Below are 57,671 nucleotides of genomic sequence, written 5' to 3'. Positions count from 1 at the left end.
CTTTAAATTTAGATACATTCTGCTACATGAAAGAATGTATCAATTCCTTATTTTTTTCTTGAATTTTTCCCCCAAGCCCCGCATATTAGCTTCATGATTTCGAATTTGTAAATCAGATAACATTTTATTTATAAGAGGATTTTCTCAATGATGCGGATTGGTTTGTTTTTGCTTACCAACCTCGCGGTACTGGTTGTAGCTGGCATTATTTTGTCACTCTTCGGTGTCGGTAGTTACCATGGCGCGGGTGGCTTGAATCTAGGCAACCTTTTAGTGATCTGTTTTGTGTTTGGTATGGTGGGATCTTTAATCTCGTTATTCATGTCAAAATGGATGGCTAAGAAAACGACCGGTACAGAACTGATCGACCCGAATGCTCCTCGTAACCAAGCTGAAAGCTGGTTATTGCAAACAGTCGCTGAACTTTCTCAACGTGCTGGTATCAACATGCCAGAGGTCGGTATTTTTCCATCATATCAATCCAATGCCTTTGCAACAGGCTGGAACAAAAATGATGCCTTAGTTGCCGTTTCATCTGGTCTACTTGAACGTATGAACAAAGATGAGCTACGTGCAGTGCTTGCGCACGAGATTGGTCACGTTGCGAATGGTGACATGGTTACCCTAGCGCTCATCCAAGGTGTTGTGAACGCCTTTGTTATGTTCTTTGCTCGTGTCGTTGGTGACTTTATCGACCGTAATGTCTTTGGTCGTCAAGACGATGAAGCCCCTGGTATGGGTTACTTCATTATTACCATGGTATTGGATATCGTCTTTGGTATTCTCGCTTCTGCCATTGTGATGTGGTTCTCTCGTTATCGTGAATACCGTGCTGATGAAGCAGGTGCACGTTTAGCAGGTAAACAAGCAATGATTTCTGCATTATTACGTCTCCAAGCTGAAACAGAAATGCCAGATCAAATGCCAAAAGAAATGAAAGCCTTCGCAATTGCGGAAGGTAAAGAACAAGGTTTCAGCTTAGCTGCTTTGTTCCAAACCCACCCAACAATTGAACAACGTGTGGCAGCTTTACATCAATTAGATTGCCCATAAAACGTTTAATGTAAAAATAAAGCCTCCAAATGGAGGCTTTATTTTTTATTACATTGTTTGATAGAGACTCCAAAGATAACTTGCGCCCCACCAAACAGCTAAACCAATCAAAAGCAGTACAAACGCACCTACTAAATCGGGAATATGCAACCATAACCAACTGACAATAGGATTTCGCCAGAAAGCTGAATGCTGCTGCTTCTTTTCGAGCTTTTCATGTAAATATGGATGAACGACATGAATATCACTCTGAATCGCATATTCTTCGCGTATATGCGTATGAACTACATCTAGTGCTTTTCGACTCGGTCTTATAAAAATATCAAAAATAGTCCCAGCCACAGGAACAAATCCGACTACAGCATCTACAACTGCTAGTTTGATGACTGGAGTCAACTTATGCTGAGGTACACCAATTTGTTTGGCTTTATAGATGGCATAACAGGTTAATGCGAAACCAGCGACATCACCTGCAATCGGAATCGTACTCAGCGCAGCATCGGCACCAATGCCCTGCTTTGTAAAAGGAATGCGAACCGCACTGTCCATCATGGTTGCAAACTTGGCCAGATCTCGTTCTAATGCGATGACCTGTTGCTCTGTTAATTTTTTTTCTTGAGACATTTAAATCAAATATATGAAGAGTAGTTAATCTTAATATACTTGATTTGATGCCTTTTTTTAAATTGTTTACTTTTAACTAGTAGCTTTCGATCTGAACAAGGAACGCAGCAACACGTACATGACTGGAATAAAGAACAGAACCAGTACTGTACCGAACATTACGCCACCTAAAATACTAATACCGATTTCTTGACGGCTTACAGCCCCTGCCCCTTGCGCAAAAACAAGAGGAATCACACCTGCACCAAATGCTAAAGAAGTCATTAAAATCGGTCTTAAACGTAAGCTCGCGCCTTCTAAAGCTGCTTCAATTGCACTCTTACCTTTTTCTTGCGCCAAGGCAGCGAACTCAACAATTAAAATTGCATTTTTACAAGACAATCCAATTGTGGTTAACAGTGCAATTTGGAAATACACATCATTTGGTAGACCAAAAATATAAGAGAAAATGACACTTCCTCCCACACCAAGCGGAATAGAGGTCATCACCGCAGCGGGAATGCTTAGACTTTCATAGAGCGCAGCTAAACATAAGAAGATAAAGCCTGCCGAGATTAAATATAACCAGACGGCCTGATTTGTCGACTTCTGCTCTTCAAAAGATAAACCTGTCCACGCCAAGCCAACATCCTTTTGCTGATTTACAAGTTGTTCAACATCTTTCATTGCCTGACCTGAACTGCTGCCACTTGCAACATCTGCTTGTAACTGCAAGGCACTATAACCCATATAGCGTTTTACGATTTCAGGAGCACCACCCCAACTGAAATTAGCAAATGAGCTAAAAGGTACCATTTCATTTTGGTTATTACGTACAGACCAATTATATAAATCTTCCGGTTTTGATCTGAAATGGGCATCACCTTGAATCATAACGCGCTTGATACGACCACGGTCAATAAAGTCATTCACATACGTTCCACCCCACGCACTCGACAAAGTGTTGTTAATCGCGGGTAGCTCTAATCCATTTGCTAATGCTTGTTTCTGATCAATTTTGATATTGAGGTTTGCTTTACTGTTAGTAGATTGCTTATCAAAGTTTTCAAAACTTGAATAGTTTTTGCTCTGCGTTTGCAACTGACGGAACGTGTTATCTAGAAAATCTTGTCCTTGCCCATTTAAATCTTGAATCCATAAATCCAGACCATCGGTTTGACCCAAACCATTGACTGAAACGGGTAAAGTCACATTAATTTGTGCATTATTGAATTGACTAAAATATTTCATCGCACGCTTTTGAATAGCGTCAGCCGAATTTTCTTTTCCAGTACGCACATCCCAAGGTTTTAAGGCAATAAATCCTTGAGCCAAGTTCTGGCCTGTACCAGAATAATTTCGGCCATAGCGGATTAAAACCAAATCCACATTCTTATCTTCTTGAGTTAAGAAATATTGGCGGACTTGTTCTCCAATTTTCTGGCTTTGTGAGATCGGGGCACTATCAACAAGCTTAATTTGAACACTTAAAATGCCCTGATCTTCTTTAGGAATAAATCCACTTTTTAAACCACTATAGAACAGTGCAAAAACTGCAATCAAAGCCACAAAAATCACGATAACCGATTTACTGTAGCGAATGCTTTTTTGGACGATCTTGATATATTGATTTTTAAGTTGATCAATTTTTTTGTTAAACCAAACTGCCCAGCGCATAGGCTCTGGGTTCGGTTTTAAAATTAAGGCACATAAAGCGGGTGTTAAGACTAATGCCACAACGAGTGATAAAGTCATAGCAGCAACTAAAGTAATGGAAAACTGACGGTAAATCACGCCAATTGAACCACCTAAAAACGACATTGGAATAAAAACAGCAGTTAAAACCAATGTAATTCCGACTAAGGCACCACTAATTTCTCCCATCGACTCAATGGCTGCTTCTTTCGGCGTTAAATGCTGTTCATGCATGAGCCGTTCAACATTCTCAACCACCACAATCGCATCATCTACTAGCAAACCAATCGCGAGCACCAACGCAAAAAGCGTTAAGGTGTTAATACTAAAACCGAGCACATATAAAACAGCAAAAGTTCCTAAAATAACAACAGGAACGGTAATACTCGGAATGAGTGTAGCGCGCCAGCTTTGCAAGAATAGGAACATCACCAAAATAACTAAAATAATGGCTTCAATAAGGGTCTTTACAACTTCTTTAATAGACTCTTGAACAAACGGTGTATTATCTCGTGGATAAACAATTTTATAACCAGCAGGTAGCTTCGTTGTAAGCTGATCTAAAGTTTGATGGATGAGTTTAGAGGTCTGAATCGCGTTTGCACCAGAAGATAATGAAATGCCTAAACCAGCAGCCGGATAACCATTAATAGTGTTAAAAGACTGATAATTTTCTGCACCCAACTCCACTCTAGCAATATCTTTTAAGTAGACATAGCTCGCTGTTTGATTTGCTTTCACTACAATATTTTTAAAATCTTCGACTGTTTTTAGTCGAGATCCTGCGGTGACTTTCGTATTTAAATATTGTCCATCAATGACGGGTAAATCACCGATTGCACCTGCGGCAACTTGTGTATTTTGAGCAGTGATTGCATTCGCTACATCACTTGGCATTAAATTATATTGTTTTAATTTCTCTGGATTTAGCCAGATTCGCATCGCATATTGCGAACCGAAAACATCAGACTCACCCACCCCTTCAATACGGTTCAGGTCATCTACCACATGCGTAGTTAAATAGTCCGATAGCTCAATATTGCCCGATTTACCTGTAGAGTCATATAAACCTACCACCATAAAAGTATCGCCGAGTGACTTACTCACGGTCACCCCTTGGCGTTGTACTTCATCGGGTAAACGTCTTATGACGCCACTAATACTATTTTGTACTTGGACCTGTGCTGTATCTGGATTTGTTCCATTATCAAAGCTAATGGTAATTCGGCTACGTCCTGATGAATCACTGGTAGAGCTGAAATAAAGTAAATTATCAATACCTTGTATTTGTTGTTCTAAAATCTGAGTAACACTTTGCTCAACCGTTTGTGCATCCGCACCACTATAACTTGCCGAGACTGTAATTTTAGGAGGGGCAATATCAGGATAGCGCTCTACGGGTAAATTCAGCACCGAGAAAATACCAAATGCCATAACAATAATTGCGAGTACACTGGCAAAAATGGGACGCTGAATAAAAAATTTAGATAGCATGGCTGCTCAGAATTAGGTCGTCAATTAACAGATGGCAATACCAAATTTGCCCTCTTGATCATCAACGAGCGATATAAAAAAGACAAGTAGAATTAACACAATAAATGCAATTAGAACAAAAACAAAGCAAGAACTGGCATTTCCTACAAACCCATAAACAAGGTTTTAACAAGTGTCACTGAAAATTCATGAATTCTTCATGATCACGTCAAGTTCAATCATCAGACTAAATACGTTTCGACTAAAACAATATGAGTAGAATTATGTTTAAAAGAGCACTTTTATGCTTAAGTTTAATTAGCTTGGTTGGTTGTAATGATGACGATAAAACTGAAAACTCACCAACCACACCAGAATATCAACTTCCTAAAATTTTAGTGGTAGGACACCGTGGCGCGAGCGCTTTGCGTCCAGAACACACATTAGCTTCATATCAAAAAGCGATTGATGATGGTGCAGATTTCATTGAACCTGATCTAGTTTCTACAAAAGATGGCGTATTGGTTACTCGCCATGAAAATGAGATTGGTGGAACAACCAATGTAAGCACTTTAAGCCAGTTTGCAGATCGTAAAACAACAAAAAATATTGATGGTAAAGACTTAACAGGCTGGTTTACAGAAGACTTCACTTTAAGTGAATTACAGCAGCTTAAAGCACGTGAACGTATTCCAGAGTTCCGCCCAGCAAACACCACCTATAATGACCTTTACCCTGTTCCGACGCTAGAACAAGTGATTGAGCTGGCTGAAGCAAATTATAAGAAAACAGGAAAAATTATTGGTTTATATATTGAGACTAAACATCCGACTTACTTTAAAAATCGTAATCTTGCAATGGAAGACACTCTTCTTAAAACCTTAGCCAAGTATAAATATACACGTGATATTGCACCTGTCTATTTACAGTCGTTTGAAGTTCAAAACCTAATAGATTTAAAAAATGAGCTTGACCTTCATAAAACTATTAAACACGCACAAATCATTCAATTATATGATGCTAAAACCGCTCAACCGGCCGACTTCGTTGAATCGGGAGAAACTAAAACTTATGCTGATTTAGCCACAGCACAAGGCTTAAAAGATGTCGCTAAATATGCAAATGGTGTAGGACCAAGTAAAGGCTATATTCTTAACTTTAATGACAATGGTTCAGTCCAAACGACTTCGTTTATTTCTGATGCTCATGCAGCTGGGTTAAAAGTACACCCTTATACTTTCCGTCCAGAAAACAACTTTTTACCAACGCCTTTAAAATGTAGTCAAGATAAACCTGCGGAGCGCTGTCCATCTGGTGCTTTAAAAGAGTTTGAAGCCTATTTCAAAGCGGGTGTTGATGGTGTCTTTACAGATGACCCAGCACTTGGCCGTGAAGCGGTCATTAATTTTGAAAAAGCTGCAAAATAAATAAAGTTATGAAGAAAAACAGGGCAATAAATGCCCTGTTTTTTTATTTCCCTACAACATTGTCAAAATAAAGTGGGATCCACTGATATTGCTCAGCATTTACTTTATAAACATGACCAATGCCTGGGAATGGTAAATGTGGTGCTGCAACCCATTGTTGCTTATTTGAAATTTCTGCAAACATTTTGAGACGAGTATTAATTGCCTGCTCAGAATTCACATCAAAATCTACTCCAGTTTTTGGAGCATCAAATTGCAATGAATGTGAGTGGACAATGTCTCCAACAAAAATGATTTGCTGATCATTACTTTTTAAGCGGAAGCTATGATGGCCTGGTGTATGACCGCGCGTATCGATTACTTCAAAACCGTGAATGACATCACCGTCTTTAAATGTCTTGAATGCTTTTTTCGCTTGATATGGAGCAAGAGCAGTTTTTACGTTTTTAACAGTACCCAAATAACTTTCTTTTTTGTCTGCTGGCACTGTTTTTTCAGACGCTGGATTTAACCAGTAATTAGCTTCACGCTCATGTGCATATACAGTTGCATTTGGAAATACGGCTTTTCCATTTTGAGCAATACCACACACATGGTCTGGGTGTAGATGAGTAAGTAAGACAGTTTTTACATCAGTAAGCTTATAACCTGCCAATTCAATATTTTTTGCAATCGAGCCAAGTTGTGGGCCAAAACAACTTGCTGCTCCACTGTCTACAAGCGTTAAACTTTTTCCATCATCCACTAAAAATGCATTTACCGAGGTTTGAATCCCTTTCTCATTAACAGCAGCATATTTTGTTAAGATTTTAGTTTTCTGGGCCTGATTTAAATTTTTGAATAAATCAGGATTTAAATAAATCGTACCATCAAGCAAAGAGGTTACGCGGTAGTTTCCAAATTGATGGTGATAATATCCTGGTACTTGCGAGGTTGCTGTTGGCTCAGCATAACTTGCATGGATGCTTCCAATTGCAATGCCCAACGCTACATATAATTTTTTCATCTTTTCTTCTCTATTGAGTTATAAAGTCGAAATCTTTAAAAAAGATTTAATAATTTTTTAAGACCCAAATTATATAATGCATGAAAAGTGTCAGAAATATAAGTATATGAATAGCTATTCTCCCTATAAGGGTAAAAGTGGTCTTAAGCGCATATTAAATGCAACGGGCTACTCTATTTCAGGATTTAAAGCAGCTTATAAAAATGAGGCAGCTTTTCGCCAAATTGTTTTGATTAATATTATTTTGATTCCGGTTAGTTTTTTTCTTGATGTGAGCCGTAGTGAGCATGTATTACTGATTATTGTATGTCTTTTTGCAATGATCGTTGAGCTATTCAACTCGGCTATTGAGGCAGTGGTTGATCGAGTCTCTCTTGAAAAACATCAGCTTTCTAAAAATGCAAAAGATATGGGAAGTGCTGCCCAATTTGTTGCACTCTCTATCATTGCTATTACTTGGTTAATTATTTTATTAGGCTAAAAAAAACCATGCCTACAAGTAAATAAGCATGGTTGTAACAAAAGAGGAACTTCTAGCTGCTGTTCCTGTTTTTAATATAAAGAATGGAACTTAATTATTTCTTAAAATTACGTGAAAAATAAAAAATCCCTGCATAAGCAGGGATTTTTTTGGTTAAAGCGTTGATGCGTTATTACATCATGCCGCCCATACCACCCATACCGCCCATATCTGGAACAGCTGGTTTATCTTCAGGAATGTCAGTAATCATACATTCTGTAGTTAACATTAAGCCAGCAACAGAAGCTGCATGCTCAAGTGCAGAACGAGTTACTTTAGCTGGGTCAAGGATACCCATTTCTAACATATCGCCATATTCACCAGTTGCAGCGTTGTAACCAAAGTTACCTTCACCACCTTTAACTGCATTGATCACTACAGATGGCTCATCACCAGCGTTTGCAACGATTTGACGAAGTGGAGCTTCGATCGCACGGCGTAAAATGTTGATACCTGCTGTTTGATCTTCATTAGCGCCTTTTAAGCCATCTAATGCATTAACCGCACGTACTAGAGCAACACCACCACCAGCAACAACACCTTCTTCAACCGCAGCACGAGTTGCATGAAGCGCGTCGTCTACACGGTCTTTCTTCTCTTTCATTTCAACTTCAGTCGCTGCACCGATTTTAATTACAGCAACACCGCCTGCTAATTTAGCAACGCGTTCTTGTAATTTTTCACGGTCATATTCTGAAGTAGATTCTTCAATTTGAGCACGGATTTGTTGAACGCGCTCAGCAATACCAGCAGCATCACCAGCACCATCAACAATAACAGTGTTTTCTTTAGACACAGTGATCTTGTGCGCAGTACCTAAATCTTGAAGAGTTGCTTGCTCTAAAGACATACCAACTTCTTCAGAAATAACAGTTGCACCAGTCAAGATTGCGATGTCTTGAAGCATTGCTTTACGGCGGTCACCGAAACCAGGAGCTTTAACAGCACATACTTTGATAATACCGCGCATGTTGTTTACTACAAGTGTAGCAAGCGCTTCACCTTCAACATCTTCAGCGATGATAAGAAGTGGTTTACCAGTTTTTGCAACTGCTTCTAAAACAGAAATCAATTCACGAATGTTGCTGATTTTCTTGTCTACAAGAAGAATGAACGGGTTTTCAAGTTCAGCAGTTAAAGTATCTTGTTTGTTTGCAAAGTATGGAGAGATATAACCACGATCAAACTGCATACCTTCCACAACGTCTAACGCGTCTTCGAAGCCAGAACCTTCTTCTACAGTAATTACGCCTTCTTTACCTACTTTTTCCATCGCTTGAGCGATAAGTTTACCAACAGTAGTATCAGAGTTAGCAGAGATAGAACCTACTTGCTCGATCGCTTTGAAATCGTCAGCTGGTTTTGCATTTGAACGGATATTTTCAACTACAGTTTTTACTGCGATATCAATACCACGTTTTAAATCCATTGGGTTCATACCTGCAGTTACAGATTTGATCCCTTCATTTAAAATTGCTTGAGCAAGTACAGTTGCTGTTGTAGTACCGTCACCAGCGATGTCGTTAGTTTTGCTAGAAACTTCACGAACAAGTTGAGCACCCATGTTTTCAAATTTGTCTTTTAATGAAATTTCTTTAGCAACAGTTACACCGTCTTTAGTGATGTGCGGAGCACCGAAAGAACGGTCAATCACTACGTTACGACCTTTAGGGCCTAAAGTCACTTTAACCGCATCTGCAAGTACGTTTACGCCTGCAATCATTTTTGAACGAGCTGAATCACCAAATTTTACGTCTTTAGCTGACATATTAAACTCCGAATCTTTTTAAATACTGAATCTGATAATGAATTGAGTTATGGATTGATTAGCCTTCCAACACAGCTAAAATGTCTGACTCTTTCATGATTAAGAGTTCTTCACCACTTACTTTCACTGTTGTACCTGCATAAGTACCAAACAATACTTTGTCACCAACTTTAACATCCAAAGCACGTACGCCATTCTCAGTGATTTGACCATTACCTACTGCAATTACTTCACCTTGAGATGGTTTTTCAGCAGCAGAACCTGGAAGTAAAATACCACCAGCAGTTTTGGTTTCTTCTTCTACGCGACGAATTACAACGCGATCATGTAATGGACGAATGTTGCTCATAATTAACTCCATCAGACTAAGTCTTTTTGATTAATCGTTATTGCTTTAATCCAGAGCAATAACAAAATATTTAGATGTCACTTTTGTGGGGATGAAAAAAAAGGCTTCAAGGGGAAAATGAAAAAAAACTTATCTTTTTTGGTCATTTTTTAACAAGTTGTGAAGAGTTTTTATTAAATTTAAAGCACAAAATAAAAGAGGCTATTTTCATAGCCTCTTTTATAAAGATAAATATTAATGTTAAACAAAGAGTTGCTGGTTATTTAACAATTCATCTAATGTTGTATTTACCTGATTTAAAGTTATCAATGAAACACTACTAAACATTGTACCTTCACCATCTCGGTCAAGACTAATAGTCGTGTTTCCAGCATCTTGCTCTACAGTAATAAATTTCGCTAATGTGCTCACGTCTTTAGAATAGTCAATTAATAGTTCACTTAAATCGATTTTGTCTGCTTGAGTATCAGTTCTTACATCACCTAAAGTAAAATCTAACACCGTATCATGTCCATTCCCACCAGTCGCATCTTGGCTATTTAGCAATTGGAACAGTATGGAATCAGTACCTTCATTAGTCATATAGGTATCGTTACCTTCACGCCCATTCAAAACGTTATTACCAGAGTTACCTGTTAAAAGATTATCTAAAGCATTGCCTGTTGCATTTAGATGAGCAGAACCAACCAACTCCAAGTCTTCAACATAACGACCACTTTCTAGACCTGTCGACCAATCAGAATATCCAACCAGACTATAACTCACAGAGCTAATTATTTTATCGTGTCCACCAAAATCAACATCTCGATAGCCTGATTCAACAAGTTGGTTCTCCCAATAACCGCTTTCTACGAAAACATCTTGATAGTGGCTAGTATCTACCCAAACATCTTCATAATGACTTGTATCAACATAAACGTCTTCATAATGACTAGTATCAACCCAGCCTTCTTCTGAACGTATATAGGTCAATTCATAACCTTCTTGCCATTGTCCATTCGCAAAATCATAATATTGTTGTTCATATCGACCATAATCGCTATCTGCCATGCCATTATCAATATAAGTTATACCATTCTGATTTTGATAAACATTTTGTACAGTTGAATAACCACTTGTGACCAATTGGGAATCATAATAACCATCAACAAACCATATCTGTTCGTAATGACCTTCAGTGACCCATTCTGGATATGTATAGCTATTATCAATCCAGACATCTTTATATATTGCATACGGCTCAACAATATATTCTTGAACAAAATCAATTATATGATCAACTATATAAGTATTATCAGCAGAATCACCTTTAAACTGATCAACAGTGATTGTAGTTAAATCACTAATTGCTTTATTGATAGTTTCACTACGATTTCCAGCACGATCAATAACAGTAAGATCAAATGATGTTGCATTCTCATACATATAAACAGAGAAAGTTCCATCAACCATAACCGTCGTACTTATTACAGAAGTTACAGAAGATTCTTGATCAGCAAAATGATATATAACTTCAAGGATAGCTCTACTTTCTGCATGTCCCGTGAGCTCTCCCAATCCATTTATGGCAAGTTGTGTGGCTACATTCGGTACTGTTGTATCATTCGTAGCAACAATCGTTGAGCCCACACTTATATTTTGATTGGCATCAACTACTTTTACTGTCAATGTTTCACCATGCCAATATTGTGACCATAATTGCACCCAGAAAGTACCACTACTTCCCACAGTAGTCTGACCAACTAAATTATTATTAGCATCGAAAATATTAACAGTTGAATATGCTTCAGCCTCCCCAGAAAGTATATTTCCTTCTTCCAATACAAGTTGTGTTGCTGCATTTGGCGCAACGATGTCTATCGGTGCCTTAATTTCTGTATAAACGCTTTGATACCCATTATGTTCCACAACAACACGTAAAGTTTGTCCATTCACCTGAGGTGAGTATAACTGGATATTAAAATATCCAGTTTCATCTACAGAACCACCGCCAATATAATTACTATACACATCAAAAATATGCATCTCACTATTTGGTGTAGCAGTTCCCTCAATGAAGAAACCATTTTCAGATAAAACAACATGATCTGCTGATGGTGGTGCATTAGTATCTGCAGTAAAAGTAAAATTAAATGGCGTACTTATATTTTTAGCTAAATCCGTTGCCGTGATAAATAATTGCTCTCCACGTAATAATGGTGGATAAATACTAGCATTGAAATATCCAGCTTCATCCGATTGAAATTCTGCTCTAAAATCTCCATCCGCATCCATTACTTTAATGGTTACTTTCGGATCAGCTTGTCCCGTAATACCATAACCGTCATTACTAATCACCACATCATTAATTATTGGAGCAATATTGTCTAAAGGCGCAATAATTTCAGAGATTAGGCTATATTGATTCGTATTCTGGTCATAAACTCGAACTTGTAATGTCTGTCCCTGTAGATAGTAATCAATTAACTGAATAGCAAAACTACCATCTTCATTCACAACATTATTCCACCCTCCATTAATGATCTGACCATCAGTAGATGTAACAACAATCGACATTCCTGCTGTTGCCTTTCCTGTTAGAATATGACCATCTACATCCAGTTTTAGCTCTGTTGCAGTAATTGGTGAGTTCGTAAATACAGGTACTAACTGATGAGCAACTTCGCTTCGGTTGCCAGCAATATCTTTGACAACAATACTCAAATTTTGTGTCTGGTATTGACTCAGATTAATCCATTGATTAAATGTGCCATCGTACCAAACATAAGTTGTTGCGATAACTGCACCATATTGATCAATAATTTCAATCGTTGCATTTGGCTCAGCCTCACCAAAAAGCAATCCGTCAGAGGTTAATGTAATATTTGAAGCAGCTGATGGTGCAACATCATCAATTAAAGCATTGTGTTTAACCTCAATACTTCGGTTACTTGCTTGATCAATTACAACAAATGTAAGCTCTTCTCCATGTAAATAGACTTGATTAAAATAACCTGACACGTTACCAGTACTATCTACATAACCATAACCTACAACCTCACCCGTAGCATTTTTGACTTCAATCCGAGTATTTACTTCTGCTTGCGCAGTAAAGTTTTGACCGTTTGAGTCGAGCACAATATTTTCAATCGGATTTGGCGAGATATCATCAATTAAGGCATTCTGTTTGACCTCTGTACTGCGGTTACCAGCTCGATCAACGACAACAAAAGTAAGCTCCTCTCCATGTAAATACACTTGATAGAAGTAACCAGAAACATTACCCATGTTATCGGTTGAACCAGATCCTACCACCTCACCAACAGCATTTTTAACTTCGATTCGACTATCTGCTTCCGCTTGCGCTGTAAAGTTCTGTCCATTGATATCAAATATAATATTTTCGATTGGATTCGGTGCAATATCATCAGTTAAAGCATTTTGCTTAAATTCAATACTTTGATTACCTGCTTTATCTATAACAATAAAAGTGAGTTCCTCACCTTTTAAATAAACTTGATTCAAGTAACCTGACACATTACCAGTGCTATCGACATAACCATAACCGACAAACTCACCAGCAGCATTTTTGACACCAATAAAACTATTAGCTTCTGCTTGTGCTGTAAAATTTTGTCCATTTTCATTAAAGATGATGTTTTCAATCGGCTTTGGTGCAATGGTATCCATCAAAGCATTTAACTTCATTTCATCACTACGGTTACCTACTCGGTCTATAACAACGAACGTTAATTCTTCTCCATGTAAATACACTTGATAGAAGTAACCCGTCACATTACCAGTGCTGTCGGTAGAGCCCCAACCTATCTGGCTACCAAATGAGTCAAAAATTTCAATCTGACTATTTGCTTCCGCTTGTGCTGTAAAGTTTTGACCGTTCGCATTAAGTACAATATTTTTAATCGGATTTGGGGCAATATCATCAAGCGGCGCCTTAACTGAAACAGCTTCACTCACATTTCCAGCAAGGTCTTTAACAATGACTGTAAATTCTTCACCATGTAAATTGTAGTTACCTAGAGAAATGTTGAATGTACCATCAGCGTTTACACTCTGATTCCAGGTATTCACTTGCTGACCATTTTGGTCAAAAATCTGGATGAAGGTATTCGGCTCAGCCACACCAGAAAGGGACGAACCATCTTCATTGAATGTAAGATTACTTGCAGCTACAGGAGCAATATCATCAAGCGGTGCTTTTACAGTAACCCCGTCACTCAAATTACCAGCCTGATCAACTACAACTACTTTAAATACTTCTCCATGCATGTAGTTACTATTTAAATAGAGGTTAAATGTTCCATCCCAATTAACATTATTATTCCAAAGATTTAATAATTGACCATTCTGATCAAATATTTGAATCGTAGAATTGGGCTCAGCCATACCAGTTAGATATGAACCATCTTCGCTAAATACTAAATTAGTCGCATTTTCTGGTGCCGTATTATCAAGAAAGGCTGTTTGTTTTACTTCAACGCTACGATTACCAGCTTGATCAATCACAACAAAAGTGAGCTCCTCACCTTTTAAATAAACTTGATTCAAGTAACCCGAGACATTACCAGCATCAGCCACATAACCAAAACCTACAACCTCACCCACAGTATTTTTAACTTCAACTTTGCTATTTGCTTCTGCTTGCGCTGTAAAGTTTTGACCATTTTCATTAAAGATAATGTTTTCAATCACATTCGGAGCAATATCATCAATCAAGGCATTCTGCTTGACCTCTGTACTGCGGTTCCCCGCTTTGTCAACTACAACAAAAGTGAGTTCCTCTCCATGTAAATAGACTTGATATAAGTAACCTGAAACATTTCCCATGCTATCGGTTGAACCAGATCCTATGACCTCACCAGCAGCATTTTTGACTTCAATTTGAGTGTTTGCTTCTGCCTGAGCTGTAAAGTTCTGTCCGTTCGCATCAAGTACAATATTTTCAATTGAATTTGGTGCAATATCATCAGTTAAAGCGTTTTGCTTGATCTCTGCACTACGGTTACCCGCTCGGTCAACGACAACAAAAGTAAGTTCTTCTCCATGTAAATAGACTTGATATAAATAACCTGACACATTACCAGCGCCATCTACATAACCTGAACCGATGACCTCACCCGCTGCATTTTTGACTTCAATTTGAGTGTTTGCTTCTGCTTGCGCCGTAAAGTTCTGTCCGTTTGAGTCGAATACAATATTTTCAATTGGATTTGGTGCAATCTCATCAATCAAAGCATTCTGCTTAACTTCTGTACTACGGTTACCCGCTCGGTCAACGACAACAAAAGTAAGCTCTTCGCCATGTAAATAGACCTGATACAAGTAACCAGAAACATTGCCTGTGCTATCTGCTGATCCATAACCAATAATGTCACCATTGGTATTTTTAATTTCAATCTGACTATTTGCTTCAGCCTGAGCTGTAAAGCTCTGTCCATTGATATCTAATGCAATATTTTCAATCGGATTTGGTGCGATATCATCAGTTAAAGCACTCTGCTTGACCTCTGCACTACGGTTACCCGCTCGGTCAACTACAACAAAAGTAAGTTCCTCACCATGTAAGTAAACTTGTGGGAAATAACCAAATACATTACCTAAGCTATCGGTATAACTAGTAGTAATCTTATTTCCAGCCTGGTCTAATATTTCAATAGAGCTTCCAGCTTCTGCCTGAGCTGTAAAGCTTTGGCCATCTTCGTTGAAGATGATATTTGCAATCGGATTTGGTGCAATAGTATCAATTAAAGCATTTTGCTTAAATTCGATACTACGGTTACCAACTCGATCTATGACAACAAAAATAAGCTCTTCACCATGTAAATAGATTTGATTGAAAAAGCCTGAGACATTACCAGCACTATCTGTAGAGCCCCAACCCGTCTGATTACCTAATGAATCAAAAACTTCAATCTGACTATTTGCTTCTGCTTGTGCTGTAAAGTTTTGACCGTTTGCATCAAGTAAAATATTTTTAATTGGATCCGGTGCAATATCATCAAGTGGAGCATTTATTGAAACAGCTTCACTCACATTTCCAGCTTGGTCTTTAACTGTGACCGTGAATGCCTCACCATGTAAATTATTGCTACCTAAGAAAATAGTAAATGTACCATCTGAGTTTATGGTGTTATTCCATATATTCACGAGCTGACCATTATGATCAAAAACCTGAATCGTAGTATTCAGTTCTGCTACGCCTGTAAGATATGAACCATCTTCTGAGAAAACTAAATTGCTGGCTGGTGTAGGAGCAACCGTATCAGCGGTAATTACAGTATCGGTGCTTACTTGTCCACGAGCATCCTTAATTGATAAGAAAAACTGCTCACCATTAACAAGAGGGCGGTCAAGCTGGAGTTTAAAATAACTTGATCCATTCCAACCGTTATCTTCACCGACTTTAATTTCAGCTACGACTTCACCTTTGGCATCTTTAACAATAAGAGTACTATTATTTTCAGCTTGTCCACTTATCACTCCGTCCGAAGTAAAGCTATCTACATGGGGGGCAAAAGCATAATTAGGCGCCTGTATCTGCGCTGCTAAACTTACATTTCCATTCACATCGGTAGCCGTGACATAAACCGTCTCAGCATTAGTTAAAAACATACCTAGTTCTATCGAAAAACTTCCACTCTCATCAGTCCAGTTATTCCAGAACCATTTATTAAGAATGTTTCCTTGCCCATCTTTAACTAAAATTTCAGAGAAAGGTTCTGCATGGCCATAAACTAAATCACCAGCATCATTGAAATTTAAATCTGTTGGAACAGGTGGAGGAGTCAGATCTACAATGATATTCTGCTCAGGACTCATCAACCCTTTATTATCAATAATTTGAACGGAAATTTGCTCTCCATCAATTAAAGGTCGGTTTACACTCAAGCTAAAATGACTAAATTCATTCCAACTATTGTCATCACCTAATATAACCTTTCCTAATTCATTACCGTCAGCATCACGCACGATTACTGTACTATTATCTTCAGCAAACCCAGAAATTAAGCCTTCTTGTGTAATACGTTCAACATATGGAATATAAGCAAAGTTTGGAACTTCGATTAGGGCTTCACTCGTATTTTGATTTTTATCTACTACTTGTACGGTAACCGACTCACCTTCTTTTAAAAATTGGAATACCTGTAAACTTGCAAAGCCTTGTTCATCGGTAAAACCTGTAGCAATTAAATTGCCCTCTCCAGAAAATGCACGAATAAAGCTGTTCGGCTCATTAACATGTACTGATAAAGTTTCACCACTAATATCAAATTGTGGAGTTTCTAAAAATACTGCTGGAGTATAGTCTGCGGTAATATATTGTGGATGGCCTGAAATATTATCTTTATCTGTAGAGATAATAATTTGAGTACCTTCCTCTAAAGGTTGGTTGAGGGTCAAAGTAAATGGTCTGACCTCACCTAATGCCATTACACTAAAAGGCGTAATACCTGAACCCTCAAATGCAATGGAGTTAAACTCTTGTAGAATATTTCCATTCTGATCTTTTACAATAAAATGACTGCCTTCGGTCGCATAACCAGTGATCACACCTTCTGGACTAATTCTTGTAATACTAATAGCAGGAACTTCAGTAACTAGGCTAATTGACGAATTTTCACTGCTGTATCCATTATAAGTAGCGACCGCATAAATTTCTTGATTAGTACTAATAGAAAGGTCTTGTAAAGTAAATTTACCCTCCTCATTAGCTATTGTAGTTGCAAGCCAATCACCATTTTTATTATAGATATCAACTTTACTTCCTTTATATGCGCTACCTGAAATGATAGCTCCATCTATATTGTTGAAAGTTAGTGAATCTAGAGTTGGCGAATTTGGAGTATGATCTACATTATAATTTTGGGTCTGTTTAATAATAGCTGTATTGCCAGCTTGATCAGTAAGACTAATATCAGTTGATATATTGGTTTGCGATTCTTCTGACCACAAAAACTCTGCTGGAATTTCAGTAACCCACTCTTGGGTAACTTCATCAAAATGAAAGTTATACACAACATCGTTTAGAGTCGTATTTACTGATGTCAGTGAGCTATTTAAATCTGTTGGTAGATTATCTACTTCCAGTCTTATAGAAATAACTTGATCTTTTTCAACTAGGCTTATTGTATTGTCTTCAGTAATCGGCTTTACAGTTACTGTAGTTGATTCAATATTTAAAGAATTATCTATAATTACCTTTTCCACACCAGTTTCTGATGTGTTGCCTGCAAGATCCGTTACTACGGCTTTATAGAGATAACTACCATCAGCTAAATTTTTTTGATCAGCTGTTGTCTCCTGCCAAGTTTTTCCTTCATCGGTAGAGACTTCATAGTGGTCTAATAAAGCAGCTTGCTCTCCGATTACAATCGGTTGAGCTAGCTTCAAAGTAAAATTATTATCTTGCGTAATTTGATCGGTTGCTGAAACACCTGTATCACTCAAATCAGATAAAGTTAGTTCACCTGCTTGTGGTGCGGTAGTATCTACAACGATTTTTTGTATAGCGGTTTCTGATGTATTGCCTGCAATATCTGTAACTATAGCTTTATATTGGTAAACCCCATCGGTTAAATCTTTTTGAACTACTGTTGTTTCCTGCCACGTCTTTCCATCATCTTTCGATATCCAATAAGTGATTTGGCTATTGACTTCTTGTCCACTAATCTTTAAATCAAAAGTTTTATCTTGCGTAATCTGATCGGTTGCTGAAACACCTGTATCGCTCAAATCAGATAGAGTCAGTTCACCTGCTTGCGGCGCTGTGGTATCCACAACGACTTTTTGTATAGCGGTTTCTGATGTATTACCTGCAACGTCGATTACTACTGCTTTATATTGGTAAACACCATCCGCCAAATCTTTTTGAGCTACTGTTGTTTCCTGCCAAGTCTTTCCTTCATCTTTAGATATCCAGTAAATGATTTGGCTATTTACTTCTTGTCCGCTAATCTTTAAATCAAAAGTTTTATCTTGCGTAATTTGATCAGTTGCTGAAATGCCCGTATCAGCCAAAGCAGCTAAAGTCAGTTCACCTGCTTGCGGCGCTGTGGTATCCACAACGACTTTTTGCACACTGGTTTCAGATATGTTGCCTGCAACGTCGGTTACTAAAGCTTTAAATTGATAAATACCATCAGCCAAATCTTTTTGAGTAACAGTTGTTTCCTGCCAAGTTTTACCATCATCGATAGAAACTAAATACGTTACTTGGCTGCCACTTTCCTGTCCTTCAAGCTTTAAATTGAAGTTTTTATCTTGCGTAATCTGATCAGTTGCCGAAATACTCGTATCAGCCAAAGCAGATAAAGTCAGTTCACCTGCTTGCGGCGCTGTGGTATCCACAACCACTTTTTGTATAGCAGTTTCCGATGCATTTCCAGCTCGATCTGTCACTACAGCTTTGTAAAGATAACTTCCATCCACTAAATCTTTTTGAGTTACTGTTGTTTCTTGCCAAGTCTTACCATCATCGGTAGAGACCAAATATGTTACTCGGCTTCCACTTTCCTGTCCTTCAAGCTTTAAATTAAAGTTTTTATCCTGAGTAATCTGGTCTGCAGTTGATCCCCCAGAATCTAAAAAATTATTAAGATTCAAAGTACCTGGCTCAGGAGGTGTCGTATCTTTAGAATCGTTCCGAGACAATAAAGCAATTGTTCCTGCTCCTGCTAAAGCGCTGACTACCCAAGACCAAAGGGGTACAGAAGATGAACTATCAATAAGCTTTGGCGTATCTTTTAATTCTAAATAATTAACAGTGGTCTGTCCGCTAGCATCTTCTCCCAGATTAGCAGCCCAATAACTCTGCCCTTCATTTAAAAGAATTTGCGGGTTTTCGCTAATAAAATAGTTTTCTAAAACAATTTCAGTTCCATCTTTTAGATGAACAATTGCACTGTTTCCTTCTCTTGTTATTGAAGAAATTTTTTCTGGATTTATATCGATTTTTGCGACTTCTTTAGGATTTACTACAATATTTTTTGTCTGGCCTACATTAATATCAACTGTATTATTTTTTGAAGCATTATTTGCCATTAATGATACTTGTACCATTTTTCCACCATGAAATTTTAAATATTATTAAGTTATTCTAAAATATTAAGATAAATAGATACTCATTTAATCAAATATTATTAACTATCATAAAACACTAAACCCTTATTGTAGCTACTTTAAATCGCGGCTTTTTATATAGTTAAAAATTTTTTATGTATCCATTAATATTATTTTTAAAATGATAAAACATTTAGAATGTTTTCCTATTCCCCATATATAGAATTTAAAGCTTAGGCATTGTAATGGATAAAATTTTATCAATCTACTCTTAAGTTAAATGTCTTATATAGTTTTTATAAATTAAATTAATTGAAAAATCTTTAAATCGTAATTAAACCAATAATGATTAATTTTTCCTTCATTTGAAATGACATTAAAACTATTTGGAACATGATAATGCAAACGGCTAGAAGTTGCTGTTCCTGCATGAATATCATAAATAGGATAATCTATCTTTAACTGATAAATTTGCGTTAAATCATATACAGCAGTTTTATGTAAATGCCCGTGTAACATTCCAAATAGTCCCGTTGTACTCCATTTTTCGAGTGCCATTTTTCCTAATACAGGACAATCTTTAATACCATGCTCATCATCAGGTGGAGTATAAAAAGGTTGATGGAAAACAACTAATTTGATTTTATCCGCTGGCGCTTGCTGTAATCGCTCATATGTAGTTTGAATTTGCTCAATCGAAATATGTCCACGAGTATGATAACGACGGCGAATACTATTCACCCCAACAATATAAAAATGTTCAGTTTCTAAAGTCGGTTCAAGCTGGCCAAAAAAATATTGGTAGCGAGTAAAGGGTGAAAAAAAACGGTTCCAGACATGGTACAACGGAATATCATGATTACCAGGAACAACAAGATAAGGAATATTAAGGCTATCTAAAAACTGACGGCATTTATAAAACTGTTGATATCGGGCACGTTGAGTAATATCACCACTCACCACAATGACTTCAGGTTTATGTTGAGTGCAAAAAAGTCGGATTGCATCTAAACATGCCTCAATTTCTGTTCCAAAATGCAGATCAGACAGATGTAACAACATTTGGCACCATAATATTTAAAGCATTCTTTTCTACAGAGAAATTTAAAGGTGCTTTCATCTCTAATATTTCACCATCTAAAGCTACTGTAAGTTTTGATCTTTTTGCACAATCTACCACCACATGATCTGCACAAAAACTATAAACATCTTGTGTCTCTTCTACTTTGCCTTGAATCCACTGCCACAACATGTTTAATAAACTAAGCCTATCACTTTTCGTAATGACTACTCCAGCGACCCGACCTTGTGCTGCACATTCGGCAATTCTTAATTTCATATCACACAACTGCAACTGGTTATTACCAAAGAAAATTAGAGGGGTTTTGACTGGATATTTCTTGCCATCAACTGTGACGGAAAGTTTCATGGATTTATTTTCTCTTAATAAAACATCCAGAGCTGAGGTATAGGCATGTAAAGGTAAGCGTCCTAAATATTTATTATAAAGCTCACGTTTCTTTATAAATAATGGATAAAGTCCTAGACTCGCATTATTTAAATAAACATGGTCATTAATTGTCGCAATATGTACAGAGCGTGGTGTACCTGTAGCGATGACTTCAGCAGCTTCTAACAAATCTAAGGGAATATCTAAAACTTTAGCGACATAATTAAAAGTTCCCAAAGGTAAAATTCCCATAGGGATATGAGTATGTCTAAGTTTTGATGCTACCGCATTTAATGTTCCATCCCCACCCGCTGCAACAACAACACCTAAGTTTGCATTTTGGCTATGCCGATGAATTACTTGACTCATCAAATCATCAAAAGAAACATCTTCCGCTAATTCAAAAACTTGTATTTCAAAACCAAATTCGGTGAACACGGTCATTAACTGTTCATACATATCTTCATGTTTTGACGCATGAAAACCCGACTTTTGGTTATAAATGATAGAGAGAGGTTTTAAAGTCCGCATTTTTATTATCTTAGAGGGATTCATCCTGAATATTGTATATAAAAACGCCTAATAAAAGTCTCTTTATGTAAATTTTGAATGAAGATCATTTGTTTAATCAATAATAATTCTCAAGAAAAAAATAAGAATCAAGCTGTTGATTTTTAAGGAAATAAATAATATAAATAACATACATACAACATAAAAATATTGAGAATAAGATATTGTAAAAAACTACAAGTTAATGATTTAAATGAGAAAAATATATAAAAGTAAAATATCTATTTCTTAGTCTTTAGTCTTATTTTTTTTATGATTTTGTGCTTTAATACAGCCACTTTTTTATTTGATCTTTCATTGTACCTCTCAATGAATGACTTGTACGTTGTACATATTTTGAATAGGCCTCACCATGACCACAGTGAACGCACCAGAATTCGTTCGTCATCCTAAGCTTATCGCATGGGTTGAAGAAATTGCAAACTTAACCAAACCAGCAAAAATCGAATGGTGTGACGGAAGCGAAGAAGAGTATCAACGTCTAATCGACTTGATGATCGCTAACGGCACCATGCAGAAATTAAACCAAGAAAAACATCCTGGTTCTTATCTTGCAAATTCTGACCCATCTGACGTTGCACGTGTTGAAGACCGTACTTACATCTGCTCTCAAAATAAAGAAGATGCTGGTGCGACAAACAACTGGGAAAACCCAGCTGTTATGCGTGAAAAATTAAATGGTTTATTTGAAGGCTCAATGGAAGGCCGTACAATGTACGTTGTTCCTTTCTCAATGGGTCCTTTAGGTAGCCATATTGCTCATATCGGTATTGAGTTAACTGACTCTCCTTACGTTGCTGTTAGCATGCGTAAAATGGCACGTATGGGTAAAGCAGTTTATGACGTATTAGGTACAGACGGCGAGTTTGTTCCTTGCGTACATACAGTAGGTGCTCCACTTGCTGAAGGTCAACAAGACGTTGCTTGGCCATGTAACCCTGAAAAATATATCGTTCATTACCCAGAAACTCGTGAAATCTGGTCTTTCGGTTCTGGTTACGGCGGTAACGCATTACTTGGCAAAAAATGTTTAGCTCTTCGTATCGCTTCTGTCATGGGACGCGAACAAGGTTGGTTAGCTGAACACATGCTTATTCTTGGTGTAACTAACCCTCAAGGTGAAAAACACTACATCGCTGCAGCATTCCCGTCTGCATGTGGTAAAACAAACTTTGCAATGTTAATTCCACCAGCAGGTTATGAAGGTTGGAAAATCGAAACTGTAGGTGACGATATTGCTTGGATCAAACCAGGTGAAGATGGTCGTTTATATGCGATTAACCCTGAAGCTGGTTTCTTCGGTGTAGCTCCTGGTACAAATACCAAGACTAACCCGAACTGTATGGCAACTCTTCACAAAGATGTTATCTATACAAACGTAGCAGTAACTGAAGATGGTCAAGTATGGTGGGAAGGTCTTTCTAAAGAAGTTCCAACAAACTTAACTAACTGGAAAGGTCAACCTCATGTAAATGGTGAAAAAGCAGCGCATCCAAATGCTCGCTTCACTGTTGCAGCTGGTCAATGCCCTTCTATCGATGCTGACTGGGAAAATCCAGCAGGCGTTCCAATTTCTGCATTTATCTTCGGCGGTCGCCGTGCAGATACGGTTCCTTTAGTTTCTGAAGCTTTCGATTGGGTTGACGGTGTATATAAAGCGGCAACTATGGGTTCTGAAACTACTGCTGCTGCTGTTGGTCAACAAGGTATCGTTCGTCGTGACCCATTCGCGATGCTTCCATTTGCTGGCTATAACATGGCTGACTACTTTGATCACTGGTTAAGCCTTGGTCAACAAGTAAGTACAAAAGCTGAAGCAGCTGGTAATAAATTACCAAAAATCTTTAATGTAAACTGGTTCCGTCGTGATGCTGAAGGCAACTTCGTATGGCCTGGTTTCGGTCAAAACATGCGTGTTCTTGAGTGGATCATTGATCGTTGTGAAGGTCGTGCAAACGCTGTTGAAACACCAATTGGCCTTGTTCCAACATATGACGACTTGAACTGGGAAGGTACTGAATTCTCTAAAGAAGAATTTGACCTAATCACAGCTCAAGATAAAGATCAGTGGATTACTGAAATTGAAAGCCACACTGATTTATTTAATAAACTCGGTGATCGCTTACCAAAAGCATTAAAAGAACGTCAAGCAGCTTTACTTGAAGCTGTAAAAACTGGCTTCTAATTGCTATATATAAAAAAGGTCGCCATGTGCGACCTTTTTTATTATGCGGCATCATCTTTTTGTCGACGCTCAGATAAATAAGCTTCTAATATTTTTACTTGTTTTTCATCAAATGCCAGACCTAGTTTTGTTCTACGCCACAATATATCCTCCGCAGTAGTTGCCCATTCATATTCACATAAGTATTTGACTTCGCATTCAAATAAATCATGTCCAAAATTCTGGCCTAATTGCTCTATTGCATTTCTCTCTCGAACCATATTCCAGACTCTTGTGCCGTATGCATGCGCCCAACGGTTGGTAAGTGACTCAGAAACTCCACTTACACGTGAATGAATCTGATGCGTTAAATCATCTAGTGTTGTCCAGTTTTCAGCGCCAGGTAATGGCTCATCTGCAGTCCACTCCTCTGCCATATTACTAAAAAACGGGGATAGATCTTCTAAAGCAGCCTCTGCCAGTTTCCGATAAGTCGTGATCTTGCCGCCAAATATAGATAACAAAGGTGCTTTTTTATGTTCAGCCTGTAATGCCAAGGTATAGTCACGTGTAATCGCTGAAGGATTATCAGATTCATCATCACATAAAGCACGTACACCCGAGTACTGGCTTACAATATCAGCTTGAGTTAACTGCTTTTTAAAATGTGAATTGGTCACTGTTAAGAGGTAATCAATTTCTACCTCTGTGATCTCTACCTTTTGTGGATCACCTGTATATTCCTGATCGGTCGTACCAATCAGTGTATATTTTTCTAAATACGGAATTGCAAACACGATGCGTCGATCTTCGTTTTGCATAATGAAGGCTTTATGACAATCGTATAGTTTTGGCACAACAATATGACTTCCTTGGATCAATCGGATTTGATAAGGCGATTCTAAATTTAGGTTTTCACTAATAATTTCTTCAACCCAAGGACCAGCTGCATTCACCAAAGCTCTTGCACGTACCTGATAAAACTCTGCTCCGCTTTGTAACTCCAGATGCCACAGCTCTTGTTCCCTATAAGCTTTAATACAACGCGTACGTGTTAAGACTTTGGCACCTTTCTCTTTGGCTTGTAATGCATTTAACACTACAAGACGTGCATCATCTACAGTACAGTCAGAATATTCAAAGCCACGTGTGATAGCTGGTTTTAAAGGACTATCTTCTTTAAAGTAAATAAGATTTGATCCTAATAGTTTTTCTCGTTTTCCCAAATGATCATAAAAAAACAAGCCCGCCCGAATTAACCATGCAGGGCGTAAATGTGGTCGATGAGGCATAATAAAGCGCATGGGTTTAATAATATGTGGAGCTTTAGCCAACAACACTTCACGCTCTGCTAAGGCTTCTCTAACCAATCTAAACTCTTTATGCTCTAAATAGCGCAGACCACCATGAATTAATTTGCTGCTAGCAGATGAAGTGTGACTAGCTAAATCATCTTTTTCACATAAAAATACCGATAGTCCACGGCCTGCTGCATCATTAGCAATACCGACGCCATTAATACCGCCACCGATCACGGCAATGTCATATATTTTTGAATAATCATTAGGCTGTATTTTCATTTCTCATTTTCTTTTTATTGTTGATCTTATAAAAATTAAAACATCAAATTGATGAAACAACAATCAAAAAAGTAGAATAATCAATTTTAAATAACTAAGTGTTTAACCATTAATTGATTACCCTACTAGTGAATTCAACCAGTTAAAGAACGAACTAATCCTCAGCCCAACTTTGACTACGTTTAACTGCCTTGAGCCAACCCTTATAAATCATCTCAGATTGCTCAGAAGACATTTTTGGCTCAAATACCTTTTCTATGGCAGATTTATTTCTTAACTCATGTAGATCTTGCCAGAAACCCGTCGCCAGTCCAGCAAGAAAAGCTGCACCCAAAGCTGTGGTTTCTTTCATTATTGGACGTTCTACTGGTGTCGCTAAAATATCAGCCTGAAATTGCATTAAGAAATTATTTTCCGTTACTCCCCCATCAACACGGAGTGTACGGAGTTCTTCTTCTGCATCTTGCTGCATTGCATCTAAAACATCTCGGGTTTGAAAAGCAATAGACTCTAAAGTTGCACGAATAATATGTTCAATACTAGCCCCACGAGTAAGTCCAAAAATAGCTCCACGCGCTGTTGGGTCCCAATATGGTGCGCCTAACCCTGTAAAAGCAGGTACAACATATACACCGTTACTGTCTTTCACACGTGTTGCATAAAGCTCAGAGTCTCTAGCATTCTTAATGACTTTTAATTCATCGCGTAACCACTGAACGCAAGAACCACCATTAAATACGGCGCCCTCTAAGGCATAGTTCACCTCACCACTCGCACCACATGCAATAGTAGTTAGTAATCCATGTTCTGAACGAACAATCTTCTTACCTGTGTTCATTAATAGAAAACAGCCAGTGCCGTAGGTATTTTTTGCCTGACCAGACTCAACACACATTTGGCCGAACAGTGCGGCTTGTTGATCACCTGCGATCCCTGCAATGGGGATACCAACTTCTTGCCCACTAATGGTATGTGTATATCCATAAACCTCAGATGAGCTACGCACTTCGGGTAGCATTACTCGAGGAATATCTAAAACTTGTAAAAGTTTTTCATCCCATTCTAGCTTTTCGATATCAAATAACATGGTTCGTGATGCGTTGGTAAAATCAGTCACATGAACAGCACCATTGGTTAGTTTCCAGATTAACCAAGTGTCCACCGTACCGAACAACAACTCTCCTCGCTCAGCACGCTCACGGCTTCCTTCAACATGGTCTAAAATCCATTTAATTTTTGTGGCCGAAAAATACGGATCAATCACCAAACCCGTTGTTTTACGTATGTATTCTTGCAATCCTGCTTTATGTAATTGATTGCATATCTCAGTCGTTTGTCGACTTTGCCAAACAATCGCATTGTAAATCGGCTTGCCCGTTTTTTTATCCCAAACAACTGTGGTTTCCCGCTGATTGGTAATCCCAATTGCTGCAACTTGTTCACTCTTAATGCCTGCTTGAGCTAATGCTTCTACCCAAACAGCACTTTGCGTAGCCCAAATTTCCATAGGGTCATGCTCAACCCAGCCAGGCTGAGGATAAATCTGAGTAAATTCTTTTTGAGCAATACTGACAACATTAGCATCATGGTCTAAAACAATTGCTCTTGAGCTTGTTGTTCCCTGATCAAAAGCAACAATATATTTTTTCGGGCAATTTGACATCCGAATGTCCCTTTCATTATTCACACACATCTAGTCCACAATGCCAAGACATCATGCCTAACTATATTTACTTAAAATTTTCTTTGGAATATATCATTATTTTTAAGGGGTATAGGTTTTCTTCGCCCAAACTCTACTCATTCTTTATCAATTTTTACTACTTGGAAAAAAATAATATGCCAAAGATCCCAACAATATTATAAACGTGAGCTGATCGGCTAATTTGAAATCACATAAATATTCAACTTATTCCTTTGCTTAAATAATAAACATTGTTTTACAGACATAAAAAAAATAAAGTGAAATACTCCTCTAGAAAATATGTAAAAACGGAATAAATCTTCTCTTTTTTAGCATTCAACCCAAGCGAAACATGGAGCGACTCATGGTTGATCAACCTTCTACCGCAACAACTCCACATTCTAATTTAGATACAAAAACTCGTCTAAAATCAATTTTGGGCGGTTCTGCCGGTAACCTTGTTGAATGGTACGACTGGTATGTATATGCAGCTTTCACGCTCTATTTTGCTCATGCTTTTTTTCCAAAAGGTAGCCAGACAGCTCAACTCCTTCAAGCGGCTGCAATTTTTGCTGTAGGCTTTTTAATGCGCCCGATCGGTGCATGGATTATGGGAATCTATTCAGACCGTAAAGGACGCAAGGCGGGTCTTACGCTTTCCGTCACGTTAATGTGTATAGGTTCGCTGCTTATTGCCGTGACACCAAGTTATGAAAGTATTGGTGTATTTGCCCCTCTTCTTTTAGTTGTCGCTCGTTTAATTCAAGGCTTAAGTGTAGGCGGTGAATATGGTGCTAGTGCTACCTATTTAAGTGAAATGGCTGAAAGAAATCGACGTGGTTTTTTCTCTAGCTTCCAATATGTAACATTGATTGCTGGTCAGCTCACAGCCCTATGTGTTCTATTAATATTACAAATGGTATTAACTGAAGAACAATTACATGATTGGGGATGGCGTATCCCCTTCTTTATCGGGGCTTTACTTGCTATTGTAGTTTTCCGCATTCGACGTGGCCTATTAGAAACTCAATCTTTTAAAAATGCTCAGGCAGAAACAGACCAGCCAAAATCAGGCATGTTTGCTTTATTTAAACATTATCCGAAAGAAGCGTTCACAGTATTGTTTTTAACAGCTGGCGGGACTTTAGCTTTCTATACTTACACGACTTATCTGCAAAAATATTTGGTCAATACTTCTGGATTTACCAAACCTGAAGCTACTCAAATTACAACTTTAGCGCTATTTATTTTTATGTGTCTACAGCCTGTAGCGGGTGCTTTATCGGATCGCATTGGTCGAAAACCCCTTATGATTTTCTTCGGAATAACAGGTGTTTTATTCACATACGTTCTATTCGATGCACTCGCAAATACACATAACTACTGGACAGCTTTCTGGTTATGTTTTGGGGGTCTCGTAATGGTGACTGGTTACACTTCAATTAATGCCGTAGTTAAAGCTGAGCTCTTCCCTGCACACATTCGCGCTTTAGGAGTTGCATTACCTTACGCGATTGCCAATACGTTATTTGGCGGAACAGCAGAGTTCTTTGCTTTAAGTTTTAAAGAAGCTGGGCATGAATCTTGGTACTTTATTTATGTAAGTATCATGATCTTCATTTCTCTCATTATTTATATTTTTATGAAAGATACCAAGCATCATTCAAAAATCAAAGAACATTAATACTTTACTAATAAGGGCTAATATCGTTCGCCGATGTTAGCTCAAATCATGAGATTAAGCCCCAACAACCTTTGTATTTTATGAGATACTAGCTATAAGAAAATAAGGACGATACTGATGAATAGAAGTATTTTATGCTTGGCATTAAGTAGTATGTTTGTTTTAACTGCTTGTCAGACTACCCCTCGACAATATAATGGTTCAACTGGATACCAGATTGAAAACCAAACAAAAACTTCGGCGACTTTAGCTTACACTTTAGCGGGTCGTAATAACCAGCAACTCGATGAACGTAAATTACAACGCGCTTGTCAGAATGTGCTAGGTGCTCAGAAAGTTTATAAATTATCAATTTTGAGTATCAATGAAATTCCTAATCCAGCGAAAGATGAGCATTATGGAATTCAACTCGGCGAAACTCGTGCTTCTTTTGGCTTATCAAATACACCTAGCTTAAATAATGGTGAAGACTATGCGACTCGCCAAGCGCTTGAAGCACGTCCAAGCACACTAAAAGTTGTTCGTTATACTTGTTCATAAAAAAAAAAGACGCTGTTCTTTTACAGCGTCTTATAAAAACTTACATTTCTAAACTCTTTAGCTTCATCTAGATCTGGCCATGTAGAAGCACTTCTTTCTTCAATTTTTTCATATTTGGGATGACTAAAGTTTTTAACACGGCTATCAGCCACACAGACTTCTGGCGCAAACTTTAAAAATTCATCTAAGAAAAAGCGGTTACATTGATCGTATAAAACATCAGCTGCCAATAAAACATCAACTTGCTCAGCCTTATATAAATCATCTAAATATTCTAGCTCAACATTATTAAGTAAAGCGTTTTCACGGCAAGCATTCAAACTAACTTGATCGATATCACAGCAGATGACTCGTTTCGCTCCTGCCATTTTTGCAGCAATTGCAACTACACCCGAACCAGCCCCGAAATCCAAAACAACTTTATCTTTAACATGGTCCGGCTCTGCAAGTAACCACTGTGCCATTGCTAAACCAGATGCCCAACAGAAAATCCAATACGGCGTATCATTCCAAATACGACGAATAACTTCATCATCTAAGCGATCAGTTGGAAAAACTGGTGGAATCAACCATAAAGAAATAGGCGTTTCTGGTAATTGTTGTACCATCAACTCACAATTGGGAATAACTTCATGTAAGGCTTGAAGTAAATGTTCAGGGGCTTTAGACAGTTGAAAAGTGCAGCTCATCAGATTTCTTTTAATTCATTTTTATAACAAGCATAACAGAGTCATTCCATTATGATTTGAATTTTTAGAATAACCTTCGGTTGGACCTACTTTTCTTTCGGGAAAAGTAGGCAAAACCATTGTCATCCGCAAAACTCGGCAGATACTCTCTAGAATCGAAAGCATCGCAGAAACATTAAATTTTTAACGTATTTCTGCCTCAAACAATTGCGGATGACGGTTACGCGTATCAAATAACAGCCTAGCGTTAATTAAATTAACCTAAAGCTTTTTCAGCAGCTTCTACAGTTTGACGAATCAAAGTTGTAATAGTCATTGGACCAACACCACCCGGTACTGGTGTGTAAGCAGAAGCAATTTCTTCAATACCTTGTAGTTGAATATCACCTACACCACCGCCATCACGAGGATGGAAACCAGCATCTACAACCACTGCACCTTGTTTAATCCAATCTTTTTGGATAAGTTCAGCTTTACCAACTGCACCGACAATAATATCGGCTTGTTTCACAAGCTCAGGTAAGTTTTGTGTGCGTGAATGGCAAATCGTTACTGTTGCATTCGCTTGCAAAAGCATCATTGCCATTGGTTTACCTAAAATTGCTGAACGACCGACTACAACCGCATGTTTACCAGCAATTTCGATATTGTTTTCTTTTAAAATGGTCATGATGCCTGCAGGAGTCGCTGAACCATATGCAGCTTCACCCATAGCCATACGGCCAAAACCAAGACAAGTTACACCATCAACATCTTTAGCTAATGAGATTGCATCGAAACATGCACGCTCATCAATTTGCTCTGGAACTGGATGTTGTAAAAGAATGCCGTGTACATCTGGGTTAGCATTAAGTTTTTCAATTTCAGCTAATAATTGTTCTGTTGTCGTTTCTTGTGGCAATTCAATTTTTAAAGAGTCCATGCCTACTCGACGGCAAGCATTTCCTTTCATGCGTACATAAGTTGCAGATGCACCATCATCCCCAACTAAAATAGTCGCCAAAATTGGGGTACGACCTGTTTTAGCTTTTAAAGCTTCAACACGTACTGACAAATTTTCTTCAATTTGCTTTGCTAATGCGCGACCGTCTAAAACCAATGCCACAGCACATCTCCAAGGTAGACATGAATTTAATGTGCCAATAATACATGATTATTTGGACAAATTTATTCTAGATGTTGCTTTTATGTTCATCTTATCTCAAAACAGTATTGTTTTTTTTGTAAAGGTTGCTAATATGTGCATCACCAAATGTAGGCGGGGTGGCAGAGTGGTCATGCAGCGGACTGCAACTCCGTGGACGCCGGTTCGATTCCGACCTCCGCCTCCAAATTTGGTAAAGCCCGGGTGGTGAAATAGGTAGACACAGGGGATTTAAAATCCCCCGCCCACAAAGCGTGCCGGTTCGAGTCCGGCCCCGGGCACCATTTTCTAGTACAGAAATTGGTGTCGTAAAGAATCCAGCGAAAGCTGGTTTTTTTATGTCTAAAAAAAGGATACTTATTAGCATCCCTTTCTCGCCCCATATATTTAAGCAGTTTTTTGCTTATCTTTTTCAGGTGTTAAATTCGCATCCAACACCAATTGATAACCTCGACTAGAATCTACTTTATATTCTGCATTTTTAATTGAATCTACAAAAATCCAATCCGACAGCACCTGCTTATCATCTAGTGTAACCATCAAATAACCCCGCTGATTTAAATTACAATATGCCAATTCATCGATAAGCGTCGTAAAGGCAAATTCAAATTGCTGCAACTGAGCTAGCGGAATACTTAAATATTTTTCAAGACCCGGTGAAGAAACCGAACTTGTCGCCAGTTCAACCCCGACATATTCACCCTTTTGGCTATATAAGTAAGATGTCCACGCATTATGGGTATCGCCTGCCAAAACAATAATTTTCTTATTAAACTCTGCCAATTTAGTGTAAAAGAACTCTCGCTCAGCATAGTAACCATCCCAAGCATCAAGGTTATATGGAACTAAAGTTGTGACTCGAGCTTTTTCTTGAACAGTTAAAGTTGGATCACCCTGCTCTAATCGTAATTTTAATGTGACTAATTCTGTAATTTGCGCATTCATTTTAGCTAACGTATCTGGCGATGTTCCGCCTGAAGTAATTTGCCCCAGCGATGCCAACAACTCAGCAGGAATCCACATTTTACTCATTAAGACTTGCTGTCCCACAACATTCCATGTTGCAGTTGAACTTTGTAAGACACCTACTATATTTTTCTCTTTACTACCTAATAACCACTCACGCTGAGTTTCACCCATTAAGGTCCGCATTGGATTAGTCAAATCTGCTTGGAATTTTGCAATATCCAAACCATTTGCTGTTATATACTTGCCATAATCCAACTGCTCATCACGGGCAATAATGCGAGTATCTAACATCATTAAATTGACAAGCCCCCCAAAATCAAACCGGCGATAAATCTTAGTATGCTGATCATCGATAGGACGGATAGGCATCCATTCAAAATAAGCTTGTAAAGCCGCTAGCTTTCTTTCTAAAAACTTACCTTCATTCTTTGCTTTTGGAGTTTCTTCCGTATGATTCTCAGCCCCTTCACGCCAAGTATCATTTGCTAACTCATGGTCATCCCAAATTACAATAAAAGGATGACGCTGATGAACCGCCTGCAAGTCTTTATCCTGACGATAGAGCGCATAACGTTTGCGATAATCATCTAATTTAATAATTTCTTTATTATTATCGGACGGTAAAGTACGGCCCAGCTTTGCAGCATCTTCTGTCGCATAGCCATCAGCCCCATATTCATAAATATAATCGCCCAAATGAATGACTACATCCACATTCTGTTTTGCCATTTCACGATAAACGTAAAAATAACCCGCAGGATAATTAGAACAAGAACATACTGCGAAGCTGACCTTATTGGTAGTTACAGGTAATGTTTTTGTTTGCCCTACTGGCGAGACTTTGCTACCAAATCGAAAGCGATAATAATAAGTTGTACCCGCTTGTAGATCTGTTGCATCCACCTTCACGGTAAAATCGTCAGTTTTAGTCGTTTGAACAGTACCAGTCTTTAAATTCTGCTTGAACTGATCATCGGTAGCAATTTCCCAAGTAACTCTAAGACGCGCATTAAGGTCTACTGGTGTTAACCGCGTCCATAAAATTACTTTATCTTGCAATGGGTCGCCGCTCGCAACTCCATGTAAAAAATCTGCTTGTGTTTCTGAACCCTCCTCATCGGAACCATCATTACACCCCGTAAAAGCTACAGGCAAAGATAGCGCCCCAAAACCGAACAGACTTTTTTGAATTAATTCTCGGCGTGAAATTTTCTCTGACATAAAATTACCTAAGTTTTAAGCAATGAGTGTCTTAAATTTAGGTAGATAAGATGAACAACTGATCTCAGTTTAATGAACAAATCATGACACAAATTGGTTAATTTATATAAATACCAACAAGAACTGATTGAAAATAAAGCAAACTCTCTGATTTTCTCTTGCCAATCGCGCACTTGTCCTCTATTATTGCGCACATGCCCGGGTGGTGAAATAGGTAGACACAGGGGATTTAAAATCCCCCGCCCACAAAGCGTGCCGGTTCGAGTCCGGCCCCGGGCACCATTTTCAAATATTGAATTTGGCGCTACAAAGAATCCAGCGTATGCTGGTTTTTTTATGCCTAATCAAAATGAATTTTATGATAAGAATATTATTACTCGTTTACACTACCCTTTTTATAACAAAGGTTTACGCCACAGATCTTTTCTCTGGTACCCTTTCTTTCAAAGATAACCATTGGTATTTTTCACGTTGCTCTATTACTAAAGATGATTATTTAGTTAAAGCACCCGAACAGATAATAGATAAATTTAAAACGCTGGAACAAAAACGAGAAACTTATTGGGTCAGTTTGTTAGCGGACGCAGATTATCAAGAGAATGGTGTTTTAGTTTTAAAAGTTAAAGAAATAGACGAAATACATTTAAAGGCATCTTGCCACTTGTTAGATGTATTTGAAGATATTGAAAATCGAGAGTAATCACCACTCTCGATTCATCACCAGCTCTTCCATTTCTAGATCTAAATATCCAGCTTCCTGTGCCACCATCATCATTGCTTCAGCAATATAGTCAGCAGCACTATCATCTAACGAAGAATCTAGATCTTCGAACTGAGGTTTCATCTCATTAATTTCAATCACAGTTTGATGAGCATATCGATAGATATCCTGCTCAGCTAAGGCAGGCTTCTGAACTTTTTTAGCAAATTGTTCAATGAGCTGCTTTAGTTCAGCGACCAAAATATCTGGATAATATTCATCATCAAACATCGGGAGAAGTAAGTCTTCGAACATACAAAAGTTTACACAACAGCAAAAACTTGCCGCTTATAACATATTTTAAAAAGAATAACGATATTTTTCCCTGACTCAATCATCTAGCTCATTAAATTAATGAGCTACTACCTGACTTTTATAAAGCCTACTTTGTTAAGCTTGTATCATCGCCTTCCAAACTAGAATTGCATCAGTCATTGCTTTGACATCATGCGCTCTAACAATGCATGCTCCTTGCTGAATACTAAGCAAATGCCCCGTAACGCTTCCTACCGCACGCTGATCTGCAGTTGCACCCTTTAATGCTTCACCAATAAAACGTTTACGAGAAAGGCCAGATAAAATCGGATAACCCATTTCACCAAGCTTCCAAAATTCTTTGAGTAGTCTTAAATTTTGCTGCGCATTTTTTGCAAAACCAAACCCAGGATCAATAATAATATTATTTTTTTTCACGCCCGCATTTAAAGCTTCATTCACGCGCTGCTGGAGCTCCGCTATAACATCTAAGGTTATGTCCGTATATTGGTCTAACTGATTCATTGTAGTCGGCTCACCACGCATATGCATGATCACTACGGGTATATCCAGATCTGCTGCCGTTTTTAAAGCATTGGGACGAGTAAGCGCACGTACATCATTCCAAATATGTGCTCCTGCTTCTTTCGCTGCACGAATAACATCAGGCTGACTTGTATCAATTGATAGAACAATATTATGTTTAGCTAAAGCTTCAACTACGGGCACAACTCTTCGTATTTCTTCTTCTACGCTTACTTCAGATGCTCCTGGACGGGTAGACTCACCACCAATATCAATAATGGTAGCGCCTTGCTCTACCATGGCTAGCGCATAAGCAATCGCTTGATCTACTTGATTATGCTTTCCACCATCACTAAAAGAATCTGGTGTGACATTTAATATGCCCATAACGTGAGGCTGTGATAGATCTAACTGAAGCTGTCCACACTGTAAAATTTGTTGAGGCAAAGGCATTAGTTGCATAAAAAGCTCCAGTTTAAAATCAGGCTGTATTTTAGCAATTATCATCTATATATGGTGTTGATTTGTTTTTAGCTTTTAACAAACTCAAGCCCATAAAAAAAGCCACATGACTGTGGCTTTTTTAATTAACTAACTATTAGTTCATTGCTGGCAATGGTGGCGGTGTAGATGGACCATCTTTTGGTGGTTCAAATGCAGCCACTGGATTTTCAGCAACATATACTTTAGGCGGTTGTGGCTCACGGCCTTCCATAATGTCACGGATTTGATCACGATCAATAGTTTCCCATTCCATTAAAGCTTTTACCATCGCATGTGCAATATCTTTATTACCTTCTAAGATATTACGTGCAACTTTATATTGCTCATCAAGAATACGACGTACTTCTTCATCTACTAACTGTTGAGTTGCTTCAGAAATCGTACGGCTTCCTACATTACCAAAGAAACCATTTTGGTTTTCATCTTCGTAAACCATTACACCCATTTTGTCAGACATACCGTACTTCGTAACCATTGCACGCGCCATTTTAGTAGCTCGCTCAAAGTCATTTGAAGCACCAGTAGATTGCTGTTGGATAAATACTTCTTCAGCAATACGACCACCAAACAAAATTGCAATTTCGTTTAGCATCTTGTCTTTATAGTGGCTAATTTGGTCTTGTTCAGGTAACTGCCAAGTTACACCTAAAGCCCAACCACGCGGCATAATCGTTACTTTATGAACAGGATCTGTGCCCGGTAAAATCTCGGCAACAATCGCATGACCAGCTTCATGATAAGCAGTTGCACGACGTTCTTCTTCACGTAAAACCATCGATTTACGCTCTGGTCCCATGTAGATTTTGTCTTTTGCATCTTCAAAGTCATGCATGTCAACAGTGTTCTTATTACGGCGTGCAGCAAATAATGCAGCTTCGTTAACAAGGTTTGCCAACTGTGCACCAGAGAAACCTGGAGTACCACGAGATAGAACTTTAACATCCACACCCGTAACTGAAGGTAATTTTTTCAAATGTACATTCAGAATCTGCTCACGACCACGAATGTCAGGTAAACCCACCATTACTTGACGGTCAAAACGACCTGGACGTAATAATGCTTTATCCAAGACATCAACACGGTTCGTCGCAGCAATTACGATTACACCTTCGTTACCTTCAAAACCATCCATTTCTACAAGCATTTGGTTCAAGGTTTGTTCACGTTCATCATGACCACCACCTGTACCTGAACCACGATGACGACCTACTGCATCAATCTCGTCAATAAAGATAATACAAGGCGCATGACGCTTCGCTTGCTCGAACATATCACGGACACGGGACGCACCCACACCCACGAACATTTCGACAAAGTCAGAACCTGAAATGCTGAAGAAAGGAACTTTAGCTTCACCAGCAATTGCTTTAGCTAATAACGTTTTACCAGTACCCGGAGGACCAACCATAAGTACGCCACGAGGAATAGTAGCGCCCAAACGTTTGAATTTTGCAGGATCTTTTAAGAAATCTACAATTTCAACAACTTCTTGTTTTGCTTCATCACAACCAGCGACGTCAGAAAAATTGACTTTGATTTGATCTTCAGAAAGCATTTTTGCTTTCGACTTACCAAAACTCATCGGTCCATTTTTTCCGCCTGCACCACCACCCATGTTACGCATAAAGAACATGAATAACAGAATGATTAACAGTACAGGGAAACTAGCAATGAGAAGTTGCATCAAAATGCCTTGACGTTGAGGAGCTGTTCCCTCTACAACAACATTTTGCTTATTTAAGCTCGGCATAAGCTCAGTGTCTTCAACTTGCGGACGAACAGTTTCAAACTGTGATCCGTTAGTTTTTTCACCATTAATATTTAAACCGTCAATTGTGACTTGCTTAATTTGGCCAGCATTCACCGCTGCAACGAAATCTGAGTATTTCATCGCAGTAGGCTTATTGCGGTCACTGATATTACTGAAAATTAAAATCAGAACACCAAGTATTATTAGCCACAATACGGCATTCTTGAAGTAATCGCTCAAAGCTTTATTCCCATATCGATCTAATTTGATCATGCCCAATCTTGGCTGATCGTCATAAAAACAGCAACTGTATTGCTTGCGGATAACCTAAAAGTACAAAATGCACAATTTTTAGGAGCTTGGCAAGTAAACTTTATTGCAATGCTTTCTTACGCCCTTGTCCAACCAAAAAAACTTCTTTAGAGCGCGCCCGAGAAGCTGCTGGTTTTGCTGTCTTTAACACATCAAAACTATCAACCACTTGTTTACGAAACTCATCGAATCCTGCGCCTTGGAACACTTTAACCACAAACTGTCCATTAGGTCCAAGAACCTTTTGAGCAAAATCTAAAGCCAGTTCACATAAGTAAATCTGTCTAGGTTGATCAACAGCCCTATTACCTGATGTATTGGGGGCCATATCAGAAATTACAATGTCTACTTGTCGCCCATTTAAAATATTTAACAATTTTTCAAATACAGCTTCTTCTCTAAAGTCGCCTTGTAAGAAAGTGACATCAGGCAAAGCATCCATGGGCAAAATATCGGAAGCAATTACTAAACCTTTGCTACCCACAAGTTTTCCAGCAATTTGAGACCAGCTACCAGGAGCTGCACCCAAATCGACTACCGTCATGCCTGGTTTGATCAACTTATATTTTTCTTGGATTTCAAGAAGTTTATATGCTGCTCGCGCACGATACCCTTCCTTTTGTGCTTTTTTTACAAAAGGATCGTCTAGATGTTCCCTCATCCACGCACGACTGCTTTTCGACAATTTCTGGTTTGTAATGCGTGTTGCCATAACTCACTAAATATCAAAAAAACTTCTGATCGTTCATTGTACGTGAAAATTACTCTCATTACAGTACGGATGTAGCGTAATCTCACCAAGTTTTACAGTTTTTTTTCAATAATGTTGATCGATTATTTATACAGTTTTTCGTACATCTGAATTTAAGTTTTTTGCTATACTAAGTCGTTTTTAAAATCAGGTATTTTTAATGGCCGCTTTATCTATCCATGAACGTAAACGTTTACGTCAAATTGGTCATGTGCTTAATCCGGTTGTCATGATTGGTGGACAAGGCTTAACAGATGCTGTTATCGAAGAAACTCTTCGTGCTTTAAACGACCACGAACTTATCAAAGTTAAAGTTGCTGGTGAAGACCGTGAAGCACGTACTGCTGTAATTGATGCAATTGTAGAAGCCACTGGTGCAGAAGCTGTGCAAAAAATTGGTAAAATTGTTTTACTTTACAAAAAAGCGGCTAAGCAAAATCAGCATTTGTCTAATCTTGTTCGCCACGCTCATTTAGCAAACTAAGTTGATTTGACAAACTATGGCAAGTTACGAACTTTCAGCTTTTGATCGTTTTCATGCTGTTTCTGTTGTGGGCGCAATTGAACAGCAAGCACCGCACACATTAAATGTCGGTTTTTGGATTCGTGATCCAAATCAACTCATTGTCTGGCCCCAAGAAGTCGCAGCTCATCCTCGTCAGGATTTTTTGTGGGAAGAAACTTGTTTCGAAATTTTTGTTGGCGTGCATGATGAAGATTATTATCGGGAAATTAACCTTTCCCCTTCTCAAGCATGGCAGTCTTATCAGTTTGAAGAGTATCGCTATCCAGAAAGTATGCCTCCCCTTGCTGCTTCCGATATCGAACTGAACCATCTCAAGCGTACTCATTATGGCTTAAATGTCAGTCTTGATTTGGGACAATTTATGCAACAGCATCGCTTGAAATGGGCAAACCTTTATTTAGGTTTAACTGCAGTTTTAAAAACCCAAGAAGGTATGCAGTACTATGCGATGCAGCATAGTGGAAAAAGTGCAGATTTCCATAATAAGCGTGACTGGTTACATCAGTTTTAAAAGTAAAAAAGCGAGAAATTAATTCTCGCTTTTTTTATAGCTGGCTAAAAGCTAAGATCATTAGTTATCTCGTGCTTTATTCCAAGCTTCAACTGCATTATTTTTAGTACGCTTAATACTTTCACTTAAAGAATCTTTGTGCTTCAAAGAAATCTGGCTAATATCACCTTTAAGTTCTTTACTTACTTTCGTCAAATCTTCGATAAGTGCGTTAATTTCTGCTTTCAAAGCATTTTTAAGTTCAGATAGTCCTTCTTGTGAGGTGCTAAACTGAGCTTTAATCACATCAAGACGTTGTAGAATATCTTGTTTAATTTGAACAAATTGATTTTGAATATTCTTGTTTAACTCATGAGTTTCAGCTTCAATTTTTTCTTGAGTTTCACTTAAAACTTCTTTGACCTGCTCTTGAGTTTCAGTGATAGCTTCTTTCACCTGAGTTTTCGCTTCTGTAGCAACTTCTTTAATCTGCTCAGTTTTCTCGGCAACACTTTCCTTTACTTGCGCAGTTTTAGCAGTTACTGTTCTTTTCGCTTTAGTTGTAGTAGCAGCTACGGTTTCTTTCACTTCATTCACCTCAGCTTTTACCGAATCAACTACTGCTTGAGCTTTCTCGCTCACATCTTTTGAAACTTGATCATTACTCATGCTATTTCCTCATATTGTTTATTTTTTAACTAGCAATACAATAAATCCAGTTCTAAAAATTCAGCCAGCAAATTGTTAGACAATTTATCAAAAGTAACTGATTCGGATGAGCGGATAATTTTTTTGTAAAAATCAAGCAATGAATTATGTTTTTTAGCAGAAAATAAATAGACTTTTTGAGGTTCCATGCGTATAATGCGCTGTTAAGTTACAAGCGAGCAGACCGATAGGGAGGGGCATGTTTTATCACAACATCGCCTATCTTTTTTGGGTCTACTCGCTTTTTTACAGCCGAAATTCAGGAGCTTTGGTTTGAGCACCCCCGCCATTTTAGCCCTCGCAGATGGAACGATCTTTAAAGGAACGTCAATCGGCGCAACGGGAAGTACGACTGGAGAAGTCGTTTTTAACACAGCCATGACAGGCTATCAAGAAATTTTGACTGACCCAAGTTATGCACAACAAATTGTGACATTAACTTACCCTCATATCGGAAACACTGGCTGCAACGCAGAAGACGTTGAATCTGGTCGTATCCATAAAGTATGGGCGAATGGTTTAATTATTCGTGACCTTCCTCTACTACACAGTAACTTCCGTGCTGAGCAGTCTTTGAGTGAATATTTGCAAGAACACAATGTTGTTGCAATCGCGGACATTGATACACGTAAATTAACACGTATTTTGCGTGACAAAGGTGCACAAAATGGTTGCATCCTTGCTGGCGAAAATATTACTGAAGAAGAAGCAATTGCCAAAGCTCGTGCTTTTGGCGGCTTAAACGGTTTAGACCTTGCAAAAGAATGTTGCGATCCAACTGGTTTTGAATGGTCTGAAGGTTCATGGACTCTAGGCCAAGGCTTCTCTCAACCTGAATTAAAATATCATGTAGTTGCATACGATTACGGTGTCAAAACCAACATCTTGCGTATGCTTGCAGACCGCGGTTGCAAATTAACCGTTGTACCTGCAGAAACTCCGGCTGAAAAAGTATTGGCACTTAATCCGGATGGCGTATTCCTTTCAAATGGCCCTGGCGATCCAGCTGCTTGTGATTATGCAATCGAAGCTGTAAAAACTATTGTTGAAACCACAACATTACCTGTATTTGGTATTTGCTTAGGCCACCAAATCTTGGCACTCGCTTCTGGTGCAAAAACTGTAAAAATGAATCATGGTCACCACGGTGCTAACCACCCTGTACAAAATCTTGAAGATGGTACAGTGATGATTACTTCACAAAACCATGGTTTCGCTGTAGATGCTGAAACTTTACCGGCTAACTTAAAAGCAACGCATAAATCATTGTTCGATGGCACCTTACAAGGGATTCACCGTACAGACAAACCAGCTTTCAGCTTCCAAGGTCACCCTGAAGCAAGCCCAGGTCCACATGATTGTGCCCCATTGTTCGATCATTTCATCGAACTTATCGAAGCATCTAAACAGTAATTAAGGAGCGAATAATGCCTAAACGTACGGATATTAAAAGCATCTTAATTATTGGTGCTGGCCCGATTGTGATTGGTCAGGCATGTGAGTTTGACTACTCAGGTGCTCAAGCGTGTAAAGCACTTCGTGAAGAAGGCTACCGTGTTATTTTGGTTAACTCTAACCCAGCAACCATTATGACAGACCCTTCAATGGCTGATGCAACTTATATTGAGCCAATTACTTGGCAAACAGTTGCACAGATTATTGAAAAAGAACGTCCAGATGCAGTATTGCCAACTATGGGTGGCCAAACTGCGTTGAACTGTGCTCTTGCACTTGATGAGCACGGCGTTCTTGAGAAATATAATGTTGAATTAATTGGTGCAACTAAAGACGCAATTGAGAAAGCCGAAGATCGTAAACTCTTCGATATCGCTATGCGTAAAATTGGCTTGGAATGTCCAAAAGCTGCCATTGCTGAAACAATGGAAGAAGCTTTAGAAATCCAGTCACGCTTTGGTTTCCCAGTAATTATCCGTCCATCATTCACAATGGGTGGTTCGGGTGGCGGTATTGCATATAACCGTGAAGAATTCCTTGAGATTTGTGAACGTGGTTTTGACCTCTCTCCTACTCACCAGTTATTGATCGATGAATCTTTAATTGGTTGGAAAGAATACGAAATGGAAGTTGTTCGTGACAAAAACGACAACTGTATTATCGTATGTGCCATCGAAAACTTCGACCCAATGGGCGTACACACTGGTGACTCAATTACTGTAGCACCAGCTCAAACATTAACTGACAAAGAATACCAATTGATGCGTAATGCTTCAGTTGCAGTTCTTCGTGAAATTGGTGTTGAAACAGGTGGTTCTAACGTCCAGTTCGGTATTAACCCAAAAGACGGACGTATGGTTGTGATCGAGATGAACCCTCGTGTATCTCGTTCATCTGCACTTGCTTCTAAAGCAACAGGTTTCCCGATTGCTAAAATCGCAGCAAAACTTGCTGTTGGTTATACTCTTGATGAATTGAAAAATGACATCACTGGTGGCGTGACTCCTGCAAGCTTCGAACCATCAATTGACTATGTTGTAACGAAGATTCCTCGTTTTAACTTCGAGAAATTCCCGCAAGCTGAACCAGTTCTTACCACTCAGATGAAATCTGTTGGTGAAGTGATGGCAATTGGCCGTAACTTCCAAGAATCTGTACAAAAAGCATTACGTGGTCTTGAAGTTGGTGTAAGCGGTTTTGATGAAAAAATCGAAGCTGGTGCAACAAATGCAAAAGAAATTATTCTAAAAGAACTTAAAGTTCCGGGTCCTGAGCGTATCTGGTATGTAGCGGACGCTTTCCGTCATGGTTTCTCTTTAGATGAAGTTTTTGAAGCGACTAAGATTGACCGCTGGTTCCTTATCCAGATTCAAGACATCGTTAAAACTGAAGCTCAAGTGAAAACTTTAGGTTTTGGTGACTTAAACGCTGACAACATCCGTTCGTTCAAGCGTAAAGGTTTATCTGACCTTCGTATTGCTCACCTCATGGGCATTTCACAAAAGCAATTCCGTAAACAACGTTGGAACTTGGGTGTTTATCCAGTTTACAAACGCGTTGATACATGTGCAGCAGAGTTTGAATCTGGTACTGCATACATGTATTCAACTTACGATGAAGAATGTGAAGCAAATCCATCAAACCGTGACAAGATCATGGTCATTGGTGGTGGTCCAAACCGTATTGGTCAAGGTATCGAATTTGACTACTGCTGTGTACACGCTGCATTAGCTATGCGTGAAGACGGTTACGAAACAATCATGGTGAACTGTAACCCTGAAACTGTTTCTACCGACTATGACACATCTGACCGTTTATACTTCGAACCTGTAACACTTGAAGATGTACTTGAAATCGTACGTACAGAGAAGCCTAAAGGCGTAATCGTACAGTATGGTGGCCAAACTCCGCTTAAATTGGCACGTGCTTTAGAAGAAGCAGGCACTCCAATTATTGGTACATCACCAGATGCGATTGACCGTGCTGAAGACCGTGAACGTTTCCAACAAATGATTCAACGTTTACAGCTTCGTCAACCAAACAACAGCATTGTAAAATCTGCTGAAGAAGGTATCTCTGAAGCTGCAAAAGTAGGTTATCCGCTTGTTGTTCGCCCATCTTATGTATTAGGTGGTCGTGCAATGGAAATCGTATATAACGAAGAAGAACTTAAACGTTACCTTCGTGAAGCAGTTCAGGCATCTAACGAAGCCCCTGTTCTTCTTGACCGTTTCCTAGATGACGCAACTGAAGTTGATGTTGACTGTGTATCTGACGGTAAAGACGTTGTGATCGGCGGCATCATGCAGCATATCGAACAAGCGGGTATTCACTCAGGTGACTCTGCATGTTCGATTCCTCCTTATTCTTTATCTAAAGAAATTCAGGATGAAATGCGTCGTCAAACGATTGCGATGGCAAAAGAACTTGGCGTTGTTGGCTTGATGAACGTTCAGTTCGCTGTAAAAGGTGACGATATTTACGTTCTAGAAGTTAACCCACGTGCTTCACGTACAGTTCCATTCGTATCTAAGTGTATTGGTGATTCTTTAGCGAAAGTTGCTGCGCGTTGTATGGCAGGTCAATCTCTTGAGTCTCAAGGGTTTACTAAAGAAATCATTCCAACTCACTTTGCTGTGAAGGAAGCCGTTTTCCCATTCGCTAAATTCCAAGGCGTAGACCCTATGCTTGGACCTGAGATGAAATCTACAGGTGAAGTGATGGGCGTAGGTAAAACATTTGGTGAAGCATTCTATAAAGCTGTTTTAGGCTCAAATGAACGCTTACCTGGTTTACCAACTGAAGGCGAAGTAAAACATGCTTTCTTATCAGTACGTGAATCTGACAAGAAATACATCGCTGATATCGCTAAGAAATTAGTTGAATATGGCTTCAAGCTTGTTGCAACAGGTGGTACTTACCAAGTGCTTAAAGAAGCAGGTTTAGAATGCGAATCTGTAAATAAAGTTACTGAAGGTCGTCCACATATTGTTGATCGCTTGAAAAATGGTGAAATACACCTTATTGTCAATACCACTGAAGGTAAACAGGCTCAATATGACTCTGCAATGATTCGTCGTGCTGCCCTACAAGGCAAAGTGTATTACACAACGACTATCAATGGCGCAGAAGCTGTTTGCCAAGCCTTTGCTGTGAAATTGCCAATGGATGTATACCGCTTGCAAGATTTAACTGTAGGTTAATTTTTTTACCGATAAGTCCCGTCACCTTATCGGTGGCGGGATTTTTTCATTTTTTTAACTGTGTTTTCTCAACTTAAGAGGGACCGAAATGCAACGTTATCCAATGACCCCTGAAGGTAAAATCGCCTTAGAGAAAGAATTACAACATCTGAAATCTGTTGAACGTCCACGTATTACTCAAGCAATTGCTGAAGCACGTGAACATGGGGACTTAAAAGAAAATGCAGAATACCATGCTGCTCGTGAACAGCAAGGTTTCTGTGAAGGACGTATCCAAGATATCGAAGGAAAATTGGGTGCTTCACAAGTCATCGATGTTAAGGACTTAGAACAAAACGGTCGTGTTGTATTCGGTGTTACGGTAACGATTGAAAACCTTGATACTGAAGAACGCAAGACTTATAAAATTGTTGGTGATGATGAAGCTGATTTTAAAATCAATAAAATCTCAGTGAACTCACCAATCGCACGTGGCCTTTTGAGTAAGAGTGAAGGTGATGAAGTAAAAATCGTTACTCCTCAAGGCGAAGTGGAATATGAAATCGTCAGTGTAGAATATCTTTAATTTATAAATAGATATACTTAAACTATAAAACCCCTCAATTGAGGGGTTTTTTATATTTCAGACTAATATTAAAAAATTCACTATGCATCTTTTAAAAAGCCTGATGCAAAGATTTTAAAAGCATTTAATGCTTCAGGAAGTACCTGTTCAGGATATTCACTAGAAGCCACCCATAATGCAGCGTTCATGGCAGCCCCATTTAAAAGCACTGCTGCCGCTTCTGGGTCTACAATTTTAATTTGTTCTGCTGTTAATAGCTGTTCAACGCACTCACGGGTAGACTGCAGACATCTGTTTTGACTTGGCCAATGCGCTGGATCACCTAGCACTGCAGGTCCGTCACGTAACACAATACGCTGAAACTCAGGATTTAAAGCATTTTGAATATAGGTCTGCCCTTCAAGTAGCAATCCTTCCCAAAGATCATCAGGCTGCTCTAAATGCTGCTGAGCATATTCTGCCATTTGTGAATCAATTTGATCGACGACTGCAGCAAATAAACCACGCTTATCCCCAAAATGATGGTACAGCGCCCCCCGGGTCAACCCTGCTTCTGCCGTGAGTTTATCCATTGAAGTATCTGCATAGCCATATTCAGCAAATGTACGACGTGCTACTTCAATCAGTTTCTTGCGGGTTTCCGCCATCTTTTGTTCACGAACAGACATGTATTTCACCAGCTAATCATCACAAAAAATTTTAATTGACATACGCCTCGTATGTCAATTATGTTTACATACGAGGCGTATGTGAAACCTGAGCGACATTTACTGATTGGTATTTAAATACTGAAGGAGAGCAAACCTGATGAGAACTGCAATATTTCCTAAAGACCGCCATGCCTTATATGAACAGCATGGTTATTCAGCCGCAATTCAATCGAAAGATTTACTCTTTGTTTCAGGACAGGTTGGTAGCCTTGAAGATGGTTCACCTATACCTGATTTTGAAAAACAGGTAATCCAAGCTTTTAAAAACTTAGCAGAGACACTGAAAGCAGCTGGTTGTACTTTCGATGATATTATTGATGTCACCACCTTTCATACTGATCCAGAACGGCAGTTTGAAAGTATTATGAAAGTTAAAAATCAGATCTTTACACAAAAACCTTATCCCAACTGGACCGCTGTTGGTGTAACCTGGCTAGCGGGTTTTGATTTTGAGATTAAAGTTATTGCACGTATTCCTCATAATAATTAATTCAAATTAGCACGCGCTTTAACATTCGATTCACTGGCTGAGCTGAGATTATGGGTTCAGCTTGAATCGCAATTCGGTATAATGGTGTATTCCCTTTTTTATATCTCCCTTATGGCTGAAAAGTTAATTAGCTCCCCTGTTCGTCATTGGTGCGAGTTTGAGTTTATTTCCAAAACTGTGAAAAATCCCAATATCCATATTAAAGGAAATTATTCTTATTATTCAGCTTATTGGGATCAAGGCTTTGAACGTTGTGTAGTACGTTATTTACATGACAAAGCTTCAACCCCAGAAAAACCGATTGACCAACTTTATATTGGCAATTTTGCTTGTTTTGGTGCTGAGTGCGTGATCATGATGGGTGGCAATCAGCTTCATAGACCCGACTGGATTTCAACTTTTCCTTTTGATACTCGTAGTTTTTTGGCGGCTGGCGATACTATTATTGCTGATGGCTGCTGGATTGGTAGCCGTGCCATGATTATGCAAGGTGTCAAACTAGGTGAAGGCGCAGTGGTCGCCACTGGAGCCGTAGTAACTAAAGATGTTCCTCCTTATGCAATTGTAGGTGGAGTGCCTGCGAAAATTATTAAATATCGCTTTCCTCAAGAACAAATCGACAAACTACTTGCTTTAAAACTTTATGATTTAGATGAGAAGCAAATTTTGAAAATACGTGAATATCTTCAAACTGACGATATTGATGCTTTATCTACACATATAGAAAATTTGCGCAATTTATAAAAATTTATCTACAAAATTTGTCGTTATAAAATCACAAATGATTACGTGCTTGAATTTAAATCGTCAAAAAATAGGTATAAAGTATTAATAAATAAGCATCATTACAATAAGGAAAATACTCATGTTATATCAACATCTTCTAGTACCAATTGACGGTTCTGAAACTTCTATGGTCGCCATGAAAGAGGCCATTAAGCTGGGAAAAGCATTAAATAGCAAAATTACAGTTGTACAAGTGATGGCACTTGATCCATTTATTGCTGATGTCTACGTAAAAACTGGCCAAACTAATGAGTTGATTGAACGTACAAGAACTTATTTGCTCGACATTTTAGAAAAAGCAAAACAAGAATTTGCCAAAGAAGGCATTACTGTTGAAACCAAACTGTTGGAAGGCTTTGTTGTACATGAGGAAATCATTCAAGCTGCTCAAGACTTAAATGCAGATCTGATTGTCATGGGTTCTCATGGCCGCACAGGGGTCCGAAAACTCGTGTTGGGAAGTGTTGCACAAAAAGTTTTAGGGGAAAGCCATATTCCTGTGTTAATTGTTCGCTAAAGTGAGAATGCCTGTCTAGCTAAAGTGAGCAAGATAGGCTTCTATTTCTTAAAAGGCATAACCTCTTCACGCGATTGCTCAACCGTTATTGTTTTTTTACTTTTGAAAGCTTCCCAAGAATAATTTTTATAATTTAATTGCCATAAATAATATGGTTGTCCCACATCTTTAAATTGAATGTTTAGTATCATCCATGCCTCATCATGACAATGGGGCGATTTTTTATAATCTTGTTCTGAAAAACATGCTCGAATCATTTCTCGTGAAGAAAAAGCAATATCTTTTAGTGCAACTTGATACTCCCCATGAGGTTTGAGCTTAATGAAGTCAGCATTTTCTTCAAAACGCCCTCCTCCTGAGTAACCCGTAAACCATCTATTAACTACTGCGATTGCATACCCATTTTTATTTAATGGATATAAAGCTGGAAAGATTTGTAATCCATCTGGTGCCAAATCATCGGTGTGAGGCTCTTTATTATTATGTTGATAATCTTTAAAGTCCCATTGATCAACTACTTTATATTGATTATTTTGCTTCTTAACCTGAACAATTTGTGGACTTTCATCTATTAGGTAATAAATCGAATCTTGCGTATTTTTTCCCTTCCACAGGATAGCGTCACCACTGCATTTCTGTCTCATTTGCTTGCATATCAAATCTATGTCTTGCTGAGAAGCCTTTATATTTGCAAAAGGTTGAGTTGAAATATCCTTTTCAGCATAACTCACCTGCGCCATCAAACTTAAAAGTAATACTGCTCCACTACACCATTTATTATTCTTTTGCATGTGTATTTACTCTCTAACATAAATATTAAGGCTGCCAAGCAAACTGCTTTAAGTCAACTTTACCATTTAACAAATAGACACCTTCAGCTTCCAATTTTAATTGCTGAATATTTTCACCTTTTTCATTAAATTTACTTAGGCTAATTTTGCCTTGAGAATTAATCACACGATACCAAGGAACTTGATGATCAGCTTCAAGATGTTTCAAAACATAGCCCACTAATCTCGCATGTTTTGGTAATCCTGCCATACGAGCCACTTGTCCATAGGTTGCAACTTTTCCGTAAGGAATCAAAGCAATGACTTCTAAAATTTGCCGATGTAGTTCATACTGAGTTGTCAAAATGGACTCCATAAAAATTGACATCATTCATATCATATAAAAAATTTTGAACAAAACTAAATGCAATCCAAGGTGGGCTTGAGGGAAATCTGCATGAAAAAAACATTACTAGTGATTACTGGCACTTTACTATGCGTTTCTTGTACTACACGCCCTCCTCTTCCTTTAGGAGAAACACCTAAAGTCTCCACAGATGGCCGCCCTATTATTCCGGTCACTTTTGTTTTTACAACCAACTCTCCAGAAGCTACAAAGTTTGATAATTATCAACAGATGCGTAAGGAAATTAAAATATTAAATAAATACTATGTAGATGATAAAAATAATAAAATTTTTAAATTTAAATTACATCGTTATATTCCTTATGAAGAGTTTTCAAAATTACATTGTGATTTAAAACAACAGATTAATCAGCCCTACCCAATTACGATTGAAACCATTCCTGCCAGTGTAAATACGTGTTTTCCGAAACGAACTGCAAGTAAAGAAGTGATTGTTTTTATTTATGATGCCTACTCAACGAAATGGAAATTTGAAGATGTAACAAGTAGAGCTTTTCGTAATAATGGCAAACCCTTTATTTTATTAGACTGGAACCGCCTCAATTATAATATTCAGGCTGGTAGCGTGCATGAAATGGGACATGTGTTTGGACTAAAACATGTTTGTGCACCAAAAGCTACAAAACGTACTCCAACAAACATCATGGCAAGCGCCGAATGTAAATTAGGCAGTGGTGGCTTAAGAAATTTAGGATTTACGCCAGTACAACTTCAAACTATTTTATCGACATACAAACAATATCCCTAAAATTTAATTTCAATATATGCTCCTAAATTATCTTGGGTAGCGATGTAATTTTCAAGGGTCAGTGAAGATGTCATGTAAGTACTAGCTTTTAAGAAATCTTCAGCATCGACTGGATACGGCTGCCAAAATGTTTTCAAATTATTGATGTAAATTGGATAAAGACGAAGTAAGTCTTTTGACAAATCTAACCTTGCTATACAGCCAAATGGTAAAGCATTATGTTTTTCATATTCGCCATTGCTATTAAACACAGCATTGCCAATACCAAACACGACTGGCTTTTGGTTGATGATCTGGATAGGTTGAATAGTATGAGCACCATGACCAATGATCAGGTCAGCACCAGCTTGGGTTAAAATCGCAGCAAGCTTATTCTGCTCTTTTGTAATGGGCTTAAAGTCGACACCCCAATGGCAAATAACAATAATTTTATGTTCAGGATGAGCCAGCCTATAGCGACCTATTTGTTCAAGCAAAACACCATTTAAACACGCCACTCCACTCTTATGACCTAAAGCATAAAAATTATAATCGAGATAGGGAGTGTCTCTGTGCCAGTATCCGTTAAAAATAGCATAGCGCTTATTTTCAAAAGAGAGTTCAAAGTAGTTATGAGCATCTTTTTGGTTTACGCCAGCACCAATATAAGAAATGTTAGCCTGATCCAACTGTTGTAATGTATAGGTCAGCCCACGATCCCCATAGTCTTTTAGATGGTTGTTTGCCAACACCACATGATTAAGGTGAATATTTTTGAATGCTGCTAATGTTTGTTCAGCATCAGCTTTAAGAATAAAAGACTTTTTATGGCCTAAAGGAGATTGGTTTTCTAAAGAAAATACCGCTTCAAAGTTAGCAATATTTAAGTCATGTTCACCTAAAAAAGCTTTTATTTTTTTAAAAGAATAGTCATATCCATATTGCTGCAGAGCATCCGTTTGTCCTCTCGCCTTACGTTTTTCAGTGTAGATTTCCCCAAAGTAGGTATCGCCTAGAATGTTAATAATGCCACTTGGAGCTGAGCAAACTTTAGGTCTTATAGTCTGTGCTTGGAAACAATGATAGTAAGGAATCAAGTGCTCAGCACGATGAATATCATCTAAGAATAAAAAGAAACCGATCGTTTGGTTTTCTTCCAAGAATGTGAGATAAATTTTTCTAAATGAGTTTGTAAGATATAAGACCTCTACTACATTCTGTCCCATTAATGGTGTCTGAGGGAGATAAGTCTTTCCTTGAAAATTCAGCTCTTTTATAAAGAAGAGTTTTTTTATTTCATTGGGATAGCTATAAATTTTTCTGAGCAATAAAAACAAATGCTTTAACTGATTTTGGGCACCTGCATTTTTTAGGGTTAAGTTATAGGTAGCGGCTCTTTTAGAGAAAATTAAAGATGCTTGCTTATTTGTACCACAGAGCATCTTACTTAAAGCATCTTTTACATCTGCCGCTTGAGTAAAAATTAAGAACTGCAATAACTCTGTAAATGTGTAAATTTCAGATGTTTTTAAACCTAAGTTTTGCGGTCCAATGTGCTTACTCATATTTTGTGGCACAACATAGACATCTTGAGCTTTTAATTTTTTTTGCTGAAATTGTTCTAGTGCATAGTCGATTAGCAGTAATGTTGAAATATCATCGTCGAATTCGAATTGCCATATAGCTTCATCAAAATTTCTAGTATCGATATGAGTTAATAATTTGATTTCAACGGGTTGATACTTCATGACTCATCACCTTTGTAATCTTTTACATAGGCGATGTAGCCTGATAAGTTATGTTCTTGGTCATCAATCCTTACTCGAAAACGATCATGGCGAATATAAAAAGCATGTAAAATTTTATCTGGTCGTGCCATATACATCGCCATTTCCGGATAAAAAAAGCCTGTCGTTTGAAAATCAGCTCTAAACTCAATTAATTTTTGAAGCTCATGCATATAAGCTTGCTCAAAAAGTGCTGTGCGCCCCTGCTCTTTTAAACGGTTCACCATTTTATAAGCAGCCATTAACATTTCTAGTAAAGTCGCATAAGTCGTTTTTCGATTGCGAATAAAAATAAAATGTTTTAAATAATTATTTAAACCAAAAATAAAATATTTATCTTCAGGACATATTTTAGTGAGTTCATTAGTACAATAACTTAACCAATGATCATGATATTTTTCATATCTCTTTTCAATAAAACATTCAAACATTAATTTAACAGTTTCTAATAATCTAGAATCTTGGTTAATTTGATATAACCTTAATAAAGCTAAAGCAGCTTCACCATCATAATAAATAATTCTGAATTTTTCTTTTAAATCATAATCTGGATAATTTAATACATGAGTTGTTGAGCCATTTGAATCTATTAATTTTAAAATACCATTTGCGAGTTTCTCTGCATATTTTTGATAATCATTTTTTTGGGTAATTTCTTGATATTTAGTTAACATTAAAATAGCAGCCGCATTGGCACCTAATTTAATTTCAAACTCCCCTTCTTTACCATCAATCATAAAGCTGGTTTCAGAGTCTTTTTCTTTATAAAAGTTGGTCAGCGCATATTGGATAGCAGTATGTATCTTGGGCCAATACTCTGGCTTGCTCTGCACTTCAAATGTTTCTAGCAACGCATATACCGAAGTACAGTGGCGTACCGTATTGTAGTTACGAATATCTCGATCATAGGCAGAAAAATAGCCATAGATAAATTTGCCATTTTCTTGAATCTGATCATGCAAAAATACCGAATTTTTTTCAATTAATGACTGAAAATGCTGTTTCTTATTGCTTGAAATCGCTCTAATACCATTCGCATCATAGCGGCTTGCTAAATTAATGAATTGCCCATTTTCATAAAATGCTGCATAGGTATCAAAAGTCCAAATGTCTTGCAGCTCTTGTAATTTAATCTGTGGTTTTGGAGCGTTATATTTTTGCTTAACTGCATAATTCAGATTTGTTTCATCAAAAAAGTTCGGTTTGTCGTAACTCAAGCCTCGAATGATTGCTTTTCCATAAATCTCTTGTTCAAGGAAAGCAACTGAACAGTATTCATCAAATCCAATCCCTTTACGGTAGTGATTGTTATGAAATTGATGATGAACCTGTTGCTCTACTTCCTTCCAAGCTTGTTTCGTTAAGTTGTATGCCACATCAATTTTTATATAATCATCCAGCGGTGACTGTGCAAACTGTTCATTAATAAAATCTAATAATTGTTTTTTGGCCTGCTCTAAATTTGTTTTCTCACTGTGCCAAACGCTACATCTCTGGTCTTTAGGACCATAAGATAAAAATAAAATAATATCCTGTTTAAGACTCGGAACGTGCTGAACAACTTGTTCTAACCAAAGGTTCAGTTGTCTTTGGAAGTTTAAAAATGCTGTCACTCGAAATCAGTCCCTATCCGTTATTTGTTGTTCTATAAAGTTTTCAATGCATCATAACATGAACATATAAAAAGCTAAGTTAACGTATTGTTTAGACGTAAAAAAAGAGCCCGAAGGCTCTTTTTTTTATAAATCACTTATCAGATTAGAAAATGATTTGACCATTGTTGATCAAGTCATTCAATGTGACTGGACCAGTAAGGTTAGTCAATTGAAGCAATGGTGTTTCAGTGTAAGTACCTTCTACAAGTAATCCACCATCACGGTCTACGCTGATTGTCGCAGTTTGAGTACCAGCATCGTAGCTTACTGACACATATTGACCGATTGTTAAGTTAGTTTGAGAACCAATTAACAAGTTACTTAAGTCAATCTTATCAGCCTGATCATCCGTTGCAGTATTACCCACATGGAAGTCAGTCCATACATCTACACCACCAGCTGTTGTATTACCACCAGTTGCGTTAGTTACGCTTGCAGCTGTTAATGTGTTGTAGATCAAGGTATCAGAGCCATTACCAAGAGCAAATGTATCATTTGCCGCAGTACTTACTGCAAGGCTATTCAACTCTTGACTCAAGTTAATCGTCAATGTAGAGGTGTATTCACTACCATCGATCACTGAAACTAACTTGTAATCAATCACATCAACTGTCGCATTTGCAGCGCTGTCTAATGGTTTGTAGAAGTAAGAACCATCATTGTATAGATACAACGTACCTTCACCTGTATTGACTCCTTGACCAGCAGCTAGTTCATAAGTACCAGTTGTTGAGTTCATTACATAGAGCTGAGTACCTTCTACGACATCATTAGTAAGGACGTTACCAGTAATCCAGTCTGTTTGACCATCTGGTGTGTATTGGTCTAGATGAGTCGCTGTGGTTGTAATTACTGTATCTAAAGTAACTTGGCCAATAGCAACTAGAGCACTAATGTTGAATACGATTTGGTACGTACCTGCAGACAGATGTGGGACATCTGTCGAGTAGGCTGGAGCACCCAACACGCCAGCTAAAGCCGTCGCTGAACCTGAATAAACCGTATCTACCCATACACCGCCTACAAACTGCTGAATCTTATAAGCTACAGTTGGTAATGCCGATAAGCTTAATGATGCAGTGTAGTTCAACTGTATATGAACATCACTAACAGTGTTCGCACCAATTACAAATTGGCTAGAAGTGACTGTACCCGTAGTACCGTAGATCGGAGTACCAACAATTGGAACAGTACCAATCTGAGCAAATTGTAAGTCACCACTCGCCACTGAAGCGGCAGGATCTACCACTGGTTCCATACTGATTGTTGCATCATCTGTATCAGCTGTTACAGATGGTGTTGGAAGCGTAGCATCTGCCGAAGGATCTGCTGTATTCCAAGTGACATCAACATCTGGCGAACCAACTTGAACATGTAATGTAGCGGTATCAGTTCTGCCAGTCACTGGATCTGTCACTGTGTAAGTGAAGCTATCAACTTTACCTACATTCGCCATATCCGCAGTTGCCTGATAACTATAAGTACCATCTGCGTTAATAGTCAGAGTTCCGTATACCCCAATAACCGTTGCTGGAGTACCCGCTACAACTGTAGTTGTATTACCATTTTCAGCTGTAACAGCAGTTACTACTGAAGTTGTCGTAATGTAGTCCGGCACATAGTTTGTACCGTAAACCGCAGAGTTATCATCAGCAAGTACATTACCAGTTACAGGATCAACAACCAGTACAGGCGGTTGAGTGATATCACCGTGATTCAGCGTAATATCCGCAGTCACACTACCTAAAGCTGTAAGTAATGTGTTGCTTTCCATGAACAACTCATAAGTACCGGCACTTAAGTTATCAATCTTGAATTGAACTTCAGAACCAAAGATACCTAACAAGTCAATTACGCCAGTATCAGAACTATCTGCAACTACAGTACGAGTGCCATCTGGATTTACTCGTGTTAATACCACATGTAAACCGTCGACAACCGTAGCAACCGAACCAAAGTTCACTGCAATAATCGCGTCAGTCAGATTACCTGGATCAACTGTAAATGTCGCTGTACCTTCTTTAGAACCGATAACGATACCACCGACACCGAGTAACCAGTTGTAGCTAATCGCGTTATCAAGTACCTCAGTCGTTACTGGATAAACCATGTCTATTTCAGCTGAAGCAACGTTATCCATTGCATCTACTGGAAGCGGGCTAGTAATTACAGCTGGTTGAGATGGATCTGCATCGTTCCAAGTCATATCTACACTGTCACTATCGAGACGAACATAAAGTGTTGCCTCAGAAGTGTTACCTGTTACAGGATCAAGCAAGGTGTAGGTAAATTGATCTACCTGACCTAGATTTGCTCCGTCTACAGTTGGGGTATAAGTGTAGTTACCATCTTGGTCTATCACCAATGTACCGTATGTACCAGTGATTGTTGCACCAGCAACTGGATCAACCGCAATACCATTCACTTGAGAGATCACAGCACTGCTGCTTGCTGCATCAACTTCACCAGTGAGGCTCGCATCTTTGATGACATTGCCAGAGATCGGCTCAACAGAGTAACTAGCCACGATGTATGGATTGTAGACATCCATCGTACCAGTTAATGTTCCGCCCAAACCTACACCTAGCAAGCCTTCATATCCGATGAATGCGCGATACTGACCGGCATCCAATCCTTCAAGAACAGCTGTTGGCGTACCACCGATAAGCGTTAGATCGATGAGTGATGCTTCTGGGTTAGTACCACCAATTGATACCCATTGTCCTGTTGCTTCATCAAATTTCTGAACAACGATTGCATAATCGCTAAGTAAATCTGCTGTGATGATCGCATCGAATGTGAACGTTGCTGTACCTTCGCGGTTTGGATCAACAGTAAACTCAATTGCGTCGTTACCAAGCAATTGTAAGTCCAGACCAGCCAACGATACTGCTGCAAGGTAAGTTGAACTACCTAGAGCAACATCATCTGCAACTAGCAACGGTTCTGGGTTGATCTCTGCAGTTACAACATTATCCACTGCTTTCACAGAGCTCAATTGAATATTGAGGTTTGCTTCAGCCGTATCACCAGTTACAGGATCAGTTAATGTGTAGACAAATACATCTGTTTGACCTACACCGGTTGCACTTGCATTAGGCGTATAAGTGTATGTACCGTCTGGATCGATTACCAACGTACCATACAACCCATTAATCACAGTATCTACCGCTGTAACAGGCTGACCATTTACCGCTGTAACTACAGTCGTAGCGGTTACAACGTCTGTTTCACCACTGGTATTGATATCAGTAATCACATTCCCATCAGCAACTTCAGTGTAATATCCACCTACTTGTGTTGTGTCATAAACATCCATTGTGCCAGTTAAGGTACCCAGTAAACCGATACCTAGAAGACCGTTGTAAGTCATGAATGCACGGTATTGTCCTTCTTCTAGACCATCAAGAACCACACCAGGAGTTGAACCTAGTAAAGTAAGATCAAGAATATCAGCCTCACCACCACCATAGACCGAAGTCCATTGGCCTGTTACTGGGTCAAGTTTCTGAACTACTAGAGAGTAATCAGATAATGCATCTACTCCAATTAAAGCGCTGTAAGTAAAGGTCGCATTGCCTTCTTGACCAGCAGCTACTGTAAAGCCGATTGACTCTGATCCTAACTGCAAATCAAGTCCAGCAAGTGATACAAGTGCTAGATAAGTGTTGCTTCCTAGTGCTGCATCATCTTGTACAAGCAATGGTTGAGGAGCAAGTACAGCTGTATCAGTGTTATCGAAAGCAATGATAGAGCTTGCAAGAGTATAAGTTTGCGTATCTTGAAGTGTACTAACGTTTCCTGCGAGGTCTGTGAATGTCGCAGTAGCATCAACAGTTAAGTCTGAATCTGCTGCAAGACCACTACCAGCTACATCAACTGTCCAAGTACCTGCTACGGCATCAACTGTGGCTGTATAGTCAACACCATTTACAGTAACCACAACACCTGTTGTTACTGCATCTGTAGGGATGTTGGTCAATGTACCTGTTAAGGTCACTGATCCACCAGCTTCTGTCGCATCCAAGATGTTATCAGCAGTAACTGGGTCAATTGCTAACACAGTTGTAGTGATATCAGGTGGAGTAACATCTAGAGTTACCGTTACATCTGCATCTGCAACATCTACGTTACCTTGTGCATCTACAGCCTCAGCATGAATCACAATCTGACCAGTCACAGGATCTGCTGCTGTTGCGGCAAGAGTCGCTGTAATGAAGCCGTTTGCAAGGTCAGCTGCTGTCACGGTGTAGTTAGTACCGTTCACATTCACCACCGTGCCATCGATTGCATCTGGTCCCAACGCCACTTGTGCATTGAAGGTGCCGTCTGTGCCTAGTTCGTCTGCATT

At 38.5% G+C, this 57,671-nt stretch carries 40 protein-coding genes, 3 tRNA genes and 1 pseudogene; 19 read left to right on the top strand and 25 right to left on the bottom strand.

Annotated features, from left to right (window positions below; genetic code table 11):
- Positions 1 to 147 precede the first annotated feature (147 nt).
- Complete coding sequence (gene htpX, locus F928_RS05850) at positions 148 to 1,053, top strand: protease HtpX (protein WP_002118851.1); 906 nt, start codon at positions 148 to 150, stop codon at positions 1,051 to 1,053.
- 48 nt (positions 1,054 to 1,101) lie between these two features.
- Here the strand turns inward: htpX and F928_RS05845 are convergent, their stop codons facing one another.
- A complete protein-coding gene (locus tag F928_RS05845) occupies positions 1,102 to 1,677 on the bottom strand; it encodes a DUF4112 domain-containing protein (protein WP_005072993.1) in 576 nt (191 codons plus the stop codon).
- A 72-nt stretch (positions 1,678 to 1,749) separates the two neighbouring features.
- On the bottom strand, positions 1,750 to 4,845 hold the full coding sequence (locus F928_RS05840; RefSeq protein WP_005072990.1) for a multidrug efflux RND transporter permease subunit: 3,096 nt from the start codon (positions 4,843 to 4,845) through the stop codon (positions 1,750 to 1,752).
- A 263-nt stretch (positions 4,846 to 5,108) separates the two neighbouring features.
- Here F928_RS05840 and glpQ point away from each other — a divergent pair, with 263 nt between their 5' ends.
- Positions 5,109 to 6,251 carry a glycerophosphodiester phosphodiesterase gene (glpQ, locus tag F928_RS05835; RefSeq protein WP_005072986.1) on the top strand — a complete coding sequence of 381 codons (1,143 nt, stop codon included), beginning with the start codon at positions 5,109 to 5,111 and terminating at the stop codon, positions 6,249 to 6,251.
- A gap of 43 nt (positions 6,252 to 6,294) precedes the next feature.
- On the opposite strand, the gene F928_RS05830 is transcribed toward glpQ, so the two are convergent.
- Positions 6,295 to 7,257 carry an MBL fold metallo-hydrolase gene (locus F928_RS05830; protein WP_005072985.1) on the bottom strand — a complete coding sequence of 321 codons (963 nt, stop codon included), beginning with the start codon at positions 7,255 to 7,257 and terminating at the stop codon, positions 6,295 to 6,297.
- A gap of 106 nt (positions 7,258 to 7,363) precedes the next feature.
- Between F928_RS05830 and F928_RS05825 the strand changes: the two genes are divergently transcribed.
- Positions 7,364 to 7,738 (top strand): diacylglycerol kinase, encoded by a 375-nt coding sequence (locus tag F928_RS05825; RefSeq protein ID WP_002118962.1) that lies wholly within the window; start codon positions 7,364 to 7,366, stop codon positions 7,736 to 7,738.
- Between the two features lie 172 nt (positions 7,739 to 7,910).
- Here the strand turns inward: F928_RS05825 and groL are convergent, their stop codons facing one another.
- The 5 genes from groL to F928_RS05800 all read right to left on the bottom strand — a co-directional run bounded on the left by groL (position 7,911) and on the right by F928_RS05800 (position 21,934).
- On the bottom strand, positions 7,911 to 9,545 hold the full coding sequence (gene groL / locus F928_RS05820) for a chaperonin GroEL (protein WP_002120607.1): 1,635 nt from the start codon (positions 9,543 to 9,545) through the stop codon (positions 7,911 to 7,913).
- Positions 9,546 to 9,603: 58 nt separating this feature from the next.
- Entirely contained in the window at positions 9,604 to 9,894 is a 291-nt protein-coding gene (gene groES, locus F928_RS05815) for a co-chaperone GroES (RefSeq protein ID WP_002120604.1), read from the bottom strand.
- 240 nt (positions 9,895 to 10,134) lie between these two features.
- Complete coding sequence (gene blp1 / locus F928_RS05810) at positions 10,135 to 19,953, bottom strand: biofilm-associated Ig-like repeat protein Blp1 (RefSeq protein WP_005072981.1); 9,819 nt, start codon at positions 19,951 to 19,953, stop codon at positions 10,135 to 10,137.
- 303 nt (positions 19,954 to 20,256) lie between these two features.
- Positions 20,257 to 21,015 (bottom strand): metallophosphoesterase family protein, encoded by a 759-nt coding sequence (locus tag F928_RS05805; protein WP_002115522.1) that lies wholly within the window; start codon positions 21,013 to 21,015, stop codon positions 20,257 to 20,259.
- Complete coding sequence (locus F928_RS05800; RefSeq protein WP_002115559.1) at positions 20,996 to 21,934, bottom strand: diacylglycerol/lipid kinase family protein; 939 nt, start codon at positions 21,932 to 21,934, stop codon at positions 20,996 to 20,998. The genes F928_RS05805 and F928_RS05800 overlap by 20 nt, the downstream gene beginning before the upstream one ends.
- A gap of 391 nt (positions 21,935 to 22,325) precedes the next feature.
- On the opposite strand from F928_RS05800, the gene pckG reads away from it, so the two are divergent.
- Positions 22,326 to 24,158 (top strand): phosphoenolpyruvate carboxykinase (GTP), encoded by a 1,833-nt coding sequence (gene pckG / locus F928_RS05795; protein WP_002115528.1) that lies wholly within the window; start codon positions 22,326 to 22,328, stop codon positions 24,156 to 24,158.
- Between the two features lie 41 nt (positions 24,159 to 24,199).
- On the opposite strand, the gene glpD is transcribed toward pckG, so the two are convergent.
- Both glpD and glpK read right to left on the bottom strand, forming a co-directional pair.
- Positions 24,200 to 25,717: a glycerol-3-phosphate dehydrogenase gene (glpD, locus tag F928_RS05790; RefSeq protein ID WP_002115524.1), complete on the bottom strand. Its 1,518-nt coding sequence runs from the start codon at positions 25,715 to 25,717 to the stop codon at positions 24,200 to 24,202.
- Positions 25,718 to 25,871: 154 nt separating this feature from the next.
- The gene (glpK, locus tag F928_RS05785; protein WP_005072978.1) at positions 25,872 to 27,380 is read right to left on the bottom strand and encodes a glycerol kinase GlpK; all 1,509 of its coding nucleotides are present in this window, start codon (positions 27,378 to 27,380) and stop codon (positions 25,872 to 25,874) included.
- A 373-nt stretch (positions 27,381 to 27,753) separates the two neighbouring features.
- Here glpK and kgtP point away from each other — a divergent pair, with 373 nt between their 5' ends.
- Together kgtP and F928_RS05775 are read left to right on the top strand one after the other, a co-directional pair.
- Positions 27,754 to 29,085 carry an MFS transporter gene (gene kgtP / locus F928_RS05780; protein ID WP_005803945.1) on the top strand — a complete coding sequence of 444 codons (1,332 nt, stop codon included), beginning with the start codon at positions 27,754 to 27,756 and terminating at the stop codon, positions 29,083 to 29,085.
- A gap of 117 nt (positions 29,086 to 29,202) precedes the next feature.
- Entirely contained in the window at positions 29,203 to 29,625 is a 423-nt protein-coding gene (locus F928_RS05775) for a hypothetical protein (protein WP_002115580.1), read from the top strand.
- A 20-nt stretch (positions 29,626 to 29,645) separates the two neighbouring features.
- Here F928_RS05775 and F928_RS05770 read toward each other — a convergent pair whose 3' ends face one another.
- Both F928_RS05770 and folD read right to left on the bottom strand, forming a co-directional pair.
- The gene (locus F928_RS05770; RefSeq protein ID WP_002115579.1) at positions 29,646 to 30,314 is read right to left on the bottom strand and encodes a class I SAM-dependent methyltransferase; all 669 of its coding nucleotides are present in this window, start codon (positions 30,312 to 30,314) and stop codon (positions 29,646 to 29,648) included.
- A 256-nt stretch (positions 30,315 to 30,570) separates the two neighbouring features.
- On the bottom strand, positions 30,571 to 31,419 hold the full coding sequence (folD, locus tag F928_RS05765) for a bifunctional methylenetetrahydrofolate dehydrogenase/methenyltetrahydrofolate cyclohydrolase FolD (RefSeq protein WP_002115552.1): 849 nt from the start codon (positions 31,417 to 31,419) through the stop codon (positions 30,571 to 30,573).
- 152 nt (positions 31,420 to 31,571) lie between these two features.
- Between folD and F928_RS05760 the strand changes: the two genes are divergently transcribed.
- Positions 31,572 to 31,645 (top strand) — tRNA-Cys (locus tag F928_RS05760).
- Between the two features lie 11 nt (positions 31,646 to 31,656).
- Positions 31,657 to 31,742, top strand: a tRNA-Leu gene (locus F928_RS05755).
- Positions 31,743 to 31,845: 103 nt separating this feature from the next.
- Here F928_RS05755 and phoD read toward each other — a convergent pair.
- Positions 31,846 to 33,648 carry an alkaline phosphatase D family protein gene (gene phoD, locus F928_RS05750; protein WP_005072974.1) on the bottom strand — a complete coding sequence of 601 codons (1,803 nt, stop codon included), beginning with the start codon at positions 33,646 to 33,648 and terminating at the stop codon, positions 31,846 to 31,848.
- A 196-nt stretch (positions 33,649 to 33,844) separates the two neighbouring features.
- Here phoD and F928_RS05745 point away from each other — a divergent pair.
- Positions 33,845 to 33,930 (top strand) — tRNA-Leu (locus F928_RS05745).
- A 40-nt stretch (positions 33,931 to 33,970) separates the two neighbouring features.
- Positions 33,971 to 34,348, top strand: a complete 378-nt coding sequence (locus F928_RS22325; protein WP_016806083.1) for a hypothetical protein — start codon at positions 33,971 to 33,973, stop codon at positions 34,346 to 34,348.
- Here F928_RS22325 and F928_RS05735 read toward each other — a convergent pair whose 3' ends face one another.
- The 4 genes from F928_RS05735 to rlmE all read right to left on the bottom strand — a co-directional run bounded on the left by F928_RS05735 (position 34,349) and on the right by rlmE (position 38,466).
- Positions 34,349 to 34,663 (bottom strand): DUF5713 family protein, encoded by a 315-nt coding sequence (locus F928_RS05735; RefSeq protein ID WP_005067609.1) that lies wholly within the window; start codon positions 34,661 to 34,663, stop codon positions 34,349 to 34,351.
- A 135-nt stretch (positions 34,664 to 34,798) separates the two neighbouring features.
- On the bottom strand, positions 34,799 to 35,650 hold the full coding sequence (folP, locus tag F928_RS05730; RefSeq protein WP_005072967.1) for a dihydropteroate synthase: 852 nt from the start codon (positions 35,648 to 35,650) through the stop codon (positions 34,799 to 34,801).
- A gap of 136 nt (positions 35,651 to 35,786) precedes the next feature.
- Positions 35,787 to 37,682, bottom strand: coding sequence for an ATP-dependent zinc metalloprotease FtsH (ftsH, locus tag F928_RS05725; RefSeq protein WP_005803954.1), 1,896 nt, complete (start codon positions 37,680 to 37,682; stop codon positions 35,787 to 35,789).
- Between the two features lie 133 nt (positions 37,683 to 37,815).
- Positions 37,816 to 38,466 carry a 23S rRNA (uridine(2552)-2'-O)-methyltransferase RlmE gene (gene rlmE / locus F928_RS05720; protein ID WP_000235573.1) on the bottom strand — a complete coding sequence of 217 codons (651 nt, stop codon included), beginning with the start codon at positions 38,464 to 38,466 and terminating at the stop codon, positions 37,816 to 37,818.
- 199 nt (positions 38,467 to 38,665) lie between these two features.
- On the opposite strand from rlmE, the gene yhbY reads away from it, so the two are divergent.
- Both yhbY and F928_RS05710 read left to right on the top strand, forming a co-directional pair.
- On the top strand, positions 38,666 to 38,989 hold the full coding sequence (gene yhbY / locus F928_RS05715) for a ribosome assembly RNA-binding protein YhbY (RefSeq protein ID WP_002115576.1): 324 nt from the start codon (positions 38,666 to 38,668) through the stop codon (positions 38,987 to 38,989).
- A gap of 16 nt (positions 38,990 to 39,005) precedes the next feature.
- Positions 39,006 to 39,542 (top strand): DOMON-like domain-containing protein, encoded by a 537-nt coding sequence (locus F928_RS05710; RefSeq protein WP_005072963.1) that lies wholly within the window; start codon positions 39,006 to 39,008, stop codon positions 39,540 to 39,542.
- Positions 39,543 to 39,602: 60 nt separating this feature from the next.
- Here the strand turns inward: F928_RS05710 and F928_RS05705 are convergent, their stop codons facing one another.
- Both F928_RS05705 and F928_RS21800 read right to left on the bottom strand, forming a co-directional pair.
- Positions 39,603 to 40,190 carry a hypothetical protein gene (locus F928_RS05705; RefSeq protein WP_005072962.1) on the bottom strand — a complete coding sequence of 196 codons (588 nt, stop codon included), beginning with the start codon at positions 40,188 to 40,190 and terminating at the stop codon, positions 39,603 to 39,605.
- Between the two features lie 29 nt (positions 40,191 to 40,219).
- Positions 40,220 to 40,378: a hypothetical protein gene (locus F928_RS21800; RefSeq protein WP_002115567.1), complete on the bottom strand. Its 159-nt coding sequence runs from the start codon at positions 40,376 to 40,378 to the stop codon at positions 40,220 to 40,222.
- 124 nt (positions 40,379 to 40,502) lie between these two features.
- Between F928_RS21800 and carA the strand changes: the two genes are divergently transcribed.
- The 3 genes from carA to greA all read left to right on the top strand — a co-directional run bounded on the left by carA (position 40,503) and on the right by greA (position 45,452).
- Positions 40,503 to 41,642, top strand: coding sequence for a glutamine-hydrolyzing carbamoyl-phosphate synthase small subunit (gene carA, locus F928_RS05700; protein WP_005067597.1), 1,140 nt, complete (start codon positions 40,503 to 40,505; stop codon positions 41,640 to 41,642).
- 14 nt (positions 41,643 to 41,656) lie between these two features.
- The gene (gene carB / locus F928_RS05695; protein WP_005067595.1) at positions 41,657 to 44,887 is read left to right on the top strand and encodes a carbamoyl-phosphate synthase large subunit; all 3,231 of its coding nucleotides are present in this window, start codon (positions 41,657 to 41,659) and stop codon (positions 44,885 to 44,887) included.
- Positions 44,888 to 44,975: 88 nt separating this feature from the next.
- A complete protein-coding gene (gene greA / locus F928_RS05690) occupies positions 44,976 to 45,452 on the top strand; it encodes a transcription elongation factor GreA (protein WP_002115570.1) in 477 nt (158 codons plus the stop codon).
- 34 nt (positions 45,453 to 45,486) lie between these two features.
- Here the strand turns inward: greA and acnR are convergent.
- A pseudogene (gene acnR / locus F928_RS05685) lies at positions 45,487 to 46,120 on the bottom strand (TetR/AcrR family transcriptional regulator).
- Positions 46,121 to 46,259: 139 nt separating this feature from the next.
- On the opposite strand from acnR, the gene yjgH reads away from it, so the two are divergent.
- The 3 genes from yjgH (at position 46,260) to F928_RS05670 (ending at position 47,955) form a co-directional block, all read left to right on the top strand.
- Positions 46,260 to 46,652, top strand: coding sequence for a RidA family protein (gene yjgH, locus F928_RS05680; protein WP_005072948.1), 393 nt, complete (start codon positions 46,260 to 46,262; stop codon positions 46,650 to 46,652).
- A 111-nt stretch (positions 46,653 to 46,763) separates the two neighbouring features.
- Entirely contained in the window at positions 46,764 to 47,396 is a 633-nt protein-coding gene (locus F928_RS05675) for a CatB-related O-acetyltransferase (RefSeq protein WP_002115549.1), read from the top strand.
- 121 nt (positions 47,397 to 47,517) lie between these two features.
- Positions 47,518 to 47,955: a universal stress protein gene (locus F928_RS05670; protein WP_002115554.1), complete on the top strand. Its 438-nt coding sequence runs from the start codon at positions 47,518 to 47,520 to the stop codon at positions 47,953 to 47,955.
- A 41-nt stretch (positions 47,956 to 47,996) separates the two neighbouring features.
- On the opposite strand, the gene F928_RS05665 is transcribed toward F928_RS05670, so the two are convergent.
- Both F928_RS05665 and F928_RS05660 read right to left on the bottom strand, forming a co-directional pair.
- Positions 47,997 to 48,746 (bottom strand): hypothetical protein, encoded by a 750-nt coding sequence (locus F928_RS05665; RefSeq protein ID WP_002115578.1) that lies wholly within the window; start codon positions 48,744 to 48,746, stop codon positions 47,997 to 47,999.
- Between the two features lie 25 nt (positions 48,747 to 48,771).
- On the bottom strand, positions 48,772 to 49,101 hold the full coding sequence (locus F928_RS05660; protein ID WP_002115572.1) for an MGMT family protein: 330 nt from the start codon (positions 49,099 to 49,101) through the stop codon (positions 48,772 to 48,774).
- Positions 49,102 to 49,182: 81 nt separating this feature from the next.
- On the opposite strand from F928_RS05660, the gene F928_RS05655 reads away from it, so the two are divergent.
- On the top strand, positions 49,183 to 49,899 hold the full coding sequence (locus F928_RS05655; RefSeq protein ID WP_002115569.1) for a zinc metalloprotease: 717 nt from the start codon (positions 49,183 to 49,185) through the stop codon (positions 49,897 to 49,899).
- On the opposite strand, the gene capA is transcribed toward F928_RS05655, so the two are convergent.
- The 3 genes from capA to F928_RS05640 all read right to left on the bottom strand — a co-directional run.
- Complete coding sequence (gene capA, locus F928_RS05650; protein WP_005072943.1) at positions 49,896 to 51,626, bottom strand: CapA family protein; 1,731 nt, start codon at positions 51,624 to 51,626, stop codon at positions 49,896 to 49,898. The two genes, F928_RS05655 and capA, sit on opposite strands and share 4 nt — an antisense overlap.
- Positions 51,623 to 53,278: a glycoside hydrolase family protein gene (locus tag F928_RS05645; RefSeq protein WP_005072941.1), complete on the bottom strand. Its 1,656-nt coding sequence runs from the start codon at positions 53,276 to 53,278 to the stop codon at positions 51,623 to 51,625. Before F928_RS05645 ends, capA begins: the two co-directional genes overlap by 4 nt.
- 145 nt (positions 53,279 to 53,423) lie before the next feature.
- Positions 53,424 to 57,671, bottom strand: a 4,248-nt coding sequence (locus F928_RS05640; RefSeq protein ID WP_005072939.1) for a beta strand repeat-containing protein, incomplete at its 5' end; no start/stop codon positions are given.

The sequence above is a fragment of the Acinetobacter pittii ATCC 19004 = CIP 70.29 genome (assembly GCF_000369045.1).
GTDB lineage: Bacteria > Pseudomonadota > Gammaproteobacteria > Pseudomonadales > Moraxellaceae > Acinetobacter > Acinetobacter pittii.
Note: the sequence above shows the minus strand (reverse complement) of the source record. Positions and strands in the feature narration are given on the sequence as shown.

What these genes read in the sequence shown, in the direction of transcription:
- F928_RS05805 (WP_002115522.1), bottom strand. Translation starts at nt 21,015, where the DNA reads ATGTTGTTACATCTGTCTGATCTGCATTTTGGAACAGAAATTGAGGCA.
- F928_RS05710 (WP_005072963.1), top strand. Translation starts at nt 39,006, where the DNA reads ATGGCAAGTTACGAACTTTCAGCTTTTGATCGTTTTCATGCTGTTTCT.
- yjgH (WP_005072948.1), top strand. Translation starts at nt 46,260, where the DNA reads ATGAGAACTGCAATATTTCCTAAAGACCGCCATGCCTTATATGAACAG.
- F928_RS22325 (WP_016806083.1), top strand. Translation starts at nt 33,971, where the DNA reads ATGCTGGTTTTTTTATGCCTAATCAAAATGAATTTTATGATAAGAATA.
- blp1 (WP_005072981.1), bottom strand. Translation starts at nt 19,953, where the DNA reads ATGGTACAAGTATCATTAATGGCAAATAATGCTTCAAAAAATAATACA.
- F928_RS05800 (WP_002115559.1), bottom strand. Translation starts at nt 21,934, where the DNA reads ATGCGGACTTTAAAACCTCTCTCTATCATTTATAACCAAAAGTCGGGT.
- capA (WP_005072943.1), bottom strand. Translation starts at nt 51,626, where the DNA reads ATGAAGTATCAACCCGTTGAAATCAAATTATTAACTCATATCGATACT.
- carB (WP_005067595.1), top strand. Translation starts at nt 41,657, where the DNA reads ATGCCTAAACGTACGGATATTAAAAGCATCTTAATTATTGGTGCTGGC.
- glpD (WP_002115524.1), bottom strand. Translation starts at nt 25,717, where the DNA reads ATGAAAATACAGCCTAATGATTATTCAAAAATATATGACATTGCCGTG.
- kgtP (WP_005803945.1), top strand. Translation starts at nt 27,754, where the DNA reads ATGGAGCGACTCATGGTTGATCAACCTTCTACCGCAACAACTCCACAT.
- yhbY (WP_002115576.1), top strand. Translation starts at nt 38,666, where the DNA reads ATGGCCGCTTTATCTATCCATGAACGTAAACGTTTACGTCAAATTGGT.
- groES (WP_002120604.1), bottom strand. Translation starts at nt 9,894, where the DNA reads ATGAGCAACATTCGTCCATTACATGATCGCGTTGTAATTCGTCGCGTA.
- F928_RS05840 (WP_005072990.1), bottom strand. Translation starts at nt 4,845, where the DNA reads ATGCTATCTAAATTTTTTATTCAGCGTCCCATTTTTGCCAGTGTACTC.
- F928_RS05670 (WP_002115554.1), top strand. Translation starts at nt 47,518, where the DNA reads ATGTTATATCAACATCTTCTAGTACCAATTGACGGTTCTGAAACTTCT.
- F928_RS05655 (WP_002115569.1), top strand. Translation starts at nt 49,183, where the DNA reads ATGAAAAAAACATTACTAGTGATTACTGGCACTTTACTATGCGTTTCT.
- glpQ (WP_005072986.1), top strand. Translation starts at nt 5,109, where the DNA reads ATGTTTAAAAGAGCACTTTTATGCTTAAGTTTAATTAGCTTGGTTGGT.
- folP (WP_005072967.1), bottom strand. Translation starts at nt 35,650, where the DNA reads ATGCAACTAATGCCTTTGCCTCAACAAATTTTACAGTGTGGACAGCTT.
- F928_RS05705 (WP_005072962.1), bottom strand. Translation starts at nt 40,190, where the DNA reads ATGAGTAATGATCAAGTTTCAAAAGATGTGAGCGAGAAAGCTCAAGCA.
- F928_RS05830 (WP_005072985.1), bottom strand. Translation starts at nt 7,257, where the DNA reads ATGAAAAAATTATATGTAGCGTTGGGCATTGCAATTGGAAGCATCCAT.
- F928_RS05665 (WP_002115578.1), bottom strand. Translation starts at nt 48,746, where the DNA reads ATGCAAAAGAATAATAAATGGTGTAGTGGAGCAGTATTACTTTTAAGT.
- phoD (WP_005072974.1), bottom strand. Translation starts at nt 33,648, where the DNA reads ATGTCAGAGAAAATTTCACGCCGAGAATTAATTCAAAAAAGTCTGTTC.
- groL (WP_002120607.1), bottom strand. Translation starts at nt 9,545, where the DNA reads ATGTCAGCTAAAGACGTAAAATTTGGTGATTCAGCTCGTTCAAAAATG.
- F928_RS05825 (WP_002118962.1), top strand. Translation starts at nt 7,364, where the DNA reads ATGAATAGCTATTCTCCCTATAAGGGTAAAAGTGGTCTTAAGCGCATA.
- glpK (WP_005072978.1), bottom strand. Translation starts at nt 27,380, where the DNA reads ATGTCAAATTGCCCGAAAAAATATATTGTTGCTTTTGATCAGGGAACA.
- F928_RS05735 (WP_005067609.1), bottom strand. Translation starts at nt 34,663, where the DNA reads ATGTTCGAAGACTTACTTCTCCCGATGTTTGATGATGAATATTATCCA.
- F928_RS05675 (WP_002115549.1), top strand. Translation starts at nt 46,764, where the DNA reads ATGGCTGAAAAGTTAATTAGCTCCCCTGTTCGTCATTGGTGCGAGTTT.
- F928_RS05770 (WP_002115579.1), bottom strand. Translation starts at nt 30,314, where the DNA reads ATGAGCTGCACTTTTCAACTGTCTAAAGCCCCTGAACATTTACTTCAA.
- pckG (WP_002115528.1), top strand. Translation starts at nt 22,326, where the DNA reads ATGACCACAGTGAACGCACCAGAATTCGTTCGTCATCCTAAGCTTATC.
- F928_RS05775 (WP_002115580.1), top strand. Translation starts at nt 29,203, where the DNA reads ATGAATAGAAGTATTTTATGCTTGGCATTAAGTAGTATGTTTGTTTTA.
- F928_RS21800 (WP_002115567.1), bottom strand. Translation starts at nt 40,378, where the DNA reads ATGGAACCTCAAAAAGTCTATTTATTTTCTGCTAAAAAACATAATTCA.
- F928_RS05660 (WP_002115572.1), bottom strand. Translation starts at nt 49,101, where the DNA reads ATGGAGTCCATTTTGACAACTCAGTATGAACTACATCGGCAAATTTTA.
- F928_RS05845 (WP_005072993.1), bottom strand. Translation starts at nt 1,677, where the DNA reads ATGTCTCAAGAAAAAAAATTAACAGAGCAACAGGTCATCGCATTAGAA.
- rlmE (WP_000235573.1), bottom strand. Translation starts at nt 38,466, where the DNA reads ATGGCAACACGCATTACAAACCAGAAATTGTCGAAAAGCAGTCGTGCG.
- htpX (WP_002118851.1), top strand. Translation starts at nt 148, where the DNA reads ATGATGCGGATTGGTTTGTTTTTGCTTACCAACCTCGCGGTACTGGTT.
- greA (WP_002115570.1), top strand. Translation starts at nt 44,976, where the DNA reads ATGCAACGTTATCCAATGACCCCTGAAGGTAAAATCGCCTTAGAGAAA.